The organism is Budvicia aquatica DSM 5075 = ATCC 35567 (assembly GCF_000427805.1).
In the GTDB taxonomy this organism is placed as follows: Bacteria; Pseudomonadota; Gammaproteobacteria; order Enterobacterales; family Enterobacteriaceae; genus Budvicia; species Budvicia aquatica.
Map to the genome: position 1 here is coordinate 1 of NZ_ATYS01000027.1, position 57,671 is coordinate 57,671.

Genomic DNA, 57,671 nt, shown 5'->3' on the forward strand with positions numbered 1-57,671 from the left:
AGCCTGAGCCTGAGCCTGAGCCTGAGCCTGAGCCTGAGCCTGAGCCTGAGCCTGAGCCTGAGCCTGAGCCTGAGCCTGAGCCTGAGCCTGAGCCTTGCAGTATTAAGGATAAAACCCAAAAAGAAGCTACCCTTGACTCAGATAATTTTGAGCAACTGTTGCAGCTTTATGCTGCCGGGGTTATTGGTAAGCAAGCGCTTAAAAAAGCAGAAAAAGCGTTAGCCAAAACGCCCGATCTGCAGTTTAAAGATGATGATGAACTACTCACGTGGTTAGAAAACCGCAGTATCATTAAACCAGAACCGGCGGCTAAGCCAGCGAAAACCAAGCGGATGCCGCAGCCAACCCAAGCGTCGAATAAATTAAAGAAATCATCAAACCAAACGCCACCACCATCTTCGCAGGCGGCCTCAACGCCGAAAAAACCAACCAGTTGGTTCAAAATTTTGCTGTTTATTGCAATTGCCGCTGGCCTGCTGATATGGCAACTCATGCCAACAGAAGCGCCGGAATGCGATAGCCAACAAATTCAACAGAAAGTAATCCCAAACTTTGCCAGCACCAAGACAACCTCGTCTACACCACGCAGACAGGCTGACTTAAGAGAAAAAAGCCTGCTGGATGACGAACCACCCACTGAATATCTCTATAACGCGCTGACTGAGATGGTTGAGACCCAATATGACCAGCAATCACGCATCAGGAGCTGTAGCGCTAAAGTTATCTATAAAGCTAACGGTAATGATGAAAATGCAGAAGATATTACCGGAGAGATTAGCTATCAGATCAAACCCAACCAAAACGGTAGATTTGAGATTTACCTCAATGGCAAAGATGAACTAATCGAGAAAATTAACGATCTGAATACCGGTTATAAAACGCAGGTAGTCAATCATAAGAGAATAAAAGTCGCCTTTTTGGCTGGTCTGATACAGTTAGAAAAAATGATAGGTACTGGCAAACCGTCGCCTTATATCAACACGCTGCCAGAAAAAGTGACATGGATAAAGATTGTTGATGAATGTCAGCCCGATCCCGAAGCACCACACCGCCTAACCTGTCCGATTCTGGTTGGCTACAACGATCGAATGATAAAAATAACGTCAGAACCGAGCGATCAACTTGAACTCAGTATCGATATGCCAATATTAGTAAAAGAGGGCAATTGGTACCCGACAAACGGGTTCTTCAGCATTTTCCTCAAAGCGTATTCAGAAGCACGTAAAGAAGCTAAAAAAGATGATGCAGGCACCACGGAAAACATTTCAAAACCTGGAGTAAAATAGGCTTTTCATCTCCCCCTTAAAGCAGCTATTCATCCATATATAGCTGCTTTAAGGCTTCAGGATTCATAATCAATATCTTGCCGTACTTCGCATCAATCCAACCCAGCTTCTGCCAGTCTACCAACCGCTTATTAATCGTCTGGCGGGTAGCGTTGATAATGGTCGCCATATCGTCCTGCGTCAGATACAAGCCGATCAGAATCCCCTTGTCATGCGGTTCACCGTAGGAATCAGCCAAACTAATCAGCCGTTTTGCCAGCCTTGCCGACACGGATAGTAACGTGGTGTCGTTAAGCATGGTAAAGGCATTTCTCACCACCCGACATAGCAGCAATGCCAGAAATTTGTAGAAAATCGGGTACATATTAAGCAGGGTCTGAACGTCTTTGGATGACAGTGCCAACAGCATGGTTTTATTGATGGTTCTGGCATCGTGAGTTCTGGCGGACTTATCCAGCATGCCTATTTCGCCAAACCAACTGCCGGGTGATAAATAGCGAAAGACGCACTCTTTACCATCGGCAGAAATAGAACTGACCTTAACCGACCCGGACAGCACCGCATACAACCCCTGAGACGCATCCCCCTGATAATGAATGATGTCCCCGTCTTCATGATATTTGATGGTTGAAAGCTCAATAATCTTGGTAATCAGATAGTCTGGTAGTTCCTTAAACCAGCTGCTGGTTGAAAGAATATCCAGCAACGCCTGGCTGGTCAGAGCAATCACATCGCCCTGCGGTTGCAATAAGTACTGACCGTTCTCAGATAATTTCACCATATGCACCTTTGGTATCAGGACAGAGACTGGAATTTCTTTTATATCACTTAATGTGATGCTAATTAACCCTAAGAACTTTACGCCTATAGCTAGTGCTGCCGTTGATCTTTACTTCGAGCATAACCAATGCTGCCGAAGGCAATGGGAAGATAGCATGCCCGGCAGGGATGCTGGGCAAGATACGGTGTGCCCGGAGCACGTCCGTGCCGGTGCGTTAAGTCTTCCCAATGACTGAGGTTACCGCTGCTTTCCAGCGGCCAACATGTGTAGCGAAGCCGGGGAAATGCAAGGGGGTTCGGCCTAATTCCCCTTGCTCGGCCGCGAGTGTCTTGGCTTAGAAAAACGACTTATCATTGGCGGACAAAACGTTACGCATCCCCTTACCCTGTAGACATTTAAGCTCAATCACAAGGTCACCCCACTCTTAAATATTGCCAACTCCCTAAAGTTATTCAGCTCATTCCGACTCTGTTTTCCATCGGCTATCTCACTGATAACATCAATAAAGGATTCAAGCATATCGTCCATGCTAAGCCCTTCAACCAGAGACCCCGCGTTAAAATCTATCCAGTGAGGCTTGCGGGTAAACAGGTCAGTATTAGTAGAAATTTTTACCGTCGGCACAAAGCCACCGTACGGAGTGCCTCTGCCGGTCGAAAATAGCACCATATGACAGCCCGCCGCAGCCAGTGCCGAGGTTGCCACTGCATCATTACCCGGTGCACTCAGTAAGGATAAGCCCGGCTCCGTCAGCTTCTCGCCATATTCCAGTACGCTAACCACCGATGAGGAACCCGCTTTTTGAGTGCAGCCTAAAGATTTGTCTTCCAGAGTGGTGATGCCGCCCTTTTTATTTCCCGGCGACGGATTCTCATAAATCGGCTGATTATGTTCGATAAAATAACGTTTAAAATCATTAACCATCTTTACCGCTTTTTCAAATACCTGGCGATCTTTACAGCGGGAAAAGATAATATGCTCTGCGCCGAACATTTCCGGTACTTCCGTCAATACGCTGCTCCCCCCCATCAGGATCAGATAGTCAGAAAAGCGCCCTAACAACGGATTCGCCGTTATCCCAGACAGGCCATCCGATCCACCGCACTCTAATCCAACCTTCAGCTTACCTATAGGTGCTAGCTGGCGGCGATCGTGGCGCATAACCTGATAAACTTGATCAAGCAACTGGCACCCGGCCTCAATTTCATCGCCTTCCTGCTGGGCGACCATAAATTTAACCCGAGAAGCATCGACCTCACCCAATAAGCCTCTAAACGCATCAACCTGATTATTCTCACAGCCCAAACCGATCACCAAAACCCCTCCGGCGTTAGGGTGAGTCACCATATCTGCCAGAATTTTTCGGGTATTTTCATGGTCATCACCCAGTTGAGAGCAGCCATAAGGATGGGTAAAAAGATGAACCCCATCGATGTCTTCAGCCGGATTAGCCGCCTTAAACTGATTCACAATCTGCTGGGCAGTTGCGTTAACACAGCCAACGGTCGGAATAACCCATAGCTCATTACGAATACCGATATCACCGTTTTGGCGCTGATATACATTAATCTGGCGGTCAGGAAATGCCGTGGTTACCGTCTGAAAGTCCGGTAGATATTGATACTCAAGCTCATCGGAGAGTGCCGTTTTTACATTATGAGTATGCACCCACTCACCGGCCTGCACGGCAGCCGTTAACCGACCAATCGGACATCCGTATTTCACCACCGGCTCGCCCTGTGCCATCGCTGTTATTGCAACCTTTCCGCCTTTATCCACATCTTGTAATAGCGTAATGGTGCGCTCTTTGACCCGGAGTTGATCGCCGGCAGCCATAGGTACCAACGCGATAACCACCGAATCGTCGGGATGAATTAGTATAAATTTGCTCATAAATGCCACCGCAAAAATCAAGATAACGATTAACAGGATTGCCATACCAGTGGCAATCCTGAATTTATTCCCGGTTGTCTAAGTTAAGAGATTTTCTTGTCCATACCCATTTTGCTCAGCGCCAAAATCATCAGCCCGCCGATAAAGGTCACTAAAGCAAGGAAGTAGAGCCCCGCTCTGGCGGAGTCAAAGGTATGCTCAGCCCAAACTCGGATATTCGGGGCAACAAATCCCCCCAGATTCCCCATAGAGTTAATCAGTGCGATACCCGATGCGGCAGCCGTTCCCCCCAAATAAGATGACGGGAAGGTCCAGTACAGCGGCTGCATTGCGAGATGACCGGCAGCAGCCACGCACAGCGCGGTGATAGCGATAACGGGTACGCTGTCGGCAAAACCGGAAACAGCAATACCCAATGCACCAATCATAAAGGTCACTGCGGCAACAATACGGCGCTCACCCAATTTTTCAGACAGGCGCGGAATATAGTAAACGGCAATAGCAGCACAGAGTGGAGGAATAGCGGTAACGAAGCCCACTAACAGGCCAACTTTAGTTCCCATCAGCGTCGCTATCTGAGTTGGCAGGAAGAAGTAGATACCATATCCACATACCTGAACCGTAAACCAAATCAGGCATAGATAGAGCACTTTCATATCCATAAGGGCAGCTAATGCACCTTTTGGCCCGTGAGAAATTTTGGCGTTATCTTCTTGTTCCAGCTTGGCTGAAAGCGCTTTCTTTTCATCGTCACTAAGCCATTTGGCATTTTCCGGGCGATCGTCGAGATAGAAGAACACCCAAATACCAACAACCGATGCCAGTAAGCCTTCAACCAGGAACATCATCTGCCAGCCGTGAAGACCAAAGGCAAACGGCGTACTGTCGAGCGCAAGTAGTGCGCCAGAAAGCGGGCCGCCGATAATAAAGGCCAAGGGAGCGCCAAACAGAAAATACCCGGTGACTCTGGCGCGAATATTTAGCGGGAACCAGAAGGTCAGATAGAGAATAACGCCGGGGAAGAATCCGGCCTCACTGACACCCAATAGGAAACGCAGGAAAATAAACACGTTCTCAGTGTGCGCAAACATCATCGCCGAAGAGACTAAACCCCAGGTCACCATAATACGGCTCAGCCACATTCTTGCGCCGACCTTATACAGCAGGATATTACTCGGCACCTCAAACAAGGCGTAGCCGATAAAGAATATCCCAGCACCAAAAGCGTAAGCGGCATCACTCAGACCGGTGTCGTACTGAAACTGCTGTTTAGCAAAACCGATATTAGCCCGGTCGAGGTAAGCTAAAATAAACATTAGCGTTACCATTGGTATTATCCGCTTTATCGACTTACCGACAGCGGAAGACAAATGGTCTGTAGATTTGTTATCCATGATATGCCTCTATAAGTGTTATTTTTATTATACCCGGTAAGATAAAATATGAATAAGTAGGTCCCGGATAATAAAAATCTGGCAACGTAAATATAATTTTTTCATTTTACGGATCGTCATTATATTTACAGTTTTTAACTATAGCGTTTAACTACATTTTTATTTTCTTATATATCAATTACATTACACAGAATGTACCAATATTAATCTGTTATCTATAAACGTATTATTTCCTGAGTAAATACCCATATTAAATATCTGCATATTCAGCCGGAATAATTTATTTAATTAATCGGCTGAATATTTATTAACGCAATTATTCTTTTAATTCACACTAAAACGTTCCAGAGCATCCTGACGTAAGGTGGTTCCGGCACCCGGTTCGGTCGGAGCTTGATACACACCCTCTTTCACCACCACCGGATTAACAAAGCAATCCAGTGTCCACGGGATATATTCCAACAATGAACAGGCCGGATGGGCCATAACCAGATGGAGCTGAGCCTGCATCATGTCACCGTGATGCGGTGTTACCGGCAGATTAAACGCCATACCTAAATCAGCGATTTCCCATACCGCCGTCAGGCCGCCGCAGCGGGTAGCATCCGGCTGGAGATAGTCCACTGCACCAGCCAGTACGAACTCTTTAAAGGAATCAAACTGATACAGTAATTCACCTAGCGCAATCGGCGTGGTCATATGCTTAGCCAGCTCTTTATGGCTGGAAATATCATCGTGCCACATCGGCTCTTCAAACCAGGTAATGTCATAGTCAGCCAGACGCGGGCCGTACTGCTTGGCAGTGCTGATATCCCACTTAGCATTGGCATCTACCATCAGTTGAGCACCGTCACCAATCGCATGTCTTACTGCTTCAATACGGCGTAAATCTTCTTTCGGATCCGGCTTGCCGATTTTCATCTTGATGGCATTAAAGCCCTCTTCAAAAATCATCTTCTTACAATCATCAACCAGCTCTGCGGTATCACGCACCAACCAACCACAGTCGGTATTGTAAGCCGCAACCTTCGCCTGCTTTGAACCACCAAACAGCTGCCATAGCGGCTGCTGGGCATGCTTGGCTTTAAGATCCCAAAGGGCGATATCAATCGCTGACAGCGCCATTTGCATCAAACCACCACGACCAACCCAAATATTGGTTGAGCTGCGAGACAGCTTACGGTGTAAATGACGAACTTCAGTCGGATCTTCGCCAATCAGCATCGGACCGAAAACGTCGGTAATAATGGTGGTGATCAGCTTATCGGTAGTGATATCGGCATGGGTACCGGTATGACCATAGCCAACCAAACCGCACTCAGTTTCGATCATCACTCCCGGCATTCCCCAGTGCGTAATACTATGGGTTGAATCACCAATAATATTTTTTGTCACAGGAACGTGCATAATAAACGGCGTTAGTTTTTTAATTTTCATCGTGCTACCCATATGTTATTACTTAATAGAATTAATCTGGGTGCACTCTAACAATGGCAAACGTCGATGACTGTCAAACAACATACACATCGAAGGATTCCCAACTGTTTAGTTTAATTATTTGAGCTGGGTCTAGTTTTGAACGTTTATCCGACCGGCTGGGAGGCGATTAATTCCATGCCAGATAATTGCAATATAGCCACGATAATTACCAACGGATAAAAAAATAAAAGCGCAGGCCCTGACAGGCGTTGCGCTTTTATTTAGCGATAATATCTATACTCGTCATACTTCAAGCTGCATCTTTGTTGGCGGCGTTCACTCACCCGACAAATCTGCTGTAAGTAGATTTGAACGCTGCTGGCAGCGGCCCCGAAGGGGTTAGGCCCATTAATGGGCCTAATAATCACTTACCTGAGTAAGCTCATCGGGACTTGCTTTCTTGCCACCGCGATGCGGCTCGAATTATTTTGGGTCTAATTAATGGTCAATAAAAATAATTTTAAACAAGAACATAATGGCAACCACTAAGACACAAGGGCTGATCTCTTTCCAACGGCCGGAACCGGCTTTCATCACACAGTAAGAGATAAAACCAAGGGCAATACCTTCAGTAATGGAGAAGGTAAACGGCATCATCACCGCGGTAATAAATGCCGGGGTCGCTTCCGTTAAATCATTCCACTTAACCCGCGACAGGCTGGATGTCATCAGAACACCAACGTAAATCAGCGCACCGGCAACCGCATAAGGCTGAACCATTTTTGCCAGCGGTGACAGGAAGATAACCCCCATAAAGCACAGGCCAACCACAACGGCAGTCAGGCCGGTTCGCCCACCAACAGAAACACCGGACGAGCTTTCGATATAGGTCGATATCGATGACGTTCCCAAATAAGCACCGGCGGAAGAGGTAATACTGTCAACCAACAGCGCCTGCTTCATACGCGGGAATTTGCCGCTTTCATCCGCAAGCCCGGCTTTGTCGGTCACGGCAATCAGCGTACCCGATGAGTCAAACAGGTTGATCAGCATAAACGAGAAAATCACCCCAGCTAAGCCGATATCCAATGCGCCCTTAACGTCGACCTGGCCCACAATGCTCATCACGCTTGGCGGCGTGGCAATGATGCCGAAATACTTTACGTCACCCAAAATCAGGCCAATGACGGTAGTAACAACGATTGAAACCAGCACTGCCGCATGAATATTCTTGGCCGCCAGAATGGCAATAATAAAGAAGCCCAGAATACCCAGCGATACGTTCAGCGAGGTCAGGTTACCGATAGCAACCAGCGTGTCCGGGTTAGAAACAATAATACCGGCGTTCTTCAGCCCCATCATGCCGATAAACAGGCCGATACCGCTGGTAATTCCCACTCGCAGGCTGACCGGAATACTGGAAATCATCCAGTAACGGATGCGAAACAGCGTCAATAACAGGAAGCCGAACGATCCCCAGAATACCGCCCCCATAGCAACCTGCCATGAGTGCCCCATAGCGCCAACCACCACGAAGGCGAAGAAGGCATTCAGCCCCATTGCCGGCGCCAAAGCAACCGGCAGGTTAGCGAATAACCCCATAAAAATACTACCAAAAGCGGCAACTAGACAGGTGGTGACAAAAACCGCCTCAGTATCCATTCCTGCAACCCCTAAGATCTGTGGGTTAACAAAAACGATATACACCATCGTTAAAAATGTGGTGAAGCCAGCGACAAACTCAGTGCGCACAGTGGTTCCATGCTGTTTTAACTGAAACAAGCGCTCAAATAGCCCCTGCCCGTCGGCCTGACCAGAAAGTGGTTTACTCATTTTGATGTCCGGAAGAATGGTGAAAATTGAAATCAAGGCCGCTAGATATACCAAAATACGCAAACGATTACATGGTTTATTTATAAATTTATCCATCAACTTAACATTAATTTCGACTCTCCAAAGGCTGAAAAATAACTGAAGGTAAGAAAATTCTAAATAAACAAAGGGCTATCATTTTTTGAAACGGTGTTTTAATATGATCAATGCGATATGATTTGAACACTCAAAATACTCAATAAAGGAATGTATTATGCAACCGGTTGAATGCGTGCTGTTCGACAGCGACGGCACCTTAGTAGACAGTGAAATTTTATGTTGTGAGTCTTTCTCAAACGTTTTTATGAGCTATGGCATCCCTCTATCGACTGAAGAGTGCATTAAACAGTTTAAAGGCACCAATCTGTATAAAGTCTTTGCACAGGTCAGGGAAACATACGGTCTGGACCAACCGGATGAAAAGCTAGAGAAAGAGTATCGTCAGGATATGGCTCGCCTGTTTGAACTGAGCCTGCAACCGATTAAAGGCATCAGACCGTTACTCGAAGGCATTACTGTGCCTATGGCGGTGGTATCAAACGGCCCGGTCACCAAAATGCAGCACTCCTTAGGCCTGACTAAATTGATCGACTTCTTCGGCGATCATCTCTACAGCGCCTTTGATATCCAGCGTTGGAAGCCGGACCCAGCCCTGTTACAGCTTGCCAGCGATAAGCTGTCGATTCCATTAGATAGATGTATTCTAATTGAAGACTCTGTTGCCGGTGCTCATGCGGGTATCGCAGCAGGTATTCCGGTATTTTACTTTTGTGCCGATCCGCACAATCAGCCGATCGATCATCCGCTGGTAACCACGTTCCATGATATGGCTGAGTTACCTGAGTTATGGAAAGCCAGAGGCTGGAATATTTACCAAGCCTGAATGTTAGAAGTTTGTCATCAGTCTAATTAATCTACGTCTGGCCCTTCACTGCCATTCTGTTTTTCAGCAGAGTGATGATGAAGGGCTAAACTTTATCAACAGAATGAGGCCATTTGCAGAGCTGTCAGCACTAGCGCATAATTCATTGATATAGTTACCTTGCTCACTATCATTTCCGCAACTGTTTTTGTGTACGGTGTTCTTGTTCAATCCGATAAAGGTCTGACATGCCAACAGAGCCCGAAACGATCATTGTCGCTCCCAACATCAACTGGCAACGTAATCTTTTTGTTGTCTGGCTCGGCTGTTTTCTCACCGGAGCCGCCTTCAGTCTGGTCATGCCTTTCTTACCGCTTTATGTGGAGCAGTTAGGTGTAACCGGCCATCGAGAACTGAACCTTTGGTCCGGATTGGTTTTTAGTATCACCTTCTTATTCTCAGCCTTAGCCTCACCGTTCTGGGGAAGTCTGGCAGATCGGCGAGGCCGTAAGCTGATGCTGTTACGTTCAGCGTTGGGTATGGGGATTGTGATGGTACTGATGGGATTTGCCCAGAATATCTGGCAATTTCTGGCGCTGCGTGCACTGCTTGGCGTGTTAGGTGGCTTTATTCCCAATGCTAACGCGTTAATTGCTACTCAGGTTCCGCGCAACCGCAGCGGGTGGGCATTAGGCACACTATCAACCGGCGGCGTAAGCGGGGCCTTGCTCGGGCCGGTAATCGGCGGCCTGCTGGCAGACAGCTACGGGCTGCGCCCGGTTTTCTTTATCACCGCAGGCGTGTTATTCCTGTGCTTCTTCATGACGCTGTATGCGGTAAAAGAGCAGTTCACCCCGGTACATAAAAAAGACATGCTCAACGGGAAACAGGTTTTTGCCACCTTAACTAAACCCCGGCTGGTACTGGGGCTATTTGTCACCACCATGATTATTCAAGTGGCGACCGGTTCTATCGCACCGATTTTGACGCTGTATGTGCGAGAGATATCAGGCAATATTAATAATCTGGCCTTTGTCAGCGGATTTATTGCTTCAGTTCCGGGATTTGCCGCACTGCTCAGTGCCCCACGCCTAGGTAAATTAGGCGACCGTATCGGCCCCGAACGTATCCTGATTGCAATGTTGATCTTCTCCATTGTCGTACTGGTGCCGATGGCCTTTGTACAAACGCCATGGCAGCTCGCAGCACTGCGTTTCTTGCTCGGTGTCGCTGACGGCGCAATGCTACCGGCCGTTCAGACTCTGCTGATCTATAACTGTACAAACCAGGTTGCAGGCCGAATTTTTAGCTATAACCAGTCTTTCCGCGATATCGGTAACGTCAGCGGGCCACTATTGGGGTCAAGCGTGGCGGCAAGCTTTGGCTTCCGGGCCGTATTTTTAATCACGGCCGCGGTGGTACTATTTAACGCAATCTACTCTTATTGGTTTTTGGCCCGCAAATCCCACCAACCGCCACCTGACTAATGAACGCCCAGCGGTGACTTAGATAACCAGGCAAACAGAGAACGTTTAGCTTTGGGTTCCAGCGATGAATAACGCTTGCTGACCTGATTGGCAGCAACATCCAGCAGTAAACAGAAGATGAAATAGACCAGTGCAATAAACAAGAAAACTTCTGTCGGATAGATCATGCTGCGGTTATTCACCTGAGTGGCCAGAAACGTTAACTCTCCCACGCCGACAATGTAAGCCAGCGAGGTATCTTTGATCAGCGATATCCACTGATTAATAAACGACGGCACCATCATGCGTAACGCCTGCGGCAAAATAACCCACCATAAAACGTCCCAGCGGGTAAGTCCCAATGACATACCCGCCTGCCATTGGCCTTCACCAATAGCCACAATGCCGGCTTTTACCCCATGGGCTAAATAAGCGGCAGAGATCAAGGCTAATGCGCAAACGACCGAGGTAATCGCCGGAATATCAATACCGAATAACATCGGCAGCATAAAGTAAGCCCAGAAAATCAGCATAATCACCGGAATAGCACGGAAAAAACCGAGGAAGGCAGCCAGTGCCGCAGCGGGCCAACCGCGAAACATCGCTAAGGCCACGCCTAATACCACACCCAAAATAGCTGAAATTATACCGGCTGCCAGGCTAATGATCAGCGTCAGAGCAGCACCACCGATGGGGCCATCCGGATAGGCACCCCAAAGCATGTAATCCAGATTGTCATAAATAATAGTGAAGTCCATATTAACGACGTCCCTTAGCTAATAAACGCTGTTCATACCAAAGCCCCCAAGCTTCCATCAGGGCAATCGCCACAATATATAACACCGTCGCCACGCCAAATGCCTGAAACGCCCGCAGAGTTTCGGTTTCAACCTGACGTGAAGCATAAGAGAGCTCTGCCACGCCGATAGCCATTGTCAAAGACGAGCTTTTCACAATGTTCATGTATTGCCCCAGCAACGGCGGAAAAGATATTTTCAAAGCCTGTGGCAGCACAACATAGCGCATCGCCTGCCACCCGCTTAAACCTAAAGCCATGGCAGCATATTTTTGACCGGTCGCCACACCGCGAATACCGGCGCGAATCTCTTCAGCAATAAATGCAGCGAAGTATAAGGTCAGGCCAAAAATACCGGCGATAAACTCAAATGATGGCCACGCCAGAGTCGTACCGAACACCTCGACTTCATGGGGAGTATTAAGCCAAGGGATCACGCCTTCAGGCAGCAGTTTACCTACGCCGAAATACCAGAAAAACAGCTGGACCAGCAGTGGCGTGTTACGAAATAAGGTGCAATAAGCGATAACCGGCCACTGGAGAATGGCCAGCTTACTATCCCGTGCTGCAGCAATAATAAAGCCCAGCAGCGTTGCGGCAACAATGGTCACAGCGGATAAACCGATAGTGATCAAAAAGCCATCCCATAGCCACCCGAGATATCGGGGTTCGAGTACTAATTCCGTCAGTGTTTGTCTTATCATGCTGCCAGCTTATTATTTTAATACATGGGAGTGGTTTGCTGTTCTTAGCTCTTTGTTCTTGCCGTAGGATCGTCATCCCGTTGAAAAACGGGATCCGGTCCTTGAACTTGACCGTGAACTGGCTATTGGTTTTCTCTACTAAGGCTAACCTACTCAGAACGAGCCTAAAAAATGCCAAAGCCAAACCAATCTAAACCCAAAATAGGGACTCACCGAAGCGGGTCCCTATTTGTCTTTCTCTAAACTCGATTAACTCAAGTTTTAATTAACTTTTAGCGGGAGCAACTGCCGGCACCGGGCCAAATTTAAAGTCACCGCGTGGCATAGATGATTTGGTTTCAGGTCCGAACCAGCGATTGTAAATGGTATTAGCTTCGCCATCTTTCTCTAAGGCCAGCAGCGCGCTGTCTACGGCTTCAACCAAACGGGTTTCCCCTTTGGTGATACCCACACCTTGGTACTCTTTGGTGATGCTGAACGGAGATATTTCGAAATCAGCTTTAACCGCATCAGGCAGATTAGCCAACAGGCCGACTAATTTAGCATCATCTTGAGTAATGGCTTGAACGTTACCGTTACGCAGTGCGGTAAAAGCGACCGGTGTATCGTCATAAGAGATCACTTTAGCTGTCGGGTAGTTGTCGCGCAGCGTGATTTCCTGAACGGTGCCTTTATCAGCCCCAATGCGTAATTTAGCAATATCATCAGGCTGTTTTAACACGCCTTTACGAGCAATAAATTTTTGTCCGGTGGCGAAGTAAGGCACGCTAAAATCGACTTCTTTAGCGCGCTGGTCTGTAATGGTGAAGTTCGCAGCAATCAGATCCACTTTTTTAGATGACAGCAGTGGAATACGGTTAGCCGGATTCGTTGCCGTCAGTTCAACTTTAACCCCCAAAGCTTTACCAATAGCATTAGCAATATCAACGTCATAGCCAACAATTTTCTTGGTTTCCGGGTCAACGTAACCAAACGGAGGATTGCTATCAAACACGGCAATATTGACTACGCCGGCTTTTTTAATATCGTCCAGCTTATCGGCATGAGCCATGGTGGCAATGCTCGAAAGGCCCGCCAATAAAGTTAATGATATAACGCTTTGTTTTAATGAAAATTTCATGGCTGGCATCCTGATGTTTGTCGTTGTTAATTTATTTTTTCGGCTTGTTGATCATGAGTTAATACTAAGTCTTATAGGAAGTTAAATAACATAAACAGCTTTGATATTCCTTTTAGTTATAACAATGCAAAAAACACCTTAGCTTATTGGATTGGCACTACAATAAGTGCCTAAAGATGTAAAAACAGATCTCAGCCGGATAAAAGATTATTATGTGTATCGCAAAACAAATAAGAAAATAAGGATGTTGTTATGGGTGATTATTGTACCTTTCTGGTTGATACATTTATTTCACAGTCAAATGCGATCAGAACCGCACCCGATATATTGTCTAAGTTAATCAACGATAGAATCATCAACGCCGAAAGCTGTATGACTATTTGTTCAGATTCAATATTTCCGTTCCATCCGGAATTCAGGCAACCTTGCCAAGATGACGTTGCGTCGTCACCGTTTAATCAGTCACTTTATAGCGGCATGACCATTTCGGTAAGAGGGTATGGCTGGGGTGTTGATTCACAAGGTAATTATTACCTCACGGCGTCAGAAAAAAGCACCAACGGCCTGTTTATGAACTACGACGGTGGATTTAACATCCAATGCCCCCACTGCCATAATAAAAGCAGCTTTGGCTGGGCCGTTGAAGAAGATAATGCCCGCAGTGAAGATGAAATAGCCGCCAGACAGGATGCTATTTCTAGTGCTTTAGGAATCTGGCACGATCAGGGTATCAGTCACCTTAAATGCCATGATTGTCAGACTCAATCCCCTATTCAAAGCTGGCAGACCGGCTCATTTGCCGCTGGCTATCTGGCCGTTACGCTTTGGGGGCAACAATTTTCGCTAAGAGATCTAGAAAACGATTTTAGCTGGCTGTTAGCGTTACTGAATCCAAATCAAGACCGTGACCGGATAGCCGTTGTTGGCTGTATGATTTAACTTACTTTCGAATAGCCCTAAACCCGGCAGTTAAGGGCATCAACCTTTTTCTTTTTCCAAATAAGCTGATTACGCTCTTATGGTAGCCTGCTTAGCTAATATTGGTATCGCTAAATGGTTCATGGTTATTTGACATAAAAACCAATAAGCTCAGTGTGTTAATGATGTAGCATTTCATCAACAATTTGGTCTTTAGTTAAAGAATACGGATAGAATGTTGGCCAGTTATTCATTTCGTTGAGTAAAGCTTCCTGAGATTCATTCCCCATGTAAATATGGAAATGCTGAGATTTTTTCGGGCCGATAATATGGTCACTGAATTGAACATATTTCGGTGCTTTGGATTGGCTTTCCTGGCATTCAAACAGGTAGCGAACCCCCTTTTTACCTGAAGCGTAATTGAGTATTTTAAATCCTGAGTAGGTATACTTACACGAGCCCATCGCCTTGCCGACGTGAAACTCAATAACGTTTTTTTCAATACCAATCATGTCAATATTTGTCGCGTACCCTGTTTGATAATACGCTCTGTATTGCTCAACGGTTTTATCGCCTTTCTTCGCTTTTTGCTCTAAAACCGGATCTAAATCCCCGTTTAATAAATAAGAATTCAGTGACTCCCAAACCCCATCCCAATCGCTTAACGGCCTATCTTGGACGTCTTTATTTTCAAAAATACCTTCACTGGCTTTTTGTTCGATCTCCGTTAGCGGTACCCCATGATTATGAGCATTGGCAAATAGCGGAATACTCATCACTAAGCCCCCAAGACTAAACAAGAAGGCAGATAAAAATTTTGATGTCATAACGTTCTCCTAAGCAATCAACAACAAATGAAATGTTATGATATAACATTTCATTTGTTGATCAAGGATGATTTACGATCTTCAAACAATTCACGGGATACTTTTGAAGGATAAAGCGCATTGAACAGGGGAGATGATTATTCTGGCTGGTTCCAATCCCCTGACCAGACCAGAGATTTAGCCAAGGCCATGTGAAGAAAATGTTATCACTAAACTCAACGTTACTTGGACTAATGCCGTTAAAAAAACAGCGTATTCAATTTCCTGACGCTAACCCTTTCACCGATATATAAGCTAGCTATAATCAGCACAAACGGGATGTTGAGTAGTACCGAAAAATAATAACCCCCTTCATTTATTCTGGTTTTTTAACATACAGGGGCTAATCCACGCCATTACTCACTGCGCAACAATAACATTTCATTAACGCAACCATCATCACAAAATTAATACTTGTTGAACGTTTATTTTTAAATGATAATGATTATCAAACTGAAATTAGTTATCATTCAAATAACGTAATCCTATGAAAATTCCAGATCGGGAAGACAGTTCTGAATCACTCCAAAAGAAAGATTCCGCGACTCAGTTGCCATTGATTAATAGCCGACAGCTGCTAGGGGCATCCGGAATATTACTGATTCAGCATCAGGATCAACAATATCAGTTGCGGATAACCAAAGCCGGAAAATTAATTTTAACCAAATAAATTTTAACTAAAGACACCCTAAATAGTTCGAAGTGCAGGAAGGCGGCCAACGCACCTGCAATTTGAAGTATCAAGGGTATAAAACATAACATTAGCCAGCCACCCAGACGATAAATATCATTATCCAACGTCACTGAAATAGCCGTAATAGTGCTATCACGCCGAGCGTTGGATAATAAGTCAAGGCAGCCAGCAACTTCACCAATGAAAACCAAATGGAGAGTTGCAGTATGCTTCGCCTGTCATCTTTAAGTATTGCCATTATTTGCGCACTTCCGGTAGTGGCTAATGCTCAAACCAATAGCTCAAAAAACACCGAGACCATGACCGTTACCGCAACCGGCAACGATCGTAATGCGTTTGAAGCCCCAATGATGGTCACCATCGTCGATGCTAATGCACCAGAAAATCTGGCCGCCAATAGCGCTGCTGACTTACTGCGTTCAATTCCCGGCATCACTATTACCGGAACCGGTCGCAGTAACGGCCAGGATATTAATATGCGTGGCTATGACAAACGCGGGGTATTAACGCTGGTTGATGGTATACGTCAGGGAACGGATACCGGACACCTGAACGGAATATTTCTCGATCCGGCACTGATTAAGCGCGTTGAAGTCGTCAGAGGCCCGGCCGCCCAGTTATACGGTAGCGGTGCATTAGGCGGGGTTATTTCGTTTGAAACCGTTGATGCTAAAGATTTGCTGCGCCCGGGTGAACAGGGTGGCGTGCGTCTATTTACCTCTGGGGCAACGTTGGACCACAGCCAAAGTATGGGCCTGACCACCTTTGGCCGTACCGAAAGTTTTGATGGCCTGTTCTCTGCCAACTATCGGGATAAAGGTAATCTTAGGTTGAGTAACGGTGAAACCGCACCTAATGACGAACAAATTGGTTCTATGCTGGCTAAAGGCACCTGGAATATCGATGATGCTCAGTCACTTTCAACAAATCTGCGTTATTACAATAACGACGCCAGAGAACCGAAAAACCCGCAAAATCTGCAGCCTAACGGCACGAAAACTGACGTGATGACTGACAGAACCACCGAAAATAAAGATGCTCAGTTAGTGTATAAGATTAACCCGGCAGATATGGACTGGCTAAATGCTTCGACCCGAATTTATTATTCAGAAACTCAAATAAATTCAGATCCGACCGGTGGCAAAAGTGAAGACCGTAAGCAGAAGACCGAAGGGATTAAAGTCGATAACCGCTCTCGCTTTTTACAAGAAAGTTTTGCCCCAAGTCAGCTGACCTATGGTGCTGAAACCTATAAGCAAAAGCAAACGCCGAGCGGTGCAACCACCAGCTTCCCTGATGCTGAAATTCGCTTTGCTTCCGGCTGGTTACAAGACGAAATCACGCTACGCGATCTGCCAGTATCCTTTATTGGCGCCATTCGTTATGACGACTATAAAGCAGAAAGCAGCGGCTACGAGAATATTACCGCCGACAAATGGTCACCTAAAGTGGCAATGTCCATCTTCCCGACTGAATGGCTAAGCCTGTTTGCGTCTTATGCTGAAGCCTTCCGGGCTCCGACCATGGGCGAAATGTATAACGACTCCCTGCACTTCAGCATGGGGCCGAATATGAACAACTATTGGAAACCAAACCCGAACTTAAAACCCGAAACAAACGCCACTCAAGAGGTTGGTTTTGGCCTGCGCTTTGATAACGTCCTGCTGGCTGACGATGACCTGAAATTCAAAGCCAGTTACTTCGGAACTAAAGCTGAAGATTACATCTCAACCAATGTGAATATGCAGGTCGGCTATCGGCCGGGCGTGGGCGTAATTTGTGCACCTTGTGAAACCACCTCAGTCAACATTCCTAATGCCAAAATTTGGGGATGGGACATGATGATGGACTATCAAAGTCGTTTCTTCGACCTGAGCGTCGCCTATAACCGCACCAGCGGTAAAAATGATGACACCGGTGAATGGTTATCGACCGTCAACCCGGACACGGTTTCAACTCGTCTGAACGTACCGCTAGGCAATACTAATGCTGCCGTTGGTTGGATGGGCATATTTGCCGATCGGATTAACGATACACCGACACCGCAAAGAGGCTATGCCACCCATGACTTCTATATCAGCTATAAGCCTGAAATTCTCTCAGACCGCCTGACCACCAGCGTGGTGATTGGCAACGCCTTCGATAAAGAGTACTACGCACCAAACGGAGCCTTACAAGATGGACGTAACCTTAAACTATTCGCCAGTTATCAATTCTGATCCCTAACTTTTTACCCCTTCTCCGGCCTGATGGCCGGGGAAGCCACACTCAGACAGGAACGAAAAATGACAACTTCTCTATACCAAAATTACTTACAGGCTAAACAGCAACATCCTGAAAAATATGCCAGAGACTTGGCTAAGGTGCTTAATATCAGCGAAGCTGAATTACTGCATGCCCGCGTTGGCCAGGATGCTGTTCGCCTTAATGGTGATATCCGGGCGCTGTTAGCCGCGCTGGAAAATGTGGCCGAAACTAAAGCCATTACCAGAAATGAACATGCCGTCCATGAGCATCTGGGAAGTTATCAAAACCAACACCTTAGCGGTCACGCCGGATTAATCCTCAATCCTTACGATCTTGATTTACGCCTGTTTCTCAATCAATGGCACAGTGCTTTTGCATTAACTGAAGAGAGTAAGCGCGGTACCCGCTATAGCATCCAGTTCTTTGACGGCTATGGCGATGCAGTACATAAAGTCTATAACACCGACAATACCAATATGGACGAGTGGCACAAAGTCGTTACCCTGTTCACCCAACAAGATAATCCAGCGCTGGAGCTATCGGTCAATAACCCGGCCGAAAGCAGCGAAGAAAACGTTATCGACAGCAAGGCCATCGACAGTGAGTGGCGTGCAATGACTGATGTTCACCAGTTTTTTAATTTATTGCGCAAGCATGGTATTACCCGTCAGCAAGCATTCCATGCCGTAGACGGCGATCTGGCCCAGCGCGTTGATAATCAGGCGCTAAGACAGCTGCTACAGATGGCGAAGAATGACCAAAATGAAATCATGGTTTTCGTCGGTAACCGTGGTTGCGTACAAATCTTCACCGGAAAGATAGAAAAAATCATGCCTCATGAAGAGTGGCTAAACATCTTCAATAAGAAGTTCGTTCTGCACCTGATTGAGACTGATATCGTTGAGAGTTGGATTACCCGCAAGCCAACTAAAGACGGCCATGTCACCAGTCTGGAACTGTTCTCTCACGATGGAACCCAGATCGCCCAGCTCTATGGTCAACGTACTGAAGGCCAGCCGGAACAACAAAAATGGCGCGACCAAATCGAAACCCTATTGCAACAGCAAATGGTGTTCGCATGATTTTATCCATCGCGCGCGGGATCGTGGCATGCTGCGCACTGTTGGTACTCTCCGCTCAATCCGCTCAGGCGAATGAGCGGATCGTCAGTATCGGCGGTGACGTCACTGAAATTATCTATGCATTGAATGCCCAATCAGAACTGATCGGGCGTGACTCAACCAGCACCTATCCGGAAGCGGCAAAAGCCCTGCCGGATATTGGCTATATGCGCCAGCTTAATGCCGAAGGCATCCTTTCCCTGAAACCTACTTTAATTCTGGCCAGCGATCAGTCTTTGCCTGCGCTGGCGCTGGAACAGGTAAGAAACAGCGGTATTAACGTTGTCAGCATTCCGGGGCTACCGGCACTGGAAACCGTACCAAAGAAAATCAGTACCGTCGCTCAAGCATTAGGTAAAGAGCAGGAAGGCCAACAATTGATTGCTCATTATGAGCAGCAGTTGGCCGCTATGCCTAAAAACAAACTCTCGACTAAAGTGTTGTTTGTGATGAATTACAGCGGCACAACCCCAATGGCTGCCGGCCAAAATACCGCAGCTGATGCCATTATTGGTTTCGCCGGCGGTACTAATGCCATGCAGGGGTTTAATAAATATCGCCCGCTGTCTCAGGAAGGAATTATCGCCGCAGCACCTGAACTACTGTTATTAACCACCGCAGGTTATGAATCTCTGGGAGGCGAAGAGAAAATCTGGCAGCTGCCGGGAATCAGCCAAACGCCGGCAGGTAAAAACAGACGATTCTTGGTGGTTGACGATCTGGCGTCGCTCGGATTTAGCCTGAAAACCCCTGAAGTCATCTCAACACTGCATAAGTCTATGGAAGACAATCGCTGATGAATATCCGCCTTTCACCGCGCAGCTGGTTAGCCATGATGCTGGTTCTGCTGGTCATTCTGACCCTAAGTGCCGCAAATTTAGGCCCGGTCAAGCTGTCGTTATATACCTTGTTGACTAATTCTCTGGATGAAGGAAGCTGGAATATCTGGCTACATATCCGTCTACCCAGAGTACTGCTGGCGGTATTAATTGGCGGAGCATTGGCGGTATCGGGTGCAGTAATGCAAGGATTGTTCCGCAACCCGCTCGCCGATCCGGGCTTGTTGGGTATCAGTACCGGGGCTGCGCTATGCGTAGCCTTTGCTATTTTGATTCCACTTCCTCTGCCAGCGGTTCTGATGATGTATGGTCATACGCTGGCAGCGTTTATCGGCAGCTTTGCCGTTTGCATGCTGTTATATGCATTAAGCCAGCGTGGCCACGGTAATCTGACCCGTCTGTTACTTGCCGGTATTGCTATTAATGCTTTGGCCGGTGCTGCTATCGGCGTACTCAGCTATATCAGTGATGATCAACAGCTGCGGCAGTTCTCTTTATGGAGTATGGGGAGTCTGGGTCAAGCCCAGTGGCCGACATTAGCCATTGCAGCCTCGCTGATCGTTCCGGCCGTTATTGCCTGCCTGAGGTTATCCCGTTTACTCAATCTGCTTCAGCTAGGCGATGAAGAAGCCCACTATCTTGGCGTTAATGTTGAAGCGGTTAAACGCCGTCTGTTACTGCTCAGTGCGCTATTGGTCGGTACATCAGTGGCAATGAGCGGGGCCATCGGATTTATTGGCTTAGTGGTTCCGCATCTGATTCGCTTACAGCTCGGACCGGATCATCGCTGGCTGTTACCCGGGTCTGTCCTTGGTGGCGCCTGTTTACTGCTGATTGCCGATACCCTTGCCCGGACTATCGCATCGCCGGCTGAAATTCCGGTAGGGTTATTAACCAGCCTGTTAGGCGGCCCTTACTTTTTATGGTTAATCCTACGTCAAAAGGGGGGCGGTCATGCTTAAGGCTGACAATCTGGTCTATCGGCGGTTAAATAACACCATCGTTAATAACGTCTCATTGAACTTAGTTCCCGGAGAACTGGTGACGATTATTGGCCCGAACGGCGCCGGTAAATCAACGCTATTACGCATCCTGACAGGGTACTTAAAACCCGACAGCGGAAACTGTTTTCTACAGGGCCGGTGTATGTCTCAGTGGCCTCACAAAGAACTGGCTAAAGTGCGCGGAGTGATGAACCAGCAGAGCGGGCTCTCCTTCCCGTTTAGCGTGAGCGATGTTATTGCTATGGGCCGCGCACCTTACGGTATCAATAAGTCTAATCAACAGGCGATTGATTGTGCGGTTGAAATGACCGAGTGCGGCCCGTTACTTAAGCGCAATTACAATCAGCTTTCAGGCGGAGAAAAACAGCGGGTTCAGTTGGGTCGCTTAATGGCCCAGCTGTGGAATTCATCGCCGGAGCAACGCTATCTGTTTCTGGATGAGCCAACATCCGCGTTGGATCTCTATCATCAGCAGCAAACCCTGCGCCTGTTGAAGAAAATGACCCGAGAAGCGCCGTTCTCAGTCTGTACCGTACTGCACGATCTTAATCTTGCCGCACTGTATGCGGATAAAATATTGCTGCTTCATCAGGGAACGCTGGTAGCATCCGGCACGCCAAAGGAGGTCTTAAATAGCGAACTGCTAACCCGCTGGTATCAGGCTGACCTCTGCGTCTGCGACCATCCGGAAACGCAAGGCCTGCCGCAGGTTTGTTTGCGGCGGTGATCGAGAACTTCAGGGTCAAAGCCGGCGCTGAAGTTCCAACTAAACTATTTGCAGCCCAGCCTAATCTCATTTACCTTACCAGCCATATGATAATGGATGCCCTCATCTCAGGAGAGATAAATGCGCTGGCGATTAAGCCTGTTATTATTATCCCTGACCTCAATGGTTAATGCTGCAGACTGCCCGAACACCTTGGCCGAGTTTGGACCTGTTCCGTCGATAATCACGCTAAAAAACTGTGAGCATATTGAAAGCGGGCAAGAGCATTTTATTACCAACTATCTGGTTTCTGGCAAAAATGCCGCTCAGGCAGAAAAATGGCTGCAGGAACGCTTTGATATGAAACCACTCTATTATCTCTGCTGTGGTTGGGAGCCCGTTGACCGCTCCGATTTTCGACAAAACCGCGATGGACGTGGCCACTATCTCGATAAAATCAGCAACCAATATTATGATATCACCATGACTTCGGGTGAAACCCTAACCAACGAACGCAGTCAGTGGCCGAGTATTCCCCAGTTTTTTATCAGCGTTACCTGGTACCCAGAAGGTGCTATTTAAATTCTTAATCACTCGGATAAAAAATCCCCTCAGATTAATCTAAAGGGATTTGCTAATTGGTTGTAAAACATTCTATTTTTTAGCCAGTAAGTTCTCAATTTCCTCTCCGCTACGGTGGCGGAAGTCCTGCCCCTTAACGAAGTAGAAAATAAACTCACAGATATTCTGGCAACGGTCACCGATGCGCTCAATCGAGCGGGCGCAGGCCAGCGCAGTTAATACGCTGGGAATCGATCGCGGATCTTCCATCATATAGGTCATTAACTGGCGAATAATGCCTTCATACTCCTGATCGACTTTCTTATCTTCCCGATATATCCGTACCGCTTCATCGATATCCATACGGGCAAAAGCGTCCAGCGCATCGTGCAACATTTGTACCGTATGGCGGCCCAGTGACTCAAGATTAACCAGCAAAGGTTTATGCTGCTGAGAAAACTTCTCCAGCGCCATGCGGCAGATTTTATCAGCCACGTCACCGATACGCTCCAGCTCAGATACCGTTTTAGTAATCGCCATCACCAGACGCAAATCACTGGCGGTCGGCTGACGTTTAGCGATAATTCGCACGCAGGCTTCGTCGATCGCCACTTCCATGCTATTCACTTTATGGTCGTCTTCAATAACCCGTCGGGCCAGCTCTTCATCAGCCTGATGCATAGCATTAATCGCATCAGTAAGCTGCTGTTCTACCAGTCCGCCCATCACCATGACCTGAGTACGGATATGCTCCAGTTCGGCGTTAAACTGGCCTGAAATATGTTTGCCTAAATTAAGGTTTTCCATGAGATTCTCCGTTATCAACCGTAGCGGCCAGTGATGTAATCTTCAGTCTGTTTCTTTTGTGGCGTGGTGAACAACATATCAGTATTGGAATACTCAATCAGCTCACCCAAATACATAAATGCCGTATTGTCTGAACAGCGTGCAGCCTGCTGCATATTATGGGTAACGATCACTACGGTATATTCTGACTTCAGTTCACTAATCAACTCTTCAATTCGACCGGTAGAAATTGGATCGAGTGCGGAACAGGGTTCATCAAGCAGTAACACGTCAGGGCGGATAGCAATACCGCGGGCAATACATAACCGCTGTTGTTGACCGCCGGACAGGCTATAACCGCTCTGGTTCAGCTTATCTTTGGTTTCATTCCACAGGGCAGCTTTGGTTAATGCCCACTGCACCCGCTCATCCATTTCAGCCCGGGAAAGGCGCTCAAACAGGCGAACCCCAAAGGCAATATTGTCATAAATTGACATCGGAAACGGCGTTGGCTTTTGGAATACCATACCGACCTTGGCCCGCAGCAGCGCCACATCCTGGTTATCTTCAAGGATATTCTGCCCGTCCAGAAGAATTTGACCGGTAGCAACCTGCTCAGGATAGAGCTGATACATTTTGTTAAACGTACGCAGCAGCGTTGATTTACCACAGCCGGACGGGCCGATAAACGCCGTTACCTGATTTTTAGCGATATCTAATGAGATATTCTTCAGGGCATGGAATTTGCCATAGTGGAAGTTCAGATCCCGTACCTGAATTTTGCTATCGGTTAAGTTATCAGTCATCGGATTCATTATTCTCTCTTAATATTTCTTCTTGGCGAACACAACCCGCGCCAGGATATTTAATAACAGCACGCACAGCGTAATCAGTAACACACCGGCCCAGGCCAGGCTCTGCCATTCTGAGAACGGGCTCATGGCGAACTTAAATATGGTGACCGGCAAGTTGGCAATAGGGTGACTCAGGTCAAGGCTCCAGAACTGATTAGAGAGTGCGGTAAACAGTAGCGGAGCGGTCTCGCCGGCAATACGGGCAATGGCTAACAGCACGCCGGTGACAATACCGGAAGTCGACGCTTTGAGGGTCAGCGATAAAATGATTTTCCATTTTGGCGTCCCCAAGGCGTAAGCGGCTTCACGCAGGCTATCCGGTACCAAACGCAACATATTCTCCGTGGTACGGATAACGATCGGTATCTGTAATAGCGCCAAAGCAATCACGCCGGCCCAGCCGGAGAAGCGCTCCATCTGCATCACCACAATGGTGTATACAAACAGGCCAACCACGATTGACGGTGCCGACAATAAAATATCGTTAATAAAGCGAACCACCGAAGCCAGCCAGGACTTGCGGCCATATTCCGCCAGATAAATTCCCGCCAGAATACCGAGTGGGGTACCAATCACCGTGGCCCATAAAATCAGTAATCCACTACCGGCAATGGCGTTGGCTAAACCGCCACCGGCAGTATTAGGTGGCGGCGTCATTTCAGTGAACAGCGCCAGCGACATACCGTCGATGCCCTTGGTGATGGTAGAGAATAAAATCCAAATTAACCAAAACAGGCCAAAAGCCATGGCCAGCATAGAAACCAGTAAGGCTGCGCGGTTCTTCTGGCGACGCCAGGCTTGCATACGCTGCCGGCTTTGATCCAGGGATGCCATATTAGATTGATGAATATCAGACATATTAGCTCCCCTCATTTTTGTTTAAGCGTGAAATCATCAGCTTAGAAAGTGAGAGAACGATAAAGGTAATGGCAAACAGAATCAGCCCCAGTTCCATCAGTGCCGAAGTATGTAAACCAGACTCCGCTTCCGCAAACTCATTGGCCAGCGCCGAGGTAATACTGTTACCCGGCATAAATAATGAGAAGCTGTCCAACTGGTAGGTATTACCAATCACAAAGGTGACCGCCATGGTTTCACCCAGTGCACGCCCCAGCCCTAGCATAATGCCGCCAATAACCCCATTCTTGGTGTATGGCAGGACAATATTGCGGATAACTTCCCATGTAGTACAACCAATACCGTAGGCTGACTCTTTAAGCAGAACGGGGGTTTGTTCAAATACATCGCGCATTACCGCTGCGATGTAAGGAATAATCATAATGGCCAGAATAATTCCGGCGGCTAAAATACCAATACCAAAGGCCGGGCCAGAGAACAGTGTGCCAACAATCGGAATATTAGACATCACGTCGCCAACCGGCTGTTGGAAGTATTTGGCAAATAGCGGGGCAAAGATAAACAGGCCCCACATACCGTAAACGATGCTTGGAATAGCGGCCAACAGCTCAATGGCGATACCCAGCGGACGCTTTAACCAGCCTGGTGCCAGCTCAGTCAAAAACAGAGCGATACCAAAACTGACCGGAACGGCAATAATCAGCGCAATAAACGATGTTACCAGGGTACCGTAAATCGGCACTAATGCACCGAACTCATCGGCCGGAGGATTCCATTCTTTAGTCCACAAAAAGCTGAGACCAAACTTCTGGATGCTGGGCCATGAAGCAATAATCAGCGACACAATAATGCCGCCCAATAACAATAGCGTGATCAGCGCAGCCAGTTTAACCAGCGCACTGAAAATAATATCGCCCTGTCTTCCCGGGGCTTTCATTACCCGCTTGTATTCAGCCATAAGCTTCTCTTTAAAACTTGATTGCCCCTTCCCGGCTAACTGGCTAAGAAGGGGCGATTAACACACTTAACTAACGTCGTTGGTATTGCGCGGTGTGCAAGTACCAAGACGCTATTGTTTTTAATATAGTGCTTTTCCACTGCTATCTTTTATCTGCGTCTTCCAGGCTGCACGCACCTGTTCAACAACGGCATCAGGTAGTACGGCATAATCTAACTCGGTCGCCAAAGCTCCGCCTTTCTTGTAGCCCCAATCGAAGAACTTAATCACTTCAGCCCCGCGCTTAGCGTCTTTTTGATTTTTATGTACCAGAATAAAAGTGGTCGATGTAATCGGCCATACGTCTTTACCTTTCTGGTTAGTCAGGTCTTGGGCAAACGACTTAGACCAATCAATGTTGGCAGCTGCCGCACTGAATGAGTGTTGAGTCGGGCTAACGGCTTTGCCATCAGCTGAAATTAGTTTGGTATAAGCCAGATTATTTTGTTTAGCGTAAGCATATTCAACATAGCCGATTGAGCCGGGTAAACGCTGAACGAAGGCAGCGATGCCATCATTTCCTTTACCGCCTAATCCAACGGGCCATTTTACCGTAGAGCCTACGCCAACTTGATCTTTCCAGTCGCTATTCACTTTCGCTAAGTAGCTGGTAAAAACGAAAGAGGTACCGGAACCATCAGCACGGCGAACAACGGCAATATTTTGATCCGGCAGTTTCAGGCCCGGATTCAGTTTAGCAATTGCCGGGTCATTCCATTTTTTAATGGTACCGAGGTAGATATCACCCAAGGTTTTACCATCTAACGTCAGATCGCCTGACTTGATACCTTCAATATTCACGGCAAGTACTACGCCGCCAATCACGGTCGGAAATTGGAACAGGCCATCAGTGGCTAAACGCGCATCATCTAAAGGCGCGTCAGAGGCCCCAAAATCAACGGTGTTAGCAATGATTTGCTTTACGCCACCCGATGAACCAATTCCCTGGTAGTTGATGTTATTTCCGCTCTCTTTCTGGTAGCTGTCAGCCCACTTAGCATAAACCGGCGCAGGAAAGGTTGCGCCCGCGCCGGTAATGTTTTCTACAGCAAAAGCCGATAACGAAGTTATCGACACGGTGGAGACGATTGCAAAGGCCAGGGTTTTACGTATCAGTTTCATCATTACTCCTAAAGGAATTAATTCGCTCTGTATCGTTAAAAATCAGACTGGTGATGAGTACAAGGCAAAAGATAAGACGATTTGATGACAGTATAATGTCAGGTTGATTACAGTTTTATGACAGTGAAAGTTTTTGTTTAAATAAATAATAGCCGTAATTATTCAGCTTCGTGGAGGCTAGCGTTTTCATCAAATATCTCGCCGATCACCTCTCCGAATCCTTTAGCTTTAACGTTCTTAAAAATATCATTTTAAGTAAATTTACAGTAAATAAATGTCAATAAAATACAAATAGTAAGAATTTTTATGGAAAAATATTAGAAATTATTAATAAACCAAGCGCTCAAAAAAAAACCAGACTGCTACATTTAAATCAGTGTGGAGCTGTTTTCCTCATCATACCCATAGAACACAATGATAATAATGAGGCATCCCATGTTGACCGATCACCCAACCAAGAAAAAAATGTCTTTATCGGTGTTATCTATAGCGCTGATAAGTTGCTTTCCATTTGCTACCGTACAAGCTGTGCCTACTCCTGTATCTACACCACCATTCTTTCTAGCCGCGAGTAATACCGAAGAAATAGGGTATACATTTTGGATGGTTCAAAAACATACCGGCGACTCCAATAGTGGTGTCGCTCTCGCTATTAATGGCGGGAAATTATCAATAAGCATCAGCAATATAAGCAATATATGGGATGGTACCGCAGGCTCACGCACTATTCATGCCCGCGGACAGGATAGCCTTATTACATTACAAGATACCAATGCTAGCCTGGCTGCCAGTCAGGCTAGCAACGGCGATGCCAGTTCCGTTGTGGCCGCAACCGCCGGTGGCCGTGTTGGTATCACTAACGGAATATTCTCTGCCACGGGCAATTATGTTCGAGGGCTTTCTGCCGCCGGGGATAATCCGGATAACGGTGGCAGCTCTATCAGTGCTGAAAATGCAACCATCACTACCGCCGGTAATTTTGGTATTGGCGTACAGGCCTATGGCTCTAATAGTGCTTTAACCCCCTTAACTCGGGTTGATCTTATCGGGGGTTCGGTAACCACCAATGCGCTTAGCTATGCTCCGGCATTACAGGCTGCCCGGGTGGGTTCTTTAATTACCACCCACAACACAGTGATTACCGCCAACGGAGCAGGCAACTTAGTGGTTGATGTTAACCGCGGCGGGGCTGTTGAACTGACTGGCGGCAGTGTTACCGGCAATGGTAATACCAGCATTGGTATTATCAGTGATGGTGTCGGTAGCCATGCCAAAGCTGAAGACACCAGCATTACCATGACCGGACAAAAATCAGTCGGAGTCTTAGCCAGCGCTGGCGGCAGCGTTGAGCTTAAAAATAATACCATCAGCCTCACAGACTTAGGCACTAACGGCTCCGGCCTGACTGCCAGCGGCCTCGGCTCAAACATTAGTGCTACCAACGCCATTATCAATGTCAAAGGCAGCGGAACCAACGGCGGCAATGCGCCGGTTGGCGTAGGCGCTGAAAATGGCGGTTTAGTGACCCTGAACGGCGGTAGCGTGACCATGGAGGGTAACAATCGGACGATTGCCGCCCGAGCCGGTAATAACAGCAATATCATTGCTACCGGTACCCGCTTTACCACCAACGGCAATAACTCTCACGCCGTAATGGCGTGGCTTAACGACCCGACAACTATAGGCACGATTACTCTGACAGATGCCACCATTTCTACCGCCGGCATTAACTCTTACGGCATCACCTCAAATAATCAGGGCGCAAAAATCACCGCGAATAATACTAATATCACCACCTCTGGTAATGTCGGCCGCGGAGTTTATGCATGGAACGGCGGCACGGTGGCGCTGAACGGCGGTTCAATAACCACCAGTGGCGATATTGCTTCAGGACTACAGGCTGCCGGCGTTGGTGCCGACAGCGCGGCCCAACCGGCAAAAATTGATGCGCTTAATATTAACGTCATTACCCGCGGAAATTTCTCCGATGGTGTCACCGCCGGCTGGGATGACGGAAGTCAGGGGATAGTGAATTTTACCGGCGGCAGCATTACCACCTCCGGCGAGCTTAGTGCGGGGGCTGCGGCAAGATATGCAGGCATTATTGGCTTAATCAATACCGCAATAAACACCACTGGCGATAACAGCACGGGCATTATTAGTGACGGTGACAGTAGCTATGTCAAAGCTGAAAATACCAATATTACTATGGCCGGACAGAAATCAGTTGGTGTGTTAGCCAATGCTGGCGGCAAAGTTGATCTTAAAAATAACACCATCAGCCTGACAGACTTAGGCACTAACGGCTCCGGCCTGACTGCCAGCGGTGTCGGTTCAAACATTAGTGCTATCAACGCCATTATCAATGTTAAAGGCAGCGGAACCAACGGCGGCAATGCGCCGGTTGGCGTAGGCGCTGAAAATGGCGGTTTAGTGACCCTGACCGGCGGTAGTGTGACCATGGAGGGTACAAATAGAACTATTGCCGCCCGAGCCGGCAATAACAGCAATATCATTGCTACCGGTACCCGCTTTACCACCAACGGTAATAACTCTCACGCCGTGATGGCGTGGCTAAACGACCCGACAACGATCGGCACCGTTACTCTGACAGATGCCACCATTTCTACCGCCGGCATTAACTCTTATGGCATTACCTCAAATAATCAGGGCGCAGAAATCACCGCGAGTAATACTAATATCACCACCTCTGGTAATGTCGGCCGCGGAGTTTATGCATGGAACGGCGGCACGGTTGCACTGAACGGTGGTTCAATAACCACCGGTGGCGATATTGCCTCCGGACTACAGGCAGCCGGCGTTGGTGCCGACAGCGCGGCCCAATCGGCGAAAATTGATGCGCTTAATGTCAACGTGACTACCCGCGGAAAGAATTCCGATGGTGTCACCGCCGGCTGGGATGACGGAAGTCAGGGGATAGTGAATTTTACCGGCGGCAGCATTACCACCTCCGGCGAACTTAGCGCGGGAGTGGCTGCTAGATATGCCGGAAACATTCGCCTAATCAACACCACAATTAATGCATCCGGTATTAACTCATCGGCCGCCTCTGCCGATAGCGGCGGCGTGTTAAATATTAATAACACCAGCCTGACATCCCAAAAATCTAGCGGCATTGCCCTAACAAATAACGCAACGGTCGCCCTGAATAACTCCACGGTAACGGCTAACGGAGCCTCAATTTCCTCAACCTTAAATCAGGCCGGCCAGACGCAAAACATCACCGTCGGTTTAGGCAGTAAGTTAAACGTAAATAACGGAACATTATTACAGGTAAACCGAACCGCTGAAGGTATGGACGGCATTGTGAATCTGACGCTGGGCATTGGTTCATCGGCCCGTGGCGATATTAGCGATCTTAACGGATTAAACGCAAACGGAACCCGTTCAGCCGGTGGTAAAACTAACTTTATTGTTCAGAAAGGAGCTGATTGGCTAGGTTCCGTGAGTGGGATTAATGACATTACTATTGGTAACGGTAGCAGCTTTGTAAATACTGGCAACGCTCCTATTATGGGTAACCTGCGCGCACTGCAGAATGCTCGCTTACAATTTTTGAACAGCACAACAATTCAAGGTTCTCTCGATCTAAAAGAGCAATCCAATACCATATTTAATCAAAATGCCATCATCTTTCAAAATCTGATGGCTCAGGCAGCATCGATACAGTTTATGGCGATGTCACATATACAGCAGAGCATTATTGCTGCCAATAACTCGATGATAAGTTTTATAAACTCAGCAAGAATTGATGCCGACTTGACCGGGGATTCAAGCTCTTTTGCTTTTAGTCAGCAAAGTGACGCCATCAACCGTATTTTGGGAAATATCGCGTTAAGTAATAACTCAAAAATTAAAGGCGGCACGCTACTAAATCCAATCATCATTGGGGGTAATGTCGATGCGTCTGGCGGCTCAGTACTGGGAGGTAACTTACTGGTTAGCGGAGCATTGTCCGGAACGGGCGGAACCTTGTCTCCGGGTAACTCAGTAGGAACACAAACCTACGCCAGCATGGCCGGTTTCAGCGGTAACTATGTGGCAGAGGTAAACTCGGCAGGGCTATCTGATAAGGTAATCATTCAAGGCAATGCGGATATTTCGGCCATCAATTTGTCCGTCGCCCAAGAGAACGGTAACGGCGGATACCAACTCAACCACGCTTATACCATTTTACAAACCACCAACGGCGGAACGGTACAAAATAGCTTCGCCAGCACGGCCCTAGATACGAGCTTCCAAAATACGCTCGTCAAACTGGATCCTGTTAACTATGGTACAGACAATGTTCAGGTCAGCCTGTCCGTCGATCAACAAAAATTGGCGGATAAACAGGGCGATTTGACCTCTAATCAACGCAATACCCTAAATGGCGATCTTGGCGCCGTAGGCCAAAACAGTGCGGTGGATGCCGCAATGCTTTCAACCGATACCGCCAAAGCGCTCGACCAGCTATCCGGTGAAGTTCACTCCAGCTTACGTTCATCATTACTAGCCTCCAGCACTATGCTGACTGATATCGTCAATGACAGAGCCAGAACAAACGCTAAGACTAACCGTAATGAAAATTATGTATGGGTTCAAGCACTCGGTGGTAGCTATAGCCTGAATGGTGATGGTAATACGGCTAAGAGCACCAATAAAAACTGGGGAATTGCCGTTGGTGGGGCTATGGCCCTACAGGATGGCTGGCAGCTAGGAATGGCTGCCGCTTATAACAATGAAGATATCGACGTTGATTCCAGGTCGTCATCAGCGGATGTCGATACCACATCGTTACTGGCTTACGTCAGCAACAGCTGGTCCGCCGGCCTCGGCAATGTCAATTTATTAGCCGGTGGTGGTTACAGCTGGCATAACATTGATACCCAACGGGATGTTTCGTTAGTTAATCAGAATATAACATCGTCTTATAATGCCAATACTACCCAGTTATTTACCGATTTAGGATATGAAATTCCCGTTATAGACAGTTTTACCGTTGAGCCTTACACCGGCATTGGCTGGTATCGCCAAAAGACCAATGACTTTACCGAGCATGGCGGCAGTGCTGCTCTGCGCGGACAGGGCGATACTCAGGATGTTACCACCTATAACCTTGGGGTTCGCAGTAAGCTAGCCTTCGCAATGGGTAACACTCCGGCCTCAGTCAATATGTCTGCAGGATGGCGTCATGCCGCTGGTGATATTGATTCTGATGTCCGGTTAAATCTGGCACAGGGCCAGGGTTCCGCTTATACCGTAACTGGCGCTCCACTCTCTAAAGATGCCGCAGTTCTGGCCTTTGGCGTTGAAGCTGAAGTGGTTAAAAATGCCGTTGTTGGCGTGTCTTACAATGGTCAGGTAGCCAGTGATAACAGTAGCAATGCCGGTACTCTATATATGAAATATACTTTCTGATATAGCTAGCACAGCGGCCCCGGAATCCCTTCTGGGGCCGTTTTATTTTTTATCACTATCTCCCATCGCCTTACAAATTAAATTTATCTATTAAATCATATAATTAATTAATTTATACAACTTAAAACACCAACATAGTGGCATACTGCCATTATTTTTATTGACCAATATAGTGTCAATATGCCACTATAATTCCACGAGGTATGAGCTACCTTTAGAACTTAGGGCATATACCGGATAGACCGGTGTACCTGTAAATTGATTGGAGGATTTCCATCATGCATAACTTAATACTGAATACCGACTCTTATAAAACCTCTCACTTTGTTCAGTACCCTAAGGGTACTGAGTACGTCTCCAGCTATATCGAGTCCCGTGGCGGTATCTATCCGAAAACCTTGTTTTTTGGCTTACAGATTTTTATTAAACAGTATCTGACCAAGCCGATCACATTGACCGATATTAATGAAGCAGAAGAAATTCTGGCCATGCACGGTATGCCGTTCAACTATGACGGCTGGCTGTATATTCTGAACGAACACAACGGCTATTTACCGTTAGATATTGAAGCCGTTCAGGAGGGTACGTTAGTCCCTACCGGCAACGTCATGGTTCAGGTCGTCAATACTGACCCAAAATGCGCGTGGCTAACCAGCTACATTGAAACCGCTTTATTACGGGCGGTCTGGTATCCGACAACGGTGGCAACGGTCTCTAAAAACTGTCACTCCATAATTTCTCATTATTTATCTGAAACCGCGGATAACCTAGATAGTCTGCCATTCAAACTGCACGACTTCGGCGCAAGGGGAGCAAGTTCACAAGAGAGCGTCGAAATAGGCAGTTTGGCCCATTTAGTTAACTTTATGGGAACCGACAGTCTGGCGGCCATTGTAACTGCCCGCCGTTATTATAAAAAAGATATGGCCGGTTTCTCTATTCCGGCAGCCGAGCACAGTACTATCACTAGCTGGGGGCGTGAGGGTGAATCAGCAGCCTATTCCAATATGCTAAAGCGCTTCGGCGGCAAAGGTAAAATGGTAGCCGTAGTGAGTGATTCTTACGATATCTGGAATGCTATCGATAATATCTGGGGTAACGAATTAAAATCTCAGGTTGAGAATATGGGAGGAACTCTAGTTATTCGCCCTGATTCAGGTGTACCGGTTGAAATCGTTCCTGAAGCCATTGAGCGGTTGATGGATAAGTTTGGTTTTATCACTAACGCCAAAGGTTACAAAGTACTGCCTGACTACGTACGCTTAATTCAGGGAGATGGTGTATCTGCAACCTCAATTGAAGCCATCCTGTATGAAATGAAAAAGCGCGGGTTAAGCACGGAGAACGTTGCATTCGGTATGGGAGGCGAGTTGCTACAGAAGGTCAACCGCGATACTCAACGGTTCGCCATGAAAACCTCGGCCATCTGTATTAACGGCGAATGGAAAGAGGTTTACAAAGATCCGATTACCGATCGGGTAAAACGCTCGAAAAAAGGGCGTTTAGCGCTGATTAAACAAGACGGGCAGTTTAAAACCGTTACCACTGACAATATAGGCGATGCTGAAAACCTGTTAGTCACCGTTTTCAGAGACGGTCAGGTCATTGCTGACTACGCGCTGGATGATATCCGCCAGCGGGCAGACAAAGAGACGCTGTTTGTTGCATAAATAATATCAGAATTACCCCCAACTAAAGCCTCTGGATCATAAACAGAGGCTTTTTTTATTTTTAGGCCATGCCAGCAACGACGATAAGTTGAGCCAATAAAATATTATTCAATAAAAAAACCACAGAGAGATGATTTCCTGTGGTTTTTTATTGATAGTAAACCTTAACGTTTCAATTTATAGGGTTAACCGGCTCAAACCGCCCCTAACATATCCTGAATAATAAAATAGTGGTCTTCAAACATCACCTGCGGGTCTAATTCACTAAGCGGTACCCAGCGGGCGGTTTTGGCGTCATCGCTGCCTTTTACCTTCGGTAACTCAAGACTCGGTTCCAGTTCAATATAGAAGGCATGGGTAATGGTTCTGCCACGGGCAGAGCGGTATGGCGCATCGTAAACCGCCTGGCGTTTAATTGAGCCTTTTAAAACCGGTGCCGGCACCTTTAGCCGCGTCTCTTCCCGTAGCTCTCGCAGGCAGGCCTCCAGTAAGCGCTCACCTCCGTTTAAGAATCCGCCCGGCAGTGCCCACAGCCCTTTGCCGGGGCTGGCCCGGCGTTCAATCAGCAGAACGTGGCCGGACTGAATCACAACAGAATCTACCGTTACAAAAACCGGCGGATAAGGCGCGGTATTCCAGGCTTGTTGATACTTTTTAATAAACAGAATTTCATCATGGATATGCTGAAAGCCGGGATGAGTTCGGGAGAAATCAATTAAATAATCAGCCACTTGCTGAGGCAGAATATCGTTACTTACCAGCTCTCGGGCAACCCGCTCTGGCTCATCAATAAAAAAGGCTTCCCGTACCGGGGTAGCGCTAATTTTATGATAGTTTTCAATACTGATGCTGCTCCACTGAGGAAACAGGCTGAGATAAAATCCGGTTTGGTCTTTTCTATGGCCGATCAGCGAAATTTTTGCCGGACGGTGAGGAACGGTATGGTGAGCAATCACTAACCCGTTAACCGTCGACTGAACGTTACGCACCCAAACTTCATCGTTATAGGGAACATCCATCAGCGGTAGGCAGAGTAATCTGGCGTTTTCAGCCTCAGATAAGCAGCGGCGAACCATCTCTTCCCGTTCCTGATGCGTCCATGGATTACGTGGGTTTCTAGGCTCCCATGCAGAACCGATAAGTAAAATCAGCTTATCAGCCTGATTTAACCCCTCACGAACAACTTTAAGATGCCCGGTGTGGAATGGCTGAAAACGGCCAATAAAGACGGTGAAGTCGTAGGGTTTGTTCATATCGCAAGCTCCTTGCGGATAAAGTAAGACGGCGAGTCTGTCTCACCGTAATAATATAAGCGGGTATCAGTTCAATCTTGCACTGATAAACTGATATCTATATTATTGGCTTTTAGCCACTAAATAGGCAAGTACTATTGTTGTTTGTTACTCTGATGGATAATTAAATTATGTATAAGTCTGAACAAGAGTATCTGAAAAATTATAACGTTCATCGTTATGATATTCCTCTGCTGTCGATCGATATCGGTATATTCACTATTCTCAATGGCAAGCTGCACGTGCTGTTGATTGAACGGGGAGAATTCCCCTATAAAGAACGCTGGGCTTTACCGGGTGGATTTATCGATCAATCGCAGGATCAAGATCTGCATAGCTCCGCGCTGCGTAAGCTCACCGAAAAAACCGGCGTCACCACGCCCCATCTGGAACAGGTTGAAACCGTGGGTAATGCCGCCCGCGATCCTCGGGGCTGGTCAGTGACCTCTCTTTATATGGCGCTGATACCCTATGCCCCGACGTCAAAATTTATAGACTCCGTTAGCGACGTGCGCTGGTGGCCTTATGAACAAGCCATTAAGCTCGATCTCGCCTTTGACCATTTGGAATTAATAGCCAAAGCCAGAGCGCGTCTTAAGAGTAAAACGGCTTATACCATTATTCCGATCCATGTACTTAGCTCGCCGTTCACGCTGACCCAACTACAACAGGCATTTGAAGAGCTGCTGGAAAAGAGCATCGAGAAAAAATCTTTTCGCCGGCGTATTCTTTCAGCCGATGTTCTCGAAGAGGTGGGTCAAGGATTGCCGGCCGGCGGGCTGGGGAGAATTGCAGCGTTATACCAACCGAAACAAGGCTGTGAGCAACATTCATTTGTCTGGAGTTTGGGCAATTAAATGCAGAAAACCGGTATCCTCGTTAATCGAAGATACCGGTCCATTTTATCGGACTAAGTGTAAGAAATGCAGATGTTTTTCATACTGGTCAAGAATGTCATTAATAATTTGTTCTTTGGTCCAGCCCATCACATCATAATCCTGACTGCCTTCTCTTAAAAAGACTTCAGCTCGGTAATACTTCTGCTCCTCGTTCCGGTCTTCATCTTTAATATCAAGAATTGAGAACGCCGGCTGTATATAGGAGCGTAGCCTGATGCCATAAGTGAAGTTCATATCTTCACCAAGATCGACTTCAATCATTTTTCTGTCATTATCACCTTCGATCACCTGGTAGCTGATATTCTGCTTTTGCAGCTCTTCTCCTACCATAACCATTGCCGGTGCCACCACCTCATCGACAAAGCGCTTTACGTGGGAGCGCCTAGGGAAATAAGCAATATTTCTGATCCGTTTCTGCCAAGGAATTGGATTACGGCTACCGGTCGGCGCAAGGGTTGTCATTTGCTGGCTGTCGCGCTTATAGGCATCAACGCGTAATGCCTTCAATAAACCATAAACCGACAATAGCAGAACCATGGAATAAGGTAATGCTGCCGCAATCGTCATGGTTTGCAGAGCACTTAATCCGCCGGAGAACAGCAGAGAAATCGCCACAACCCCCATCAGCGATGACCAAAAAATGCGTTGCCACAGCGGCGTTTTATCATCACCACCTGAGGCCAGCATATCGACAACCATCGCTCCGGAGTCAGCCGAAGTGACAAAGAAGACAATGATCATCACAGTGGCAAAAATCGACAATATCCGACTAAACGGGAAATATTCTAAAAATTTAAACAGGGCAACCGAAGAGTCACGCTGCACCGCTTCCGCTAATCCAGTAGCGCCATGTTGCATAATCAGATCGATGGCGGTATTGCCGAAGAACGTCATCCATAGCAACGTAAATCCGGCCGGAACAAACATCACACCAATCACAAACTGACGGATAGTACGACCGCGAGAAACCCGCGCAATAAACATGCCGACAAACGGAGACCATGATAGCCACCAACCCCAATACAATAAGGTCCAGCCGCCTAGCCAATCTTTAGTCCCGTCTGAGGGTTCATAAGCGTACATATTGAAGGTCTTACTCACAATCTCAGACAGATAAGCCCCGGTATTTTGCACAAAGGCCTTCATCAGTAGAACCGTCGGACCTAATACCCCGACTAAAACTAATAGAATAAACGCCAACACCAGATTGAGTTCAGATAAACGACGCAGGCCGCCGTTTAACCCGGTCGCCACTGACAGCGTCGCCATGGCGGTTATGACCACAATCAAAATCACCTGGGTAGTTTCATTAACCGGCACATCAAACAGGTAATTAAGCCCTGAATTTACCTGAAGAACGCCATAGCCCATTGAGGTAGCGACACCAAAAACGGTACCCAAAATCGCAAAAATATCGACAGCATGGCCGATAGGGCCATAAATCCGATCGCCGATAATAGGGTAAAGCGCTGAACGCAGGGTTAAAGGTAATCCGTGGCGATAGCTAAAGAAGGCCAGAATAAGTCCGACAATGGCATAAATAGCCCAGGCGTGTAATCCCCAGTGGAAGAAGGTCAGCTTCATTGCCTCTTTCGCCGCTTCAATGGTTCCGGCTTCACCAACCGGTGGGGCTAAGTAGTGCATAACCGGCTCGGCAACGCCGAAGAACATCAGGCCGATGCCCATACCGGCGCAAAACAGCATGGCAAACCATGAAGGGTAGCTAAAATCAGGCTGAGAATGGTCCGGACCTAACTTAATATTTCCGTAACGGGATAAGCCTAAATAAGTGACAGAAATAAGAATTAGGGCAACGGCCAGAATATATAGCCAGCCTAATTTTTCAACAATATGCTTCTGAATTGTACCGAACTGTGCATTGGCATGTTCCGGATTTAGCACCGCATAAAGGACCAGTAGCAATATTAATACCGCTGCAGTATAGAAGACGGGGGCATTAATTTTACTGCGGGGGGAGGCCTGTTCCGGCACTTCCTGATGACTCATATGAGTTCTCCTTGGTATAAAAAATAGCTAAGAATGATGGTGGGGATTTTTCCTTATGAAATTATTTTTCTTATTAAAAACAACACAATAAAAGCAATTAAATAATAGTGAATCAGTATAAAAAACCACTAATAATAAAAATCGCGGAGGCGAGTATAACAAAGTTATAACTATAAATAAAAAACGCTTATTTAAGATAAGAATTTAAGATGAAATATCGGGGGTTTTATAAGTAAAAACGAGGGCAGTTGGAATATATTTTTAGCTACTTATTAAGATAATAAAACCCCGAAATAATTTAATGTTATTTCGGGGTTTTTAATTATTTATATCATTATTCTACGGTAACAGACTTAGCCAGATTGCGCGGCTGATCGACATCGGTACCTTTAATCAGCGCAACATGATAAGAAAGTAACTGTAGCGGTATGGTATAGAATACCGGCGCCACCAGCTCATCAACATAAGGCAATGGAATAATGGTCATGCCTTCCACGCTGGTAAAGCCAGCATCTTCGGCAGCAAACACATAAAGTTGACCGCCACGGGCGCGGACTTCTTCAATGTTCGATTTAAGCTTCTCTAACAGCTCGTTATTAGGTGCAACCACAATGACTGGCATGTCGGCATCAATTAAGGCCAACGGTCCATGCTTAAGCTCTCCGGCGGCATATGCCTCAGCGTGAATATAAGAAATCTCTTTTAATTTAAGCGCCCCTTCCATCGCAATCGGATACTGATCGCCACGGCCTAAGAACAGCGCATGATGTTTATCAGAGAAACCTTCAGCCAGCGCTTCAATGGTTTTATCCAGCGACAGCATTTGATCGATACGGCTTGGTAAAGCCTGTAGAGCATGAACGATATCATGCTCTGTTTTTTCTGGCATACCGTGCAGGCGGCCCATTTTGGCAACCAACAGCAGCAGTACCGTGAGCTGAGTGGTAAAGGCTTTGGTTGACGCCACGCCGATTTCAACTCCGGCACGCGTCATCAGAGCCATATCAGACTCACGCACCAGCGAAGAGCCATGAACGTTACAAACAGCCAGAGAACCTAAGTAGCCAAGCTCTTTAGATAAGCGTAATGCCGCCAGCGTATCTGCCGTTTCACCGGACTGTGACAGTGTGATCAGCAGGCTGCCTTTACGCATGGCCGGTTTGCGGTAGCGGAACTCAGAAGCAATTTCGATATCACAAGGGACACCGGCCAGGGCTTCAAACCAGTAACGGGCAACCATACCTGAATGGTAGGAGGTGCCACAGGCAACGATTTGAATATGTTTAACCTGTTCCAGCAGCTTCATGGCTGGTTCGCCCAGCTCATCCAGATTAACCAGACCGTGGCTTAAACGCCCTTCAAGGGTGTTTTTAATCGCCAGAGGTTGCTCATAAATTTCTTTTTGCATGTAGTGGCGATAAACCCCTTTATCACCGGCATCATACTGACTGGTTGATTCCAGATCGGGGCGCTCTACCAACTCACCTTGTTTATCAAAAATAGTGACAGAACGGCGGGTTACTTCAGCCACATCACCTTCTTCTAAATAGATAAAGCGGCGGGTTACCGGCAGCAGCGCCAGTTGATCGGAAGCAATAAAGTTTTCACCGAAGCCTAAGCCAATAACCATCGGGCTACCGGAACGGGCAGCAATTAAGATGTCTGGATTGCGACGATCGAGAATAACCGTACCGTAAGCACCGCGCAGAATTTTTACTACGCGTTGTACGGCTTCAAGCAGGCTTAATTCACTGTTATTTTTGAGTTCATCATGCACTGAGTGCGCAATAACCTCGGTATCTGTTTCGGAAGTAAAAACGTAGCCCTTGGTGATAAGATCATCACGCAGAGACTCGTAGTTTTCAATAATGCCGTTATGCACCACGGCGATATAACCGGACTCGTGAGGATGAGCATTACTTTCAGAAGGTTCACCGTGCGTCGCCCAACGGGTATGAGCGATTCCTGTACCGCCTTTAAGCGGAGAGGCGTCAACCGCTTCACTCAGCATTTTTACTTTGCCTAAGCGACGAATGCGCTGAAGATTATTGCCTTCATCAACCACAGCAATCCCCGCAGAGTCGTACCCGCGATACTCAAGACGACGTAAACCTTCTAACAATATTTCAGCTACATCTCGTTGTGCTACTGCACCAACAATTCCACACATCGTTTATATTCCTAATTAAAGAACCGGATGATTATCCTGATTCTGTTCGATGCCCTTGACCTTTTGTTGCCGGATTTCCGGCTTCCCCGAGCCTGTAGAGATGGGGATTATTATGTTTTGGTATTAGTCTGGTTGAGAAAACAAGGCCAATAACAAAAGGTAATAAGATTGCCTGACACTTTTGTTGGCTGCTTACGCAGCTACGACCCTAACGTAACCCTCTCTCTCCGTTTGAGTCTTTACAACCAATAAATTTAAACTTTCGATTTGCCATCAATCAGATACGGGAGGATTCCCCTCCCGTATTCTGTAATAAAACTAAGTTATTTCTTTTTAACCGGTCTTTGCCAACCGGTAATGTGCTTTTGCTTAACCCGGCTAATTACCAGCTCATTTTCACCCACATTGCTGGTCACCGTGGTTCCGGCACCAATAGTTGCGCCGTTGGCTACGCTGACAGGAGCAACTAATTGAGTATCAGAACCGACAAATACGTCATCACCGATAATGGTTTTAAACTTATTCGCACCGTCGTAGTTACAGGTAATCGTTCCTGCACCAATGTTCACCCGGTCGCCGATTTCTGCATCGCCCAGATAGGAGAGATGACCGGCTTTAGAGCCTTTACCCAAACGGGAGTTTTTGATTTCAACGAAGTTACCTACGTGAGCATCTTGTTCCAGCTTAGCACCCGGGCGCAGGCGGGCAAAAGGACCCACGGTACAGCCAAAGTTTAATTCAGCATTTTCTATTACGCTGTAAGGGCTAATCACACTGTCATTACCAATCACACAGTCTTTCAGCACACAACCGCTGCCGATAAATACCCGATCTCCTAGCACCACTTTTCCTTCGATGATGACATTGGTATCAATGGTAATATCGCGACCGTGAACCAACTCACCGCGCAGGTCAAAACGAGCCGGGTCGTTAAGCATTACGCCGGCAAGCAGCAGGCTTTCAGCCTGTTCTGATTGATAAACTCTTTCCAGACGAGAAAGCTGAAGGCGGTTATTGACCCCTTCAACTTCGCTTAAGCGGGTAGGATGAACCGCTTCGATAGCATTACCTTCGGCATGGGCCAGCGCAATGATATCGGTAATATAGAATTCGCCCTGAGCGTTGTTGTTGTCTAACTTAGCTAACCAGCGCTTTAAATCTTTACCGCTGGCAACCAGAATACCGGTATTGATTTCATTAATTTTATGCTGTTCAGCGGTCGCATCTTTGTGTTCAACGATGCTAACGACTTGGCCATCTTTGCGCACGATGCGGCCATATCCGCTAGGATCGTCAAGCTTAACGGTCAGCAGGCCAATTCCGCCTTCCGGCTTAGCGTTAATTAAGCGATCAAGCGTCTCTTCGGCAATTAGCGGCACGTCGCCGTATAGCATCAAAACGTTTTCATCGTCAGAAAAATAGGGGGCAGCCTGCTGCATCGCATGGCCGGTACCCAGCTGTTCAGCCTGTAAAACCCAATTTATTGGCTGATTGGCTAAGGTTTTTTTCAGCAGGTCACCACCGTGGCCATAAACCAGATGAACCTGTTTTGCACCAAGTTTAGACGCTGTATCAATAACGTGCTGTACCATTGGCTTGCCCGCCAACGGGTGCAGCACCTTAGGAAGATCTGAATACATACGCGTACCCTTGCCGGCGGCAAGAATAGCTACGCTAAGTTGAGACATTGACATAAACGACCTGCTAAAAATTTGATTGGCGAAAGTAAACCTGTTTAGCAATAAAATTGCTACTTATTTTTCATCGAAAACTACGCTCAAGCCTTATGGCATAAGGGATGATGAAAAAAAGCGGGTTTACGCTTAAATAACAAAAAAACCGTCTGCATTCGGAGACAGATTTTGCGGCATTACGGTGAAATAATAACGCGTTATAAGCGGTAATAAACCGCTTTTTTCTTATCACGTAATAAGTTAATAAACCGCTGGAAAAATCCAGCCATTATCCACAGAGATAAATATTTTAACCCCCGCATTATATTGACTTCTCTCGCTCTACCGCCAGATCAAAGGCTAAACTCTGCAAGTTAGGCGTATGATTAATCAATGCGCGATGGGTTCTGGCCTGGCTAACATAAATGTAGCTTGTTCCCCATGGTTGATGATTAGGATCGCGAACTATCGGACCACAACGATGGTCAAGCAGACCGTTTAACGGTAAGTGATCGTCTCCGGCGGCCAGCGTCTGTGACGCCAATTGGGGAATATCTCGTAAAATATTTTTTGCCTGTAAGTACCAACGCTGGCGATGGTAAACCGCCGCTTTTACCGCTTGGTTATTATCACTTAAATACCAAACCTGAGGCACCGCATGTTCCAACTGGCTGACGCCGGCAATGCTGGCTGCAAACTCTTTGGCCTGATGTAAATGTTGCCCCAATCGATCTCTTACCCGCTGACATTGAGATGAAATATCACCACCCGATGTTCGATATGGCCCTATCTGGTACTCCTGCCAGCACTGCGGATTATAAATATCAAAATCCTTCAGTGGCTGCCCGTGAATATCAATAACATTCGGATTAGCAGGAAGAAGTTGGTAAGCGCTGGGATAACCGGCGATATCATCAGGCGAGAAACCATGAAGATATCGGGTTGCCGCATAGTACCCGGTTTCCATCATAGATAATGCGTGAAATGTTCCCTGCCATGGCGGGCCAAAGGAGTACCATTTAGCGATAGTTTCACGATTTTCTGCTGAAGTATGGCGCAGCCAATAACGAACGGCCAGATTTGAAGCTGATTGCCCTATCAGCACTATTTTCTGATCTGCACCAAATATGGTTTTCAAGCGTTGAATTTCAGCATCCAGATGGTCTGCTAGCTGGCGATGATCGGCCCGCCAGTCATGGCCCAGAAAAAACAGATCCTGACCTTCCTGATAACCCAGTGCCGTTTGTAAAACCTGCTTTAACTCTGCCGTAACCAGTGTGTGGACCAAACCCGGCACAATAGTAAAAGCATGAAGCTGCTCACTGGCTAATATCCGAGATCTCTGGGCTTCAGTATTTTGATACTCATAAGGTTGGCGGGCAAAAAAACCGCCCGCGCCTCCCCAGATGAATTTTTGTTGCTGGCGATCGTATAGCTTGGTACCAAGAATACCGGGAAGGTAAATCACCGGCAGGTTCTGGCGTTTAGCGCCAAGCCCTGCTCGGCGAAGCTTAGCGGCGATCGATTGAGCCCGTATCGCCGAATATCCCCAGTTTAACGGCATATCAGCGTCCTCTAAGCGGCAGGAAGGTTAGCGGAACGTCTTCACTTGCCTTATTGGTTTGTTCAGCGCCGGTCACCGGAAAGTGGGCCCGATCGTAAACTTCAAAGATTTGACACTTATTATTTTCCGGATGGTAAAGGCGGATGCCTTCAGCCCGTTCGTCACTTTTTGACAGCATAAAGCGATCGCAACTGTTGGTACCCACTTCACCCACAGGCTGACCAGTGGCTGAAATAAATTGGTAGAACAGTTGAGAGTCATTAGACTGCTCAACGTGACAGGCTTGAATAGCCCCGCGGAACATATGGGTAGAACACACTAAACCCGACGGTATTTCAGCAATCACCGGTTTGGTTTTTTCAGCCTGCCATGGCAGCAGAATCGGCGACGGTATTCCACACTGAGGGCAATGGCCGTTATCCAAGAAAGATTGAGCAATCAGGCCGCTGCGTTGAACCCATTGGGTCTGACATTCAGGGCAATAGGAATTGGCACTCTGGGTATCAAACACATTTCCCAGATAAACGTAGCGCATACCGTCATCAATAGCCTGCTGTCTGGCCTGTTCCAAAAAGGGAATAGAGGTTCGTTCAACGTTGGTATAGCGATAATCCGGATGGAAGCGCACATAGTGTAGCGGAATTTCAGCATCCAGATTATTTAACATCCAGTCAGAAACCCGGCGGGTTTCGGTCAAATTATCATTTCGGCCGGTAACACACAGATTAGATACTTCCAGATGCGGGCCATTCCCAGCTTTACGGGCCGCATAAACTTGTTTAATTCCGTCCAGAATCGGCTGTAGTCGGCCAGAGGTAAATTTGCGATAGAAGCTATCCTGCATCGACTTAAGGGAAATGCTGAAGATATCCATCACTTCAAGTAAATCATCAATACCTTTCTCACTGATATAAAAAGCACTTTTATACAGGTTTTTTAGCCCATGTTGACGCGCTAATCTGGCGGTATCCATCACAAATTCATGCCAGACAATCGGGTCATTATAGGTCCATGAAAGTACACGGATATTATGCTTAAGGGCATAATTAACAACGTCCTCCGGGCTGTAATACATCACATTGCTGTCTTGTACATAGCGAGCCTGACTGGTGGTCCAGTTTTGGCAAAAATCACAGCGCAGCATACAACCAATATTACCTAAAGAAAGAATTTGCTCTCCCGGGGCATAATGATAAACAGCTTCAGTTTCAATACATTCCTGAGTCATTGGTACGGACTTACCATAGTTCAGGCTAACTAACGATCCGTTCTCATTACGACGCATACGGCAAGTCCCGGTGCGCCCAACACTGATTTTACAGGCTCTGGGACAGAGCTCACACTGTATCGCACTATCTGGCAATGAGTGCCACAAGCGCGCCGGATGTCCTGTTTTTTGCCACTGCTTAACGACAGCCATGCATAAATCCCTCTGGTTGGCTAAATAGGTCCAATAACGTCTAATGGATAGATAACTTAATCACGACCGTTTTTATTTTCTCCGTTAGGAGAAGGAGTCGTCATACTCCAGCGCAAGCCTGCCTGCCAACGCTGCAATGTCGGTTTTAACTGCCAGCTAAAAGGGTTTCCTTTAGCCGGCGTATTCATCATGTATCTCATTTCACCATTTTCACTCAGGTCACACAAAATCTTAAAGCCCGGACCAAAGGTGTAGGGCTTGCTGCGTACTGGTGTGCTATCACCGGTCTGAGTTTGAGTAAGAAAATCAGTATTTTGTCGGGTAGCATGAATGGTTTCCCGATTACCTCCCTGATAAGGATAGCTACCAGTGAGTAATTTTCTTACCCACTCCGGGCGTTTAATGCTGTGTTGAAATTCAACCACCGGTAAAGCTAAGTTACTGCATCCATCCATGGCGGCAATGTAGGCATCCTGTACCAGCTGTCTTACCGAATCTTGTTGATACTGCCAGTCCTCTAGATGATGCTGTAAAATAGTCAGAATATTCCAGCGACAACCCGGCCAAAAATCGACGTATAGCATCCGTGAACCGCGTTTAAGTACTTTGCATAAGACTTTGGTTGTCAGGTGTTGAATCCATAAATCAAACAGCTGAGAAGCTTTAATATTTCTCGTATCGCCATCCCACTCTGACAGTATCGAAGGTTCGGTTAAATAAGAGAGTAAAAAAGGTAAGGACTGGCGGGCGAAAATATCTAATTTGTCATCCTGAATCGCCTGCATACTCTCCAGATTATGCCGTGATGTTTTCTCAATTAATTCACTAATCCGTAATGCCCGGCTAGGCGGATGCCAGCGGTTCGATAGCGCACATTTATGGCTAAATAATGACTCGCTGTATTGATTGGCGTAAGCCACATAACCTTCCGGTGGATTATGTTTAACCGGTAGTTCATCAAAGGGGACAAATCCCTGCCATTGATGATGCGGATTGGCCAAATTAAGAATCAGGCTACCGATCTCACGTTTTCTTTTAGGAATATATCCCATCGCCTGTAAACCAATATCACCATGAATATCGGCATATCCGACCATCATTGGAGAGTTATGAACATGGGTCAGGCTGGCGCGGAAAGTTTGCCAGTTATGGCATTTAGCCAATGAGTAGAGCGTAATATCCCCTTGCGGATTCTCCAGTGCAGGCCAGCGTAAAAACAGGCCGTAGCCGTCCTTTTCAGAAAGCAGCCTGCCGTGTGAGAAACCATAAGAAGTAAATTCATGAGATTTTCCGGATTTACAGGCAATTTGCTGATCTTCTTTTTGCAGAGCAACCCAGCCGTCTACCGTTTCAACCCGCTGTTCTGCTAAATCAATTTTGCCCCAGAACAGGTCCTGATTATCGGCCATAATACCGACCATTCCCCAGGCTGCGTGCCTATTACGACCGACGATAATTCCCGGCGCTCCGGGGAAGTGGGAACCAACGGCATACAGCCCTTCATCACTCACCAGCTTACACATCATATTGAAACCGGGATTGACATGGCCCATATGGGGATCGGCAGCTAACAGCGGCAAACCAGATTCAGTGTGCTGACCACCGATAGCAATCACATTAGAGCCGGTATCCGGCGATGCCAGGCCAAGGTGTTTCATGCCCAGCAGACCATCACGCAGTGCCTCTTCAACATCAACAAAACGCTGACCGTTAGCGTCTAAAGGCAGAGGGGGGATCGGGTTACCTTCTTGGCTGACAGTTGTTAACAGCTGCTGATGCTGTTCAGGCGTCAAACGCCCGGCTAAACGGGTATGGAACAGCTCATATTGCCAGGCGGAATTGATAAAATACTTTAGCTGAGCAAGTAAATAAGCATCCGTTATGCTGAAAGGACGCGGACGATATTTCAACATCAGACATTCAGCCGGTAACAGACGTTGATCGGATAATGCCTGATTCATTCCGGCAACATACGCCTGAATATGCTGATATTGCTGACCTTGCCATGATGAAGGATCGGCACTGGCATCACTGGCTTCTGCACGCTCAGCTAATGCTTTTAATCCTAGTCGACGCTGAAATACATCGGTCCTTAGCGCACCGGTACCCATAATTTGTGATAGCTCACCGGCACCGACACGTCGAGAGAGATCTAATTGCCAGAGCCGAAAACGAACGGCACCATATCCTTGCCCAAAAAATACCGCCTTGTCAGAACTTCCTTCAACGGTCATTAACTGCGGGTTATCCAGCGCTACGCTGACGGAACCCCATGGGCTTTGTAATCTAATGACCTTCATCGTTAATCCTTTATTTTTTAGCAGACCGTACATCCTTCACGGCCTGTTCAGCCATGGCCTGAGCAAACAACTTGAGTTCCTGATAAGGATCACCCGCTGACCAGTTAAGCTGTTTTATCGCCTTATCAGAACAATACATATAAGTGCTACCGTCCATAATTCTCAGCGCTTCCTGAGAAAGCGGCATCGTAAAACCAGTAAATGACAGTTTATCCATTGCCCATGCCACAGGCTTTAAAGCAGAAACCGAACGTGAAGGTAGAATGTCACGCTGGCTCACTTCAGCCAATAGAGCAAAAACTTCAGGCATCGAAAAATCTTTACCGGTAAACAGAAAATTTTGGCCCTGAATTTGTGAATCAACGAGTTGGACCAGTCCATGACAAAGACGTTCAACATGGCATAGCTGAAAACTGCTGGTAGTGGTTATTTGGAAGGGTATCTTGCCGCGAAAGTAGGCATTGATTGTCTGACTGAGTACGCTGGCATCACCCGGTCCGAATACGCCGCCCGGGATGGCAATATTTATGGGTAAGCCCTGCTGCTGTCGCTGTAATAGCAAAGTATGGGCTATCTGCTTAGTCTCTTCGTAATAGCTACGAAAAACCCCGTTATGACGATGAGTTTCGTCGGGAAAAGTACCGTCTGTCTCACCTAATGCCGCCGTCGTACTCAAATAAACCATTTGAGGAATCGAAGCTTGCTGAGCCGCATCAAACAGTTCCATCGTTGCCGTCACATTCGTGTGGTACATTCCCCGACGAGCAGCGCAGGAAGCAGGTAAACCAACGCGATAATCTGCCGCCATATGAATCAGCACCTGATGGTTTTCCAGTGCTGCCCGGTAACTGTCTGGCTGTCGTATATCGCCAATGACTAGCCTTGTTTCCGGTGGCAATTCCGGCCGCCCGGGAATTTTTTTTAATTCTGATGATCGGACTAAAACGGTCATCGCATAACCCTGCTGGTAGAGCTTTGGTAATAAATGAGAGCCAATAAACCCTGTTCCGCCGGTCACAAAAATGCGCGGTCTGCTCATGATAAATAATCTTCCCTGTGAATAAATCTGACTAACGCCGACAACATAAAAAATCCATCATGAGGTGCCAGTAACGGACGGGCATGCATAGAGCCAATCGGACAATAGCGAGTAAAGCTACCCACCTGAGGACAAGTTTGTTTTCCCCAATATCCTAAAGTTTGCAGCCGTCCCGGCCAGCGCCGTTCAGCCTGTTCCAAGTTTTTTTCAATCGAGCCAATAACAATCTGGAAGCCTTTAGGCAGCCAAAGCTCAGGTGAAAAGGAGTGACTTAAGGTAACGCCCCAGCCAGAACGTTGGCTATAGCTAATTTTCCCTAAATCTGGCTGCACAATATAGTGCATTGCCAGTTCACGGGCTTTGGTTAGCTGCACCAATCTATCGCTTTCTGCTAACAAAGGTAGCCGATCCAGATGCTGCTGTAGCTGATGATAAAGTTGCTCAGCGGCGGTTTTATCTTCGACAACAATAAAGCGTGGCGAGCTGCATACCTGTTGAAGAAACAGGCACGCATCGGTCAAAATGGTATCAAGAGGAGGAAGCCGTTGGCCAAATAGGGCTATGCCACTCAGTTTAGGCCCCAGCTCAATCAAACGAATATGAGCCGGAGTCATCATTCTATAATGCCTGATTAGGGCTTCACCGCCGGCTAACAGAACCGTATCAATATCTTGCAATAATTTCACATCATCTTGGCTATCACTCTGCCAATCATAGATTTCACAATCATCGGCTGAAAGACCCAACTCCCGGCGCAGCAGCATTAACCAGTTGAGTGAATCTCTGGCTTTAATACGCATCCGGCTGCCGATAAGGTAAGCCACAAGAAAACCTTCCATTGTGGCTAACGGATCTTTCTCTGAAAGAATAAATAACAAACGATAAGGTGGTCGCCAGTGTCGGCCAGCCAACTCACTACTGACCTTTTGCTCGAGTAAATCTGAATGACATAGTTGCTGTAAACGGGCTAAGCAAAAAGCCTGAGTGGCCGGATCGGCTGAAAACACCAAATTTAGCTCAATACATTGAGCAAGCCATTTTTTGATATTTGCTACCCTTTCCGGCAATCCATCGTTCATATTGCTTCTGCCGCACAGGTTCCTTCAGGCGTCGTTGCCCGTCCAATATAGCGTAGAAAACGCCTTGATTGACCGCATGGACAATGCTCCCCCCATGAACCCAGATCCTGAGTCAGTAAGCGATGAGAAGGCAATGAAGCAAAGAATGGATTCTCTAACTGAATTAAACCCGGCCGATCGGCCTTAGCCGATTGTCCGTCAGCATCAATGATGGTGAATTGAGAGTAAGCAGGAATATGAAAATGACCTTCCTGACAGCTGATGTAGTGCAGCGGATGTTCTGTCATACCGTAAATATCCCGGATATCCACCAGCGGTGCCTGCAGACACTGCTTTAGTCCGGAAATAATTTGCTGGCGATCGAGTCGTTGGGTCATCCCCTTCCAGCCACCGCCGGTTAGTCCTCTGACCGGGACCTTTAACCTAAATGATTCTGGCTGACTCAAACACAGGTGTTCAAAGAAAACCGTCAGACCGAAAATATAAACCGGTACCGGCTCATTGGCCCAGCGCTGCAAGGTATCCCATGCCAGCTTAGTATCCAACTGCCCGTTGGCTTGCACAGCAAACACGCACTCCTGAACCGGCGCACAGGCGGTAAATTTTAGGAATGCCGTTGCATATCCGGCATGATCGCCGGTAGAAGGGTCAGGAGAGAGCAATAAGAATCGGGCTGGTACCGGAGAAACTAAGCCGTTTTCAATAAAAATTTGTACCATTCCCTGCTGGATCCGCGCCATGCTGGTGGCATCGAAAAATACCTGCGTTTTGCCCTTATCTCCGGTTCCTGAACTATTAAGCCATTGTCCCTGATCGCCCGTTGGCGTCGCTAAATCTAGGGTTTTAAATAAACCAACGGGAATAACCGGGTGAGATTGAGCTGTGCACAGCTGTGCATAAGTCGGATTATGAGCCTGATGCCAAAGATCGGCCTGTTGCATTGCTGAATCAAACAGCGCCTTATCGGCATCGGTATTTAATCCATAGGGAGCAGGTAAATTAGCCAATAGGTCAATGGCTGTAGGTTGGGTTATACATTCCTTGTTATCCGGCATAATTGTTTCCATAAAAATGAATTAATTGCTAACCACAGACTTCCTTCTGCTTATTTCGTGGGCCATTTCCACATTCCGTAGAATAAACGCACAATAATCGATACTAGTTAGCTTCATGATACAAATCAATCAATGAATAAATCTTATCCGTTACTAATTGTGTGACTAGCTGATAGCCTTAGGTAAGTGATTCAGTTGAATAAATGGGACAGGTACCTATAAAACTTGAAGCATGACAGCGAGATAACGGCAATTAAATAGCCTGTCTTTATTGCTAAAAATAGGCTTAAATAATCAGTATCATTGAGCAATGATCAAAAATAACCATGAAAACTACCCTCGAAGAACTTTTGGCTTTTGTGACCGTTGTCGATAGTAATTCGATAACCAAAGCGGCTGATAAACTGAACCAGACGGTATCTGGCGTTAGCCGGGCACTAGGCCGGTTGGAAGAGAAGTTAGAAACATCGCTACTCAGTCGTACTACTCGCCGTTTAGCACTGACGGAGGAAGGTGAAGCCTTTCTGGTTCATGCCCGAAATATTCTGGCTTCGGTAGATGAAGCAGAAGATCAGATGGCAATACGCCGCCAACAACCTGCCGGGCTGCTACGGGTTAATGCCGCATCCCCCTTTATGTTGCATACTATCATTCCCATTATTGGTGATTTTCGCCGAAGTTATCCGCAAATAGAGTTAGAACTTAACACTAATGACCATTTTATCGATTTGTTAGAACACAAAACGGATATTGCTATTAGAATCGGAACGCTGCGCGATTCCACTCTCCATGCCCGACATTTAGGTACCAGCCAACGCAGAGCGTTAGCCCACCCGGATTATCTATCATCCAGACCACCAATAAACAATATTCAGGATTTAAATCATCACCAGCTTTTAGGTTTTACTCAAATAGACAAGTTAAATGAGTGGCCATTTAATGATGAAAAAGGGGATTTATTACGTATCACCCCGGCACTGTCAGCTTCAAGCGGTGAAACCTTAAGACAGTTAGCATTAGCCGGTGAAGGTATTGTTTGTCTGTCGGACTTTATGACCCATAAAGACAGAAAAAGCGGCCAGTTGGTTGAGATATTACCTGAACAAACGGTAAAGGTATTACAACCTATTAATGCCGTTTATTATCGCAATACAAAGCTATCGGCGCGTATAACCTGCTTCTTGGATTTTTTAAGCAGCCGCATAAAAGACATGCTTTAGTGCCTCAAATATCCATGAATACCACAAAATACTGCTGCTGTTTTATGGTTATTCGGTGACCTAATCATCCTCTCTATCTGCCTTTCAACACAGAGTCATTTTCCAGCGTGATATTTATCACTAATAATTAACATGACCGTGGAATTCTTTTAAGTCTCTACTAGGATTAATTTAATCACTGAATTTACTACGGTCATTATCTTTTTGTTTTATAAAACTAATGGCTAAACAGACACTCCGTATATCAACCCAAGTGCTTAGGCATGGAGATTTTCATGAAAAAAACGCTATTAGCTATGATGGTGTTTGGTGCCTGTATGGCAACATCCGTATCCACGATGGCAAACACTAAGATCGGTGTAACTATATATAAATACGATGATAACTTTATGTCGGTGGTACGTAAGGCGATAGAAAAAGAAGCTAACACTGATAAAAATGTCACCCTTTTAATGAATGACTCGCAAAACGATCAGTCAAAACAAAACGATCAGGTTGACGTATTAATCGCTAAAGGCGTTAAAGCATTAGCGATTAATCTGGTAGACCCGGCGGCGGCTCAGGTCATTATTGATAAAGCCCGCGGTGAATCTATTCCGGTTGTTTTTTATAACAAAGAACCCGCTAAAGCAGCCCTGGATAGTTATGATAAAGCCTACTATGTCGGTACCGATTCTAAAGAATCAGGCGTAATCCAAGGGGAGTTAATCGCCAAGCAGTGGAAAGCCCATCCTGAGTGGGATTTAAATAAAGACGGCGTTATTCAATATGTTTTGCTTAAAGGGGAACCCGGCCACCCTGATGCGGAAGCCCGTACCACTTATTCAATAAAAACCCTGAATGATAACTTCAATATTAAAACAGCTCAGCTTCAGCTCGATACCGCTATGTGGGACACCGCTCAGGCCAAAGACAAAATGGATGCATGGTTGTCAGGCCCGAACGCAGACAAAATTGAAGTGGTTATTTCTAATAACGATGCCATGGCGATGGGTGCGATAGAAGCTTTAAAAGCCCACAACAAATCAAATATTCCGGTATTCGGTGTTGATGCACTACCTGAAGCTTTAGCGTTAATAAAGCAGGGAACTATGGCGGGTTCAGTATTAAATGATGCCAGTAATCAGGCAAAGGCAACGTTCCAATTATCTAAAAACTTAGCTGAAGGAAAACCGGCGACGGAAGGAACTCAATGGGTGATTAAGGACAAAGTGGTACGTATCCCTTACGTTGGCGTAGATAAAGACAATTTGGATAAATTTAAGTAATCCATTTTACTGATAACAATAGGGGGCACAGCCCCCTTTTAAGTAAGGCCTGCTGTATGAGCGACGCGACTATCACGCCATCCACCGAATTTTTATTGGAAATGAGTAATATCAGTAAGTCATTTCCCGGCGTAAAAGCATTAGATAACGTTAATCTTAATGTTCGCTCTCACTCAGTTCATGCACTCGTGGGCGAAAACGGGGCGGGGAAATCTACGCTGTTGAAATGCCTGTTTGGTATTTATAACAAAGACAGCGGCAAGATTATATTTCAGGGAAAAGAAGTTAATTTCCATAGTTCAAAAGAAGCGCTGGAACAGGGCGTTTCTATGGTACATCAAGAGCTAAATTTAGTGCTTCAACGTACCGTTATGGACAATATGTGGCTTGGCCGCTATCCGGTCAAAGGCATGTTTGTCGACCAAAAAAAGATGTATCAGGACACTAAAGCCATTTTTGACGAGTTGGATATCAAAATAGATCCTGCTGAGAAAGTGTCGAATTTATCTGTATCACAAATGCAAATGATTGAGATAGCCAGAGCATTCTCATATAACGCCAAAATAGTGATTATGGATGAACCGACATCGTCCCTTACTGAGCGGGAAGTTAATCATCTATTCAGCATCATTAATAAACTCAAAGATCGCGGCTGTGGCATTGTTTATATTTCTCATAAGATGGAAGAAATCTTCCGGCTATGTGATGAAATTACGGTACTTCGCGACGGACAATGGGTGATTACCCGTCCGTTAGAAGGGTTAAATATGAACGATATTATAGCCATGATGGTTGGCCGTTCACTGACCCAACGCTTCCCTGAAAAAACCAACAAAATTGGCGATATTATTCTTCAGGCCAAAAATCTCACCTCCCGTAAACAACCTTCCGTTATCGATGTCTCTTTTGATTTACACAAAGGGGAAATATTAGGTATTGCTGGTTTAGTGGGGGCAAGGCGCACGGACGTAGTAGAAATCCTATTCGGAATTCGAGAAAAAATTGCCGGGAAAATATATTTAAATGGCAAAGAAATCAATAACAACAGTGCTAATGAGGCGATCAATAACGGTTTTGCTTTAGTGACGGAAGAACGCAGGGCTACGGGAATTTATGCCCATTTAGATATCGGTTTCAACGCATTAATTTCTAATATCAAGATGTATAGAAACCAGTTGGGGTTACTAAACAATAAACGGATGAAAAGTGATATTCAGTGGGTTATTGATTCTATGCGGGTCAAAACGCCGGGGCACAGAACCGCAATTGGTTCTCTGTCCGGTGGAAACCAGCAAAAGGTGATTATCGGGCGCTGGCTGCTAACCCAACCGGAAATATTATTGCTTGATGAACCCACAAGGGGAATAGACGTAGGCGCGAAGTTTGAAATTTATCAGTTGATAATAGAACTGGCCAAAAAAGAGAAAGGAATCATTATTATTTCTTCTGAGATGCCGGAATTACTTGGTATTACCGATCGCATATTGGTGATGAGCAATGGCCATATGGCGGGTATCGTCGACACCAAACAAACCTCCCAGAATGAAATCCTACAGTTGGCATCAAAATATTTATGAGTCAAAGGAACACCACTATGCGTGCGCTAAATAAAAGCTCCGTTTTAAATTTTATGAAAGACAATGGTATCTACATTGTACTTTTTGCGTTACTTGCCATCATTATTATTCAGGACACCTCATTCCTTAGTTTGCTTAACTTAAGCAATATTCTGACTCAGTCTTCAGTAAGAATTATTATTGCATTAGGCGTTGCCGGATTAATCGTTACCCAGGGAACCGACCTTTCTGCCGGTCGTCAGGTCGGGCTTGCCGCCGTGATTGCCGCAACCTTGCTACAGTCGATGAGCAATGTGAATAAAGTATTTCCTTCACTTGGTGAAATTCCTATTGCCGCCGTGATTATTGCAGTCTGTCTGGTTGGTGCCCTGATTGGTTTAATTAACGGATTGATTATTGCCTATCTTAACGTGACGCCATTTATTACTACGCTAGGTACCATGATTATCGTTTATGGCGTTAACTCGCTGTATTACGACTATGTCGGCGCATCTCCCATCGCCGGATTCGATCCTCGATTCTCTCAGTTTGCCCAAGGGTTTATTCGACTAGGGGACTTCAAGCTTTCTTATATTACGTTTTACGCCATCATTGCGATTATCTTTGTCTGGATACTGTGGAACAAAACTCGCTTTGGAAAAAATATTTTTGCCATTGGTGGTAACCCTGAAGCAGCTAAAGTCTCCGGGGTAAACGTTACATTAAACTTGATCTTAATCTATGCCCTTTCCGGCGTGTTTTATGCTTTTGGCGGCCTGCTTGAAGCGGGACGAATTGGCAGTGCAACTAATAACTTAGGGTTTATGTACGAGTTAGATGCTATTGCTGCCTGCGTCGTCGGTGGGGTTTCATTTAGCGGAGGAGTCGGTACTGTAGCCGGTGTCGTCACCGGAGTACTTATTTTTACCGTGATAAACTATGGATTAACCTACGTTGGGGTAAACCCTTATTGGCAATATATTATCAAGGGCAGCATTATCATTTTTGCCGTGGCTTTAGATTCACTGAAGTATGCCAAGAAGAAGTAATAGTTTTAATAAAAAACGCCGTTTTTTTGCGTAATGCCTGTCTGTTAAGGGTAATGAATAAAGCCGGGATAACAAGAGAGCAACACAGTCGTCATCCCGTTGAAAAACGGGATCCCCCTTAGGCTGAATGGTCATTTGTCAGCTAAAACCAGATCCCCGTTTTCACGGGATGACGATTAAGTGGAATAACATCAGGCCGAAATGCTTAGCTAACAGGCACTACGCTTTTTGCAGCGTTTTTTTATTCAACATACCTTAACCAGAAAAACTCACCTTCGGCCAACCAGCGGCTAAATATTTCTAAATAGGCCTGTTTATCCTTATCAGCAATATTGTATAAGCATAACAAATCCTCTGACATGGCATAAATTTGTTGATGTGACAGTGGTTGATTGCGGATAAATCCTAAATAAGATGCCCCAACGCCGATAAGTTCTAATCCATAACGTTCCTCAAGCCGCTTAGCCACTGCGAAATTTTCCGCAGGTGAAAGATCGCTCGAAAAATATCCATTAGGAAAAGCACTTAAGGTTTGATAAGCGTGATTAACCGGCACCAGCAATGCTGAGAGAGGCTGATCGAACATCGATAGCGGGCTTTTCTGATAATCCTCCCACTCATCGATATATTCTTCCGATAACGTTAATCCCTTATTACACGCATCGCTAAAGATGGCATCTTTTACCAATTGATTAAAATTATGCTGACAAATAAAAAACTCAGAAGGTGTAGATAAATATCCTTGATGTTCACCATCTTCAAATGCTTCAGGTGAAACTGAGGATAGATCTAAACTTCCGACCTCATCAAGATGGTAAGTATTTCGAGCATGGCCGGATGTATAGCAGGCTTGAGAAAAATCATCTAAAGAGAGCAGTAATTTTTTATCGGGGTATTGTTGTTTTTTATCCCGAATAAATAACAATAGATCTTCAATGTTTTCAATATTATTAAGCTGATACTCGTCACATAGCCCGCCGGAAGGATTGTGCTTACTTTTGTGGCTTAAAAATTCAATATCCATATTTATTCCTCTCTACAGTTATCCTTGATAACCAATGACCTTATACATCTTATTTTCTACCACAACTTGCGGAACTTGTTGAGTTTGTTCAAAATAATCATAAGCGGGCTTTAACGTCAGCCAGAAAGCAAAGTCTTTTGATTCCAAATGATTTTTCATATTTTCCTGCGTCATAGCAAATGGAAAGATATGAATAGGAATGCTCTTTTGACCGCTATCAAGAGCCTGTTCCACCAGCCGGTAGATTTCGGTAATAATAGGATCGGTCATAGCATAGCAACCGGCTGACGCACAGCCACCGTGGACCATTAAAAAATCCCCGGTATAGCCATTAGCTCTGTCAAAGGCATTGGGATAGCCAATATTAAAAGACAAATGATATTGGCTATTAGGGTTAAGTAATCTCTTATTGGTTGAGTAGAAACCTTCAGGGCTTTTCTTATCACCCTGAACTTTTTTCGGGCCTAATCCGCCGGAGTAAGTACAGATAATATAGGTCTTATACAGGTTATACTTTTTTCCATCCGATGTTGCCCATAGCTCCAGCTTATCTTCCGCTTTCAATAATCTGATATACAAGCTATCGCCGGGTTTAATTTGTATCGCAGGACGCTCAGGATAAGACGATACCTGCTCAGTGCTTTCAGTTGCGTTATTATTCATCGCCAAGTAATCGGTAATATTTCTATAAATAAACAAGCTGACAATCAGTATCAACAGCAGGATAACGATAAAAACAACCTTCCTCATTCGAACTCCATTCCTTATCCTGATAATCGTAATCAATCATCCTTAATAG

General features: G+C 46.4%; 44 protein-coding genes. 18 read left to right on the forward strand and 26 right to left on the reverse strand.

The features are described 5' to 3' along the window. Window positions 1-1,286: hypothetical protein (locus YWE_RS31200; protein WP_036015888.1), on the forward strand; the 1,286-nt coding region annotated here is incomplete at its 5' end. Window positions 1,287-1,311: 25 nt separating this feature from the next. Here the strand turns inward: YWE_RS31200 and YWE_RS0111995 are convergent. The 5 genes from YWE_RS0111995 to YWE_RS0112015 form a co-directional block, all read right to left on the reverse strand. Further along, window positions 1,312-2,067 (reverse strand): Crp/Fnr family transcriptional regulator, encoded by a 756-nt coding sequence (locus YWE_RS0111995; RefSeq protein WP_036015891.1) that lies wholly within the window; start codon window positions 2,065-2,067, stop codon window positions 1,312-1,314. Between the two features lie 405 nt (window positions 2,068-2,472). Beyond that, the gene (locus YWE_RS0112000) at window positions 2,473-3,960 is read right to left on the reverse strand and encodes a UxaA family hydrolase (RefSeq protein WP_029094753.1); all 1,488 of its coding nucleotides are present in this window, start codon (window positions 3,958-3,960) and stop codon (window positions 2,473-2,475) included. Between the two features lie 83 nt (window positions 3,961-4,043). Further along, window positions 4,044-5,354: an MFS transporter gene (locus YWE_RS0112005; protein ID WP_029094754.1), complete on the reverse strand. Its 1,311-nt coding sequence runs from the start codon at window positions 5,352-5,354 to the stop codon at window positions 4,044-4,046. A 324-nt stretch (window positions 5,355-5,678) separates the two neighbouring features. After that, complete coding sequence (locus YWE_RS0112010) at window positions 5,679-6,791, reverse strand: mandelate racemase/muconate lactonizing enzyme family protein (protein WP_029094755.1); 1,113 nt, start codon at window positions 6,789-6,791, stop codon at window positions 5,679-5,681. 480 nt (window positions 6,792-7,271) lie between these two features. After that, a complete protein-coding gene (locus tag YWE_RS0112015; protein WP_029094756.1) occupies window positions 7,272-8,606 on the reverse strand; it encodes an NCS2 family permease in 1,335 nt (444 codons plus the stop codon). Between the two features lie 253 nt (window positions 8,607-8,859). On the opposite strand from YWE_RS0112015, the gene yieH reads away from it, so the two are divergent. Further along, on the forward strand, window positions 8,860-9,528 hold the full coding sequence (gene yieH, locus YWE_RS0112020; protein ID WP_029094757.1) for a 6-phosphogluconate phosphatase: 669 nt from the start codon (window positions 8,860-8,862) through the stop codon (window positions 9,526-9,528). A gap of 227 nt (window positions 9,529-9,755) precedes the next feature. After that, entirely contained in the window at window positions 9,756-10,994 is a 1,239-nt protein-coding gene (gene mdtG / locus YWE_RS0112025) for a multidrug efflux MFS transporter MdtG (RefSeq protein ID WP_029094758.1), read from the forward strand. On the opposite strand, the gene YWE_RS0112030 is transcribed toward mdtG, so the two are convergent. From YWE_RS0112030 to YWE_RS0112040, 3 genes are all read right to left on the reverse strand, one after another. Continuing rightward, window positions 10,991-11,731, reverse strand: a complete 741-nt coding sequence (locus YWE_RS0112030) for an amino acid ABC transporter permease (RefSeq protein WP_029094759.1) — start codon at window positions 11,729-11,731, stop codon at window positions 10,991-10,993. The genes mdtG and YWE_RS0112030 overlap by 4 nt on opposite strands. Before the next feature lies 1 nt (window position 11,732). Then, window positions 11,733-12,473 (reverse strand): amino acid ABC transporter permease, encoded by a 741-nt coding sequence (locus YWE_RS0112035; RefSeq protein WP_029094760.1) that lies wholly within the window; start codon window positions 12,471-12,473, stop codon window positions 11,733-11,735. A 265-nt stretch (window positions 12,474-12,738) separates the two neighbouring features. Further along, the gene (locus YWE_RS0112040) at window positions 12,739-13,593 is read right to left on the reverse strand and encodes an ABC transporter substrate-binding protein (protein WP_029094761.1); all 855 of its coding nucleotides are present in this window, start codon (window positions 13,591-13,593) and stop codon (window positions 12,739-12,741) included. 252 nt (window positions 13,594-13,845) lie between these two features. On the opposite strand from YWE_RS0112040, the gene YWE_RS0112045 reads away from it, so the two are divergent. After that, window positions 13,846-14,532 carry a hypothetical protein gene (locus YWE_RS0112045; protein ID WP_029094762.1) on the forward strand — a complete coding sequence of 229 codons (687 nt, stop codon included), beginning with the start codon at window positions 13,846-13,848 and terminating at the stop codon, window positions 14,530-14,532. 158 nt (window positions 14,533-14,690) lie between these two features. Here the strand turns inward: YWE_RS0112045 and zinT are convergent, their stop codons facing one another. Then, the gene (gene zinT, locus YWE_RS0112050; RefSeq protein ID WP_029094763.1) at window positions 14,691-15,338 is read right to left on the reverse strand and encodes a metal-binding protein ZinT; all 648 of its coding nucleotides are present in this window, start codon (window positions 15,336-15,338) and stop codon (window positions 14,691-14,693) included. A gap of 526 nt (window positions 15,339-15,864) precedes the next feature. On the opposite strand from zinT, the gene hemP reads away from it, so the two are divergent. The 7 genes from hemP (at window position 15,865) to YWE_RS0112085 (ending at window position 22,570) form a co-directional block, all read left to right on the forward strand. Then, window positions 15,865-16,047, forward strand: coding sequence for a hemin uptake protein HemP (gene hemP, locus YWE_RS29600; protein WP_071605865.1), 183 nt, complete (start codon window positions 15,865-15,867; stop codon window positions 16,045-16,047). A 230-nt stretch (window positions 16,048-16,277) separates the two neighbouring features. Next, a complete protein-coding gene (locus YWE_RS0112060; RefSeq protein ID WP_169720474.1) occupies window positions 16,278-18,290 on the forward strand; it encodes a TonB-dependent hemoglobin/transferrin/lactoferrin family receptor in 2,013 nt (670 codons plus the stop codon). Window positions 18,291-18,356: 66 nt separating this feature from the next. Then, window positions 18,357-19,400, forward strand: a complete 1,044-nt coding sequence (locus YWE_RS0112065) for a hemin-degrading factor (protein ID WP_029094766.1) — start codon at window positions 18,357-18,359, stop codon at window positions 19,398-19,400. After that, window positions 19,397-20,236 (forward strand): heme/hemin ABC transporter substrate-binding protein, encoded by an 840-nt coding sequence (locus tag YWE_RS0112070; protein ID WP_029094767.1) that lies wholly within the window; start codon window positions 19,397-19,399, stop codon window positions 20,234-20,236. The genes YWE_RS0112065 and YWE_RS0112070 overlap by 4 nt, the downstream gene beginning before the upstream one ends. Next, window positions 20,236-21,240, forward strand: coding sequence for a FecCD family ABC transporter permease (locus YWE_RS0112075; RefSeq protein WP_029094768.1), 1,005 nt, complete (start codon window positions 20,236-20,238; stop codon window positions 21,238-21,240). The genes YWE_RS0112070 and YWE_RS0112075 overlap by 1 nt, the downstream gene beginning before the upstream one ends. A 37-nt stretch (window positions 21,241-21,277) precedes the next feature. Next, window positions 21,278-22,009 carry a heme ABC transporter ATP-binding protein gene (locus YWE_RS0112080; protein ID WP_428829265.1) on the forward strand — a complete coding sequence of 244 codons (732 nt, stop codon included), beginning with the start codon at window positions 21,278-21,280 and terminating at the stop codon, window positions 22,007-22,009. Window positions 22,010-22,129: 120 nt separating this feature from the next. Continuing rightward, window positions 22,130-22,570, forward strand: coding sequence for a DUF4952 domain-containing protein (locus YWE_RS0112085; protein ID WP_029094770.1), 441 nt, complete (start codon window positions 22,130-22,132; stop codon window positions 22,568-22,570). A gap of 72 nt (window positions 22,571-22,642) precedes the next feature. Here YWE_RS0112085 and phoU read toward each other — a convergent pair whose 3' ends face one another. The 5 genes from phoU to pstS form a co-directional block, all read right to left on the reverse strand. Beyond that, complete coding sequence (gene phoU / locus YWE_RS0112090; RefSeq protein WP_029094771.1) at window positions 22,643-23,356, reverse strand: phosphate signaling complex protein PhoU; 714 nt, start codon at window positions 23,354-23,356, stop codon at window positions 22,643-22,645. Between the two features lie 14 nt (window positions 23,357-23,370). Then, on the reverse strand, window positions 23,371-24,141 hold the full coding sequence (gene pstB / locus YWE_RS31205; RefSeq protein WP_029094772.1) for a phosphate ABC transporter ATP-binding protein PstB: 771 nt from the start codon (window positions 24,139-24,141) through the stop codon (window positions 23,371-23,373). Between the two features lie 18 nt (window positions 24,142-24,159). After that, window positions 24,160-25,047, reverse strand: coding sequence for a phosphate ABC transporter permease PstA (gene pstA / locus YWE_RS31210; protein WP_029094773.1), 888 nt, complete (start codon window positions 25,045-25,047; stop codon window positions 24,160-24,162). Window position 25,048: 1 nt separating this feature from the next. Then, a complete protein-coding gene (pstC, locus tag YWE_RS27175; RefSeq protein WP_036015897.1) occupies window positions 25,049-26,005 on the reverse strand; it encodes a phosphate ABC transporter permease PstC in 957 nt (318 codons plus the stop codon). A 120-nt stretch (window positions 26,006-26,125) separates the two neighbouring features. Then, on the reverse strand, window positions 26,126-27,166 hold the full coding sequence (pstS, locus tag YWE_RS0112120; protein ID WP_029094775.1) for a phosphate ABC transporter substrate-binding protein PstS: 1,041 nt from the start codon (window positions 27,164-27,166) through the stop codon (window positions 26,126-26,128). 435 nt (window positions 27,167-27,601) lie between these two features. Between pstS and YWE_RS0112125 the strand changes: the two genes are divergently transcribed. Further along, entirely contained in the window at window positions 27,602-32,587 is a 4,986-nt protein-coding gene (locus YWE_RS0112125) for an autotransporter domain-containing protein (protein WP_029094776.1), read from the forward strand. A 278-nt stretch (window positions 32,588-32,865) separates the two neighbouring features. Then, entirely contained in the window at window positions 32,866-34,257 is a 1,392-nt protein-coding gene (locus YWE_RS0112130; protein WP_029094777.1) for a nicotinate phosphoribosyltransferase, read from the forward strand. A gap of 194 nt (window positions 34,258-34,451) precedes the next feature. Here YWE_RS0112130 and YWE_RS0112135 read toward each other — a convergent pair whose 3' ends face one another. Then, complete coding sequence (locus YWE_RS0112135) at window positions 34,452-35,510, reverse strand: bifunctional nicotinamide-nucleotide adenylyltransferase/Nudix hydroxylase (RefSeq protein ID WP_029094778.1); 1,059 nt, start codon at window positions 35,508-35,510, stop codon at window positions 34,452-34,454. A gap of 170 nt (window positions 35,511-35,680) precedes the next feature. Between YWE_RS0112135 and YWE_RS27180 the strand changes: the two genes are divergently transcribed. Beyond that, complete coding sequence (locus tag YWE_RS27180) at window positions 35,681-36,406, forward strand: NUDIX hydrolase (protein WP_036015899.1); 726 nt, start codon at window positions 35,681-35,683, stop codon at window positions 36,404-36,406. Window positions 36,407-36,451: 45 nt separating this feature from the next. On the opposite strand, the gene betT is transcribed toward YWE_RS27180, so the two are convergent. From betT to YWE_RS0112185, 9 genes are all read right to left on the reverse strand, one after another. Continuing rightward, the gene (betT, locus tag YWE_RS0112145; protein WP_029094779.1) at window positions 36,452-38,455 is read right to left on the reverse strand and encodes a choline BCCT transporter BetT; all 2,004 of its coding nucleotides are present in this window, start codon (window positions 38,453-38,455) and stop codon (window positions 36,452-36,454) included. Window positions 38,456-38,789: 334 nt separating this feature from the next. After that, the gene (gene glmS / locus YWE_RS0112150) at window positions 38,790-40,625 is read right to left on the reverse strand and encodes a glutamine--fructose-6-phosphate transaminase (isomerizing) (protein WP_029094780.1); all 1,836 of its coding nucleotides are present in this window, start codon (window positions 40,623-40,625) and stop codon (window positions 38,790-38,792) included. Between the two features lie 323 nt (window positions 40,626-40,948). After that, entirely contained in the window at window positions 40,949-42,319 is a 1,371-nt protein-coding gene (glmU, locus tag YWE_RS0112155) for a bifunctional UDP-N-acetylglucosamine diphosphorylase/glucosamine-1-phosphate N-acetyltransferase GlmU (protein ID WP_029094781.1), read from the reverse strand. Between the two features lie 301 nt (window positions 42,320-42,620). Continuing rightward, on the reverse strand, window positions 42,621-43,862 hold the full coding sequence (locus YWE_RS0112160; protein WP_029094782.1) for a lipase/acyltransferase domain-containing protein: 1,242 nt from the start codon (window positions 43,860-43,862) through the stop codon (window positions 42,621-42,623). 1 nt (window position 43,863) lies between these two features. Further along, a complete protein-coding gene (amrS, locus tag YWE_RS0112165; RefSeq protein ID WP_029094783.1) occupies window positions 43,864-45,282 on the reverse strand; it encodes an AmmeMemoRadiSam system radical SAM enzyme in 1,419 nt (472 codons plus the stop codon). A gap of 56 nt (window positions 45,283-45,338) precedes the next feature. Beyond that, complete coding sequence (locus YWE_RS0112170; RefSeq protein ID WP_029094784.1) at window positions 45,339-47,582, reverse strand: penicillin acylase family protein; 2,244 nt, start codon at window positions 47,580-47,582, stop codon at window positions 45,339-45,341. A 10-nt stretch (window positions 47,583-47,592) separates the two neighbouring features. Beyond that, a complete protein-coding gene (locus YWE_RS0112175; protein ID WP_036015901.1) occupies window positions 47,593-48,621 on the reverse strand; it encodes an NAD-dependent epimerase/dehydratase family protein in 1,029 nt (342 codons plus the stop codon). After that, window positions 48,618-49,700 (reverse strand): acyl-CoA reductase, encoded by a 1,083-nt coding sequence (locus YWE_RS0112180; protein WP_029094786.1) that lies wholly within the window; start codon window positions 49,698-49,700, stop codon window positions 48,618-48,620. The genes YWE_RS0112175 and YWE_RS0112180 overlap by 4 nt, the downstream gene beginning before the upstream one ends. Further along, entirely contained in the window at window positions 49,697-50,755 is a 1,059-nt protein-coding gene (locus YWE_RS0112185; RefSeq protein WP_227659911.1) for a LuxE/PaaK family acyltransferase, read from the reverse strand. The genes YWE_RS0112180 and YWE_RS0112185 overlap by 4 nt, the downstream gene beginning before the upstream one ends. Before the next feature lie 326 nt (window positions 50,756-51,081). Between YWE_RS0112185 and YWE_RS0112190 the strand changes: the two genes are divergently transcribed. From YWE_RS0112190 to mglC, 4 genes are all read left to right on the forward strand, one after another. Further along, complete coding sequence (locus YWE_RS0112190) at window positions 51,082-51,975, forward strand: LysR family transcriptional regulator (RefSeq protein ID WP_029094788.1); 894 nt, start codon at window positions 51,082-51,084, stop codon at window positions 51,973-51,975. A 275-nt stretch (window positions 51,976-52,250) separates the two neighbouring features. Continuing rightward, window positions 52,251-53,243, forward strand: coding sequence for a galactose/glucose ABC transporter substrate-binding protein MglB (gene mglB, locus YWE_RS0112195; protein ID WP_161628773.1), 993 nt, complete (start codon window positions 52,251-52,253; stop codon window positions 53,241-53,243). Window positions 53,244-53,299: 56 nt separating this feature from the next. Further along, window positions 53,300-54,820, forward strand: a complete 1,521-nt coding sequence (gene mglA / locus YWE_RS0112200) for a galactose/methyl galactoside ABC transporter ATP-binding protein MglA (RefSeq protein ID WP_029094790.1) — start codon at window positions 53,300-53,302, stop codon at window positions 54,818-54,820. A gap of 17 nt (window positions 54,821-54,837) precedes the next feature. Then, complete coding sequence (gene mglC, locus YWE_RS0112205) at window positions 54,838-55,848, forward strand: galactose/methyl galactoside ABC transporter permease MglC (RefSeq protein ID WP_029094791.1); 1,011 nt, start codon at window positions 54,838-54,840, stop codon at window positions 55,846-55,848. Between the two features lie 241 nt (window positions 55,849-56,089). Here the strand turns inward: mglC and YWE_RS0112210 are convergent, their stop codons facing one another. Both YWE_RS0112210 and YWE_RS0112215 read right to left on the reverse strand, forming a co-directional pair. Continuing rightward, window positions 56,090-56,872: a DUF4253 domain-containing protein gene (locus tag YWE_RS0112210; protein WP_029094792.1), complete on the reverse strand. Its 783-nt coding sequence runs from the start codon at window positions 56,870-56,872 to the stop codon at window positions 56,090-56,092. A gap of 18 nt (window positions 56,873-56,890) precedes the next feature. Beyond that, complete coding sequence (locus tag YWE_RS0112215) at window positions 56,891-57,622, reverse strand: L,D-transpeptidase family protein (protein WP_029094793.1); 732 nt, start codon at window positions 57,620-57,622, stop codon at window positions 56,891-56,893. Window positions 57,623-57,671: the final 49 nt, after the last annotated feature.

Bases quoted from the DNA above. Each gene is read 5' to 3' on its own strand.
- pstC (WP_036015897.1), bottom strand. From the start codon at position 26,005: ATGGCTGAATACAAGCGGGTAATGAAAGCCCCGGGAAGACAGGGCGAT.
- YWE_RS0112160 (WP_029094782.1), bottom strand. From the start codon at position 43,862: ATGCCGTTAAACTGGGGATATTCGGCGATACGGGCTCAATCGATCGCC.
- YWE_RS0112125 (WP_029094776.1), top strand. From the start codon at position 27,602: ATGTTGACCGATCACCCAACCAAGAAAAAAATGTCTTTATCGGTGTTA.
- YWE_RS0112045 (WP_029094762.1), top strand. From the start codon at position 13,846: ATGGGTGATTATTGTACCTTTCTGGTTGATACATTTATTTCACAGTCA.
- YWE_RS0112070 (WP_029094767.1), top strand. From the start codon at position 19,397: ATGATTTTATCCATCGCGCGCGGGATCGTGGCATGCTGCGCACTGTTG.
- YWE_RS0112010 (WP_029094755.1), bottom strand. From the start codon at position 6,791: ATGAAAATTAAAAAACTAACGCCGTTTATTATGCACGTTCCTGTGACA.
- YWE_RS0112175 (WP_036015901.1), bottom strand. From the start codon at position 48,621: ATGAGCAGACCGCGCATTTTTGTGACCGGCGGAACAGGGTTTATTGGC.
- hemP (WP_071605865.1), top strand. From the start codon at position 15,865: ATGAAAATTCCAGATCGGGAAGACAGTTCTGAATCACTCCAAAAGAAA.
- phoU (WP_029094771.1), bottom strand. From the start codon at position 23,356: ATGGAAAACCTTAATTTAGGCAAACATATTTCAGGCCAGTTTAACGCC.
- yieH (WP_029094757.1), top strand. From the start codon at position 8,860: ATGCAACCGGTTGAATGCGTGCTGTTCGACAGCGACGGCACCTTAGTA.
- glmS (WP_029094780.1), bottom strand. From the start codon at position 40,625: ATGTGTGGAATTGTTGGTGCAGTAGCACAACGAGATGTAGCTGAAATA.
- YWE_RS27180 (WP_036015899.1), top strand. From the start codon at position 35,681: ATGTATAAGTCTGAACAAGAGTATCTGAAAAATTATAACGTTCATCGT.
- YWE_RS0112035 (WP_029094760.1), bottom strand. From the start codon at position 12,473: ATGATAAGACAAACACTGACGGAATTAGTACTCGAACCCCGATATCTC.
- amrS (WP_029094783.1), bottom strand. From the start codon at position 45,282: ATGGCTGTCGTTAAGCAGTGGCAAAAAACAGGACATCCGGCGCGCTTG.
- pstS (WP_029094775.1), bottom strand. From the start codon at position 27,166: ATGAAACTGATACGTAAAACCCTGGCCTTTGCAATCGTCTCCACCGTG.
- YWE_RS0112170 (WP_029094784.1), bottom strand. From the start codon at position 47,582: ATGAAGGTCATTAGATTACAAAGCCCATGGGGTTCCGTCAGCGTAGCG.
- YWE_RS0112040 (WP_029094761.1), bottom strand. From the start codon at position 13,593: ATGAAATTTTCATTAAAACAAAGCGTTATATCATTAACTTTATTGGCG.
- YWE_RS0112185 (WP_227659911.1), bottom strand. From the start codon at position 50,755: ATGCCGGATAACAAGGAATGTATAACCCAACCTACAGCCATTGACCTA.
- mglC (WP_029094791.1), top strand. From the start codon at position 54,838: ATGCGTGCGCTAAATAAAAGCTCCGTTTTAAATTTTATGAAAGACAAT.
- YWE_RS0112075 (WP_029094768.1), top strand. From the start codon at position 20,236: ATGAATATCCGCCTTTCACCGCGCAGCTGGTTAGCCATGATGCTGGTT.
- YWE_RS0112065 (WP_029094766.1), top strand. From the start codon at position 18,357: ATGACAACTTCTCTATACCAAAATTACTTACAGGCTAAACAGCAACAT.
- YWE_RS0111995 (WP_036015891.1), bottom strand. From the start codon at position 2,067: ATGGTGAAATTATCTGAGAACGGTCAGTACTTATTGCAACCGCAGGGC.
- YWE_RS0112085 (WP_029094770.1), top strand. From the start codon at position 22,130: ATGCGCTGGCGATTAAGCCTGTTATTATTATCCCTGACCTCAATGGTT.
- pstA (WP_029094773.1), bottom strand. From the start codon at position 25,047: ATGTCTGATATTCATCAATCTAATATGGCATCCCTGGATCAAAGCCGG.
- YWE_RS0112130 (WP_029094777.1), top strand. From the start codon at position 32,866: ATGCATAACTTAATACTGAATACCGACTCTTATAAAACCTCTCACTTT.
- mdtG (WP_029094758.1), top strand. From the start codon at position 9,756: ATGCCAACAGAGCCCGAAACGATCATTGTCGCTCCCAACATCAACTGG.
- YWE_RS0112030 (WP_029094759.1), bottom strand. From the start codon at position 11,731: ATGGACTTCACTATTATTTATGACAATCTGGATTACATGCTTTGGGGT.
- YWE_RS0112005 (WP_029094754.1), bottom strand. From the start codon at position 5,354: ATGGATAACAAATCTACAGACCATTTGTCTTCCGCTGTCGGTAAGTCG.
- YWE_RS0112060 (WP_169720474.1), top strand. From the start codon at position 16,278: ATGCTTCGCCTGTCATCTTTAAGTATTGCCATTATTTGCGCACTTCCG.
- YWE_RS0112000 (WP_029094753.1), bottom strand. From the start codon at position 3,960: ATGAGCAAATTTATACTAATTCATCCCGACGATTCGGTGGTTATCGCG.
- betT (WP_029094779.1), bottom strand. From the start codon at position 38,455: ATGAGTCATCAGGAAGTGCCGGAACAGGCCTCCCCCCGCAGTAAAATT.
- glmU (WP_029094781.1), bottom strand. From the start codon at position 42,319: ATGTCAATGTCTCAACTTAGCGTAGCTATTCTTGCCGCCGGCAAGGGT.
- YWE_RS0112215 (WP_029094793.1), bottom strand. From the start codon at position 57,622: ATGAGGAAGGTTGTTTTTATCGTTATCCTGCTGTTGATACTGATTGTC.
- YWE_RS0112135 (WP_029094778.1), bottom strand. From the start codon at position 35,510: ATGAACAAACCCTACGACTTCACCGTCTTTATTGGCCGTTTTCAGCCA.
- mglB (WP_161628773.1), top strand. From the start codon at position 52,251: ATGAAAAAAACGCTATTAGCTATGATGGTGTTTGGTGCCTGTATGGCA.
- YWE_RS0112210 (WP_029094792.1), bottom strand. From the start codon at position 56,872: ATGGATATTGAATTTTTAAGCCACAAAAGTAAGCACAATCCTTCCGGC.
- zinT (WP_029094763.1), bottom strand. From the start codon at position 15,338: ATGACATCAAAATTTTTATCTGCCTTCTTGTTTAGTCTTGGGGGCTTA.
- pstB (WP_029094772.1), bottom strand. From the start codon at position 24,141: ATGACTGATAACTTAACCGATAGCAAAATTCAGGTACGGGATCTGAAC.
- YWE_RS0112180 (WP_029094786.1), bottom strand. From the start codon at position 49,700: ATGAACGATGGATTGCCGGAAAGGGTAGCAAATATCAAAAAATGGCTT.
- mglA (WP_029094790.1), top strand. From the start codon at position 53,300: ATGAGCGACGCGACTATCACGCCATCCACCGAATTTTTATTGGAAATG.
- YWE_RS0112190 (WP_029094788.1), top strand. From the start codon at position 51,082: ATGAAAACTACCCTCGAAGAACTTTTGGCTTTTGTGACCGTTGTCGAT.
- YWE_RS0112015 (WP_029094756.1), bottom strand. From the start codon at position 8,606: ATGAGTAAACCACTTTCTGGTCAGGCCGACGGGCAGGGGCTATTTGAG.